This is a genomic window from Streptomyces aureus (assembly GCF_000725495.1).
Taxonomy (GTDB): domain Bacteria; phylum Actinomycetota; class Actinomycetes; order Streptomycetales; family Streptomycetaceae; genus Streptomyces; species Streptomyces aureus_B.
In genome coordinates, this window is sequence record NZ_JNZD01000007.1 from 173,015 (window position 1) to 230,685 (window position 57,671).

The window sequence follows — 57,671 nt, forward strand, 5'->3', positions numbered from 1 at the left end:
CACCGACTACGCCACCCTCTTCTCCCGCGCCAGAGCCGAAGTAGGCCACGGCCAATGCCTCTGTCAGACACCAGCACTCCGCCTGGTCATCCGGTGCAGCCGGGCCGGTCGCTACCACCTGGCCGGATGGCCCGGCGAAGGCGAACTCCACGATCCCAGCTGCAGTTTCCACAAACTCGCCTCGGAGCTGACCGGCCGCGACGCCTACAGCACGGAAGCCATCCACGAGGGAGACGACGGCGTCGCGATCCGCTTCTCCGCCGCGCTCGCCCGCAAGCTCAGCGCCCCGGAGCCGGCCAAAGCCTCCACCGAACAACGCGACGGCCGCGCCCGCCGTACGGTCGGCCTGCTCGGCCTGCTCCACTGGTTGTGGGAGGAAGCCCAACTCACCGCCTGGCACCCGCGCTGGCGACGACGCACCTGGTGGGTCTGCCACGCCCGGCTGAGCGAGCAGATCGCTGGATGCTCCATCAACCACGAGGAGTTGACCGAGGCCCTGTACGTCGTGCCCCCCTTCCGGGAGGAGTACGCCCGCCGCAACACCGCTGCCTTCGAGACGTTCCGCATCGCCCGCCTGAAACGGCGCGGAGACACACAGCGGCGGGGACTCATCCTCGGCGAGATCAGAGATGTCAGACCGAGCCGGTACGGCGTCCAATACGCGCTGGCTCACCACCGCGGCGGCCTGTTCGCCACCACAGCCCTCGACGAACGGCTCCGCCGCTCGTACCGGCCGGCCTTTTCCGCAGCCGCGGACGAACACGGAGCCCGCCGGATCGGCCTGTTCCTGGTCGAACTCAGCCCAAAGGGCAACGTCCGGGTACTCGACATGGCCGCCATGCTGGTCAGCAAGCTGTACATACCCGCCGACTCCAGTCACGAAGTCGTCATGGCCAACGCGCTCACCGACGCCGGACGTGCCTACGTCAAACCGGTGCGATATGACGGAAGCGATCTCGTATTCCCAGATTTCGTCCTCACTGACGTTCACCCCCACTCTTACGTAGAGGTGTACGGAATCCATGGCAGGGAGTCTTATGACCAGCGCAAGCGTGTGAAGCAGGCCCACTACCAACGCCAAGGCGCCGGGTTGATCGAGTGGGACGTAGGCGACACGATTCCTGACGTTCGGCGCCGCTAGTTGTGAGCGGATTGCCCGCGTCACGCGGGAGTTGGGTGGCGCTGTGGTCTGCGTGCACCCCGCGTTCCGACCAAACCTGACCATGGCCTGAGCGTAGCTATAGCTAGCTAGGGCGGTTACCCCAGAGGCATACACTGCCCGATTGGAATCCAGTAGCTCAAGTTGTGGCGCGCACCCATCAGGGTTAACCTGATAGTAACTCAGAAACGGGCAGTGATCGGGGGCCAAGAAGCCGCTCGGCTATTGGTATTTGGAGATCATTGTGGACTGCGAGAAGCTGGCACCGCTACTCAGATTGGCTTACGAAGAGTATCGCCAGAATGATACCCAAGCCCTTAAGCGACGCGCCCGGATGTTCGGAATTTATCAGTTTGATGAGGAATCTCCGGGCAAATCTCTAATCGGCATTTCTGTCGAGTGTAGCCGAGGTGTACAATTGCGCGATTTGGGGGTGAAATTTGGACTGAATGCCGGTGTAGTCAGTGACCGCTTCGCTGTGGGAGTGGTGCCCATTAAGGCTATACCTGATATCGCAGATTGTGGCGCTGTCAAGTATGTCGCATCTTCTCCTCCCCTGCGATCGAAAATGGATGCTGTTGGGGCAGCAATTGGGTTGGATGTGCTGCGGAGAAACAGGGGGGATGGGACGGAAAAACTCGACGGGGATGGCATAATCATTGGAGTAGTTGACAGTGGAATAGATCCTCGTCATCCAGATTTTTATGACCGCATCGACAGGATTTGGGACCAGACGATAAGCGGACCTGGTGTGCCAGGTGCCTCATACGGCACTGAGTTGACCGGGCATCATGTGCAAAGAAGCGTCGATGCTGACGGCCATGGAACTCACGTCGCTGGCATCGCCGCTGGGCACTCTGGTGTCGCGCCCGCTTCCAGGCTTGTCATTGTGAAGCTGGCGGCGCCTAAAGTGGGAAATGGCGTGATAGATGCAGTGAACTACATCTTCGGTTATGCCGATCAAATGAAGCTTCCCGCCGTAGTGAATATCAGCCTCGGTACCCACTATGGCCCTCATGATGGCACTGGGCACTTCTCGCAAATATTGAATGGACTTGTAGGGGATGGGAGGATTATATGTTGTGCTGCGGGAAATGAGGGGAAGTATGATATTCATGCGAGGCTGGCTGTGGCTGATGGTCAAGTTGTCACCGTTCCTCTAAATACGGTGGAGGGGGATACTAGCGTGGGTGGTTGGTATTCCGACAAGGATTCCATCGGGGTATCCGTGGTATCCCCCTCGGGAGACAAAACGGCGATCGAAGATGGGCGCAATTCAGTCGGTCGATACACTTTTCGTGACGGGGTGGTAGAAATAGCCCGGGGGAATGGTCCGGGGCGCGATCGAAACTTTGAAGTCCTGCTGAGAAATGCAGCTTCATCAGGCGATTGGCGCATTAACCTGCATGCTCAAAATATTCGGAATGGGCGGGTCGATCTGTGGGTGCAAGACGACCGAGGATCGGTTTTTTCCGGACCCTATGCTGACTCACGAATGACCGTTTGCCACCCAGCCGATACTGATCGAGTAGTGGCCGTCGCTGCATACACCTCGAAGGTGCGATGGCGTTCCGCTGTTGGACCCCGCAGCGTCCCGCAATCCCGGCTCGACGACATCTGGGAGCGCAGCAGCTTGGGGCCGCGTAGGGACGGGGGCCATAAGCCGGACGTAGCCGCGCCAGGGGTTGCGGTGGTGTCCGCGCGGTCCGGCAACGCTCCAGTTCCCGACAACCGGGTGATCGACAGTGAGTACTGTGTGTGGTGGGGCACCAGCATGGCGACCCCAGTTGTTACGGGAACTGTCGCTCTTCTGCTACAGATGAACAAAGGGCTTGCCCCTGAGCAGGCCGTCAGTAAGCTGGGGTCCCTGAGTTCCATACCTGGCCGAGCCAGTGGCAATGGCACGTGGGACCCACAGTGGGGCCACGGCCTTGTGAACATTTCCACCATTTGAGGGCAGGATCAAGCCGTGGATCAAAGTAAGCTCAGTGCGCGACTGCTGCTTGCCTTTGCATCTGACGTGACCGTGACCACCGGTGGGGAACCGCTGGCGGTCTACGTAGAGCTTGCGGATGTCCCCACGCCGGAGCAGGTTGACCACCTGCAGAGAGCTGGCGCGACGGGAGTGATCGAGGGCCGCAAGATCATCACTGCGCGAGTCGTCGCTGATGAGGTTAAGACTCTCTCTGATAAGCCATGGGTCAGGGCCATTTCGTTGGCCGAGCCGCTGCGCACGCTCCCCATAGAGTCTGGATCCACAGTTTTGTGACTGGTTGCGACCCGGCTGGAACAGCGTCCTGAGCCGGCCCAACTCCGCGTGGCAGAGGCAAGCTCCAGCCGTACGCCTCCGCCAAGGGCTTAGCAACCTCCGGTTCGCCCTCGGTGGGCTCCGCTCGATGCGGCGGGCAACATCGGAGGCTGTGGGCGATGTAGGGACACAGCCTGAAGGGCAGATGCTCGCTGGGCCCGGCTTCCTCGTCTCTAGCTATAGCTAGCCACCCAGATCCTCGCCGCCTACTGAACTTGATTGGGCGATGTCGGGTAATTGTCTGACAGTTGAAGGGCGGGTCCGGTACATCTGTGTGGGTGGACGACTCCGCAGAGACCCCCGAGGTCAACGACCAGACTTCCGCCGAGCCTGACGAGGCCGCCCGCAGGGCCGGCAAGGGGAAGCGCGTTGCCGGCGCCGTGAAGGCCGTGAAGGGCTTCCTCAAGGACGAGAGGGTCGCCGTCGCTGCGATGGCCGTCGCGACGGCCGTCTTGGAAGAGCTTCTCGCCAGAAGGATGGGCGTTGGCAGGGGTACCGAGAACTTCGAGCTGCCGCCTGACGCTGGAGCTGAGGACGTCGATCCGTCCCCTGCTCCCATGGTCGAGGGTTCAAAACGCAGAGGCCCCGAGCGGCATCAGGTGAAGGGGGCGCTCGTGGACCTCGGCGATCGTCAGGCTAGTCCGACAGCGCAGGAGAACTACCGCCGCGATGGAGGGGGCGACCTGCCCCCTGGGAAGACCTATCGGCAGCCGCACTCCCGAGGCGGCCCCGAGCCCGAAGACTTCGGCCTGAGTGTTTGAGTAACTACGTGGCATTGCGTTTACGGCCGAGTAGCTGACCCCTCGGCTGTCTTCTGGGCTACGGGGCCGTCGTCACCGTCCGAGCGGCGACCGTACTGATCGGGGAGAGTGCCCCATCCCATCGCGACCATTGTCACGTCACTGGTGGTCGATCTAGGGAATGTGGCTTGGCGTGCTGGCCGGGTCTCGCACCGTTCGGGGGCGCCACGAGGGTGGTCGGGAGTCTTGTCCGTAGGGTGTGGTCTGGTCCGGAGCAGTCGTGTCCTCCGTCGGTTTCGGTTGGGACGCGATGAGCCCGGCGGCCTTGTCACTGGCATCGGTTAGGTTTGGGCTTGGCTGCTACGGGAGTGACGGAGGGACGGACCGTGAGTGATGTGGGCGAGCGGGCCAAGAATCGCTTGATCATGCTCGATGGTCACTTCGCGCACCCCGTGAGAGTGGAGCACGTCGAGTCGATCGGGACCGGCGTCTTTCTCGTCAGGGTCCGTCATGCCAATGGGGCGCCCGATGAAACTCAGGTGCTGGAATCTGAACTTGACGCGGCTCTTGCGAAGGTCGCACCAAAACCTGAGCTGGTCAACGCGCAAGATCTGTTCCTGTGGGTAGAGTCGCAGCGAATTAAGCACGCATTTGCTCACGATCCGCTCTTCGCCGTATCAATGAGTGGCGTTCGCGGTCTGCCGCATCAGATCGAAGCGGTCTATCGGCACATGCTGCCTCAGCCCAGGCTGCGTTTTGTGCTCGCGGATGACCCTGGTGCAGGCAAGACGATCATGGCTGGGCTGCTACTCAAGGAGCTGAAACTCCGAGGGGCGGTGGAGCGAATCCTGATCCTCAGCCCGGCTCCGCTCACCACGCAGTGGCAAGACGAAATGCTCGACAAGTTCGACGAGCAGTTCGAGATCGTGTCAGGTGAACAGGTTCGTCATCAGCTCGGACAGAGCCCTTGGGAACGCTTCCCTATGGCCATCAGCAGCATCGACTTTGCCAAGCGTGACGACGTGCGCGATGAACTTCTCCGTGCCCAGTGGGACCTGGTCATCGTTGATGAAGCCCACAAAGCATCGGCATTCACGAAGCGTGGCCGTGACGAGCGGGTCGTCAAGACGAAGCGGTACGTCCTGGTGGAGGGGGTGGCGCAGCAGGCAGATCGGTTGCTTCTGCTCACGGCGACACCACACTCAGGTGACGAGGACAGGTTTACGCGCTTCTTGGGGCTGCTGGATCCCGATCAGTTCTCAACACCTGACCTCGTGAAGAAGCAGATTTCGAATGACGGGAATCCGTACTTCTTGCGGCGTCAGAAGGAAGACCTTGTAGACGAACAGAATCACGCGCTCTTCGTCGAGAGGCATGTCCGTACTCAGCCGTTCCAGCTCTCGACCGCAGAATATGCGCTGTACCAGGATGTCACTGAATACGTGAACACCTACCTGGGGTCGAGTGGGGGATCGAGGGGTAACGCGGTCGCTCTCGCGCGCACTGTTCTCCAACGTCGTCTCGCGTCGAGCCTGGGTGCTATCAGGTCCTCGCTGGCCAAGCGAGCCGACCGCTTGAGTGATCTGGTCGATCAGCTGACCGCCATGGACCCCGCTGATCGAAACCGGCGCTTGGCCGCATTGGGGCGTATGCCGGCGGACTCAGACTTCGAAGACGATGGGGAAGCGGAGTCGGACGACATCGACGAGATCGTCGATGACGCCCTGGCCACCGAGGTAAGCAGCGCGGAACAGATCTCCCAGCTGCGTACCGAAGTAAGCGAACTCCGCAAGCTGGTCTCCCACGCGGACAGGGTCCGAGCTCAGGGGGATGAGCGGAAGCTGGTGGCTCTGCGAGAGTGCCTAGCGAGGGCAGAGTTCGAGGAGTTGCGGGACGGCCGCGGGAAGCTCCTCATCTTCACGGAGCACCGCGACACCCTGAGCTACCTGGAAGACAACCTCCGTCGGCAGGGCTACTCCGTCTGCACCATCCATGGCGGTCACTCTCCAGCGGAACGGAAGCGGATCCAGCACGACTTCCGGCAGAACAAGCAGATTTGCATCGCCACCGAAGCGGCCGGCGAGGGCATCAACCTCCAGTTCTGCCACCTGATGATCAACTATGACCTTCCCTGGAACCCGGTACGCCTGGAACAGCGCATGGGCCGAGTGCACCGCATCGGTCAGAGCGCAGACTGCTGGATCTTCAACTTCTGTGCCACCAACACGATTGAGGGCCAACTGCTTGCCGGTCTCCATGCCCGCCTCGAAGCGATGCGCGCTGACCTGGATGGCCGCGTCTACGACGTGATCGGCGAGCTTCTCACGATCAACGGCATCGACTTCGAGCGGCTCGTCAAGGAGACACTCGCCAACCCCACCAAGGCCAACAGGGACGCTGCAGTCGCCGCGATCAACCGGCTCAACTCGGAGAAATTGGCCGAGTACGAGAAGGACACAGGGATCGCCCTGGCGAAGAAGTACGTGGACATCGACTGGGTCCGCGGCCAGAACTTCCTCTCCGACGAGCGTCGGCTCATGCCGGAATACGCGGAGGCGTTCTTCCTACGTGCCGCCAGTCGCCAGCGCCTTCGTGTTGAGCGCCGAGCGGATCAGCTGCTCCGCATCGAGCACGTCCCTGTCGCGCTGCGCAGCGAAGATCTTGCGGCGGTGAAGCACCGGGGCCGCCCGGATTCCGAATACCGCAAGCTCACCTTCCGAAAGGAGGAACGAAGCCGCGTCGAGCACGAGGACTCGGTGCTGTGTTCGCCGGGCCACCCGCTGTTCGCGGCGCTTGCTGAGTCTCTGGAACGCGATCTCGCTTCTGACAACGTCCCCCAGGGTGCTGCAGCGTTCGTCGACCCGGGTGCTCTGGCCCCGTACTTCGTCCACCTCTTTGCATATGAAGTGGTGGGTGAGGACGTCCACGGCGCCTCGGAGCTCGCGTTCGCTGAGGTCGTGGCGGTGATAGAGGACCAGGACGGCCTGCACCGGGGACCGGCAGATGTCCTTCACACGCTTACGCCCGCGACCCCCGTGGAAGCGCGGAAGGCTGCCCCTCTTTCGCCGGACCAGATCAAAACCGCGACCGACTGGCTGCGCGTGGAGGTCCAGCTTTCGCGGAGTACGGCGGAGCGGAACAGCCGGCTCGATCAAGCCAAACTCCGCGCCTCATACCTTGAGGAGGCGATGGACGCGCAGAAGCGACGGCTGGAGGGCCGATGGGACACCTACGATGCCAAGGTCGCTGCAGGTGATGACTCGTACCGGCTCCAGCGGGACAACGCTGCACGGCAGCTCAAGGAGCTGAAGCATCGACGGGCCTCCAAACTGGAGTCCCTCAACCGCCTCGGCGTCGTGCGCTCAGGCAAGGTGACGCACCTCGGCTCTGCCTCTGTGGTGCCGCCGCATAGGCCAGAGCACCCAGACGTCGACGTCATGCGTCCCAACAGCAAGGAAGTTGAGGAGGCCGCGGTCGAGGTCGCGATGGCTTTCGAGGCGGAGCAGGGCTGGGAGCCCGAATACCTCGGACACCTGATGGACGGCAGCGGTTTTGACATTCGCTCGACACGGACGCTTCCCGACGGCAGCTCACAGGTGCGCCGCATCGAGGTGAAGGGCCGCAGCGCCGCCTCGGGCGACGTGGGCCTGTACCGGACCGAGTGGTACGCCGCCCAGCGATGGGCAGCAGGCTTCTGGCTCTACGTCGTCTACAGCTCGACGACGAGCCCTGTACTGATGAGGGTGCAGGACCCGTACCACACGCTGCCTAATGTGTCCGAAATCCGGCAGGTTACCGGCTATCGCGTACCAGGCGCTAGCATCCGAGCTCACGCGGTTATAGAGACGAGAGCTGCGGAGCGAGAGGAATAGAGTGCGCGACAGCAGTGACAAGCGGCTCATCGAAGACGTCATCCCGATCGACGTCATCAGCCGCACGAGCGCCAGCGAGAAGGTGGGCGGTCGTGTCGGCCACCCCGCATCGCTGCACCTCTGGTGGGCTCGTCGACCTCTCGCAGCCTCCCGCGCTGCCGTGTACTCCGCCCTTGCGCCGGCGGAAGGGCGGACTCGCACGCTCGATGAAGAGTCGATCTTCTTCGACGCGCTGTGCACGTGGGGTGCCGAAGACCACGCCATTCGCACAGCGCGTAGCGAGGTACTCGCGGCTAGCAAGGATGGGCCGCCGAAGGTGGTCGACCTCTTCTCCGGCGGAGGCGCTATCCCCCTGGAGGCCCTGCGCCTGGGGTGCGAGGTTACGGCCAATGAGCTGAACCCAGTGGCTCACCTCATCGAACGCATGCTCCTGGAGTTCCCGCAGAGCTATCCCGGTCTCGCTGACGACGTGCGTAAGTGGGGTCAGATCTGGGTCGACGCGGCCTGGCGCGACCTGTCGGATTTCTACCCGACCGTCGACGGTGGCACTGGACAGCAGCACCTCCTCGCCGACGATGAAACCGAGCAGCGTCTCCCCCTGGCGTACCTGTGGACACGCACCGTGCGCTGCCCGAACCCAGTGGCGCCGGAGCACGACGCCCATCTTGTGCGGCAGACCTGGCTTGGCCGGAAGAAGAATCGAGTCGTTGCCCTCAAGCCCGTGGTCGACCGCGATGCGTTGTCGCTGCGCTACGAAGTGGTTACGGGAACGACTGAAGATGATCTTGGATTTGACCCCGCTGAAGGCTCGCGAGGCGGCCAAGTCACCTGCCGCATTTGCGGTGCACCGGTGACGAGCAAGCACGTCAAGGACGAGGCCCGCGCCGGCCGCATGGGTACGGCACCGCTGGCAGCCCTCGCGGCAAAGCCGGGTCGGCGGGGACGCGACTACCTACCTGTTGGCGAATACGAACTCCCGGACGATGCGGAGTGCCTGAAGCGCCTTGAGGAACTGGACGTTGAGCCGCTCAACGAGCCGCTTCCCGGCACCATGCGCATCACAGGCGGAACGTGCATGGTTTACGGGTTCTCTCAGTACCGTGATCTGTTCACTCCCCGGCAGCTTCTTGCGCTGAGTACATTGGCCGCAGGTATTCGCACCGTGCACGACAAGGCCTGTGACGAGGGCATGGAGCCGGGGCGTGCAGCCGCACTGTCGACGGCATTGGCCATGGCACTGAACCGGGTCGCGGACCGACTGTCGAACCTGTGCCGCCTTGACACGAAGAATGAGGGCGGAACGAATACGTTCGCCCGCCAGGCGCTGCCGATGGTGTGGGATTTCTATGAGGCCAACCCGTTCGCGGGGGCCTCGGGGGACGTGCGTAAATACCTCAAGGAAACCGCCGACCTCATCGAACGGCTGTCTACTCTTCCGAACGCTGCAAATGTTGTTCGTGGGTCCGCTGCCTCTCTCCCGCTGCCCAGCGACTCCCAGGACGCGGTCATCACGGATCCGCCGTACTACGACAACATCTCGTACGCGGACCTGTCTGACTTCTTTTATGTCTGGCTGAAGCGGTCTGTCGGTTTCCTGTACCCCACGGATCTCGGCGGGGAGCTGACGCCGAAGAGGAACGAGGCAGTGGTCGCTGCCTATCGCCACTCCGGCAGCAAGGATGACGCGCGTCGGCACTACGAAGACCTCATGGAGAAGGCGTTCAAGGAAGCTCATCGGGTACTCAAGCCCGGCGCACCGCTCGTCTGTGTGTACGCGCACAAGACCACCTCGGGTTGGTCCAGCCTGGTCGAGTCGCTCAAGAGCGCAGGCTTCACGATCACTGAGGCGTGGCCCCTCGACACCGAGATGCCGGAGAGGGCCGTCGGTCGCGGAACGGCCAGTCTCGCCTCGTCGATTTTCCTTGTCGCGCGTAAGCGCAGGCCCGACGCAGGTGTAGGCAGTGAAGCCGAGGTCATGGCCGAGCTCGGTCAGATCATCCTGGAGCGCCGTGCACGGCTGGAGGAGCTTGGCATCACGGGCTCGGACCTGGTCATTGCCATCGTCGGGGCTGGCCTTCGGGCCCTGACCCGGTACGAACGCGTCGAGCAGGACAATGGTGAGGTGCTGCCCGCTGAGACCTTCTTGGAGATGGTCCAGAGCCGTGTGCTGGACGCGCTCTTCGAGGGGCTCGCCGGCACGGACCCCGTTACCCGCTACTACGTGGCGGCCCAGTACTCCTATGGGTACGCGGCAGTCCCCTTCGATGAGGCCAACAACCTCGCCCGGATGACCGGCGCCAACCTCGACGGATCCGGCGGCCTCACGACAGGTCCCAACCCGCTCGTGGATAAGGTCAAATCCACCGTCGTCCTCAGAGACTTCGAAGACCGTGGCGATGACGGTCGCCTGGGACAGCCAGACACCGAAGCCAGCGGGACGATGCCGCTCTACGAGATTGAGTCATCCGTCGCGCCGCCCCTCATCGATGTCGCACATGCTGTCCTTTGGCGTGCAGAACACCGTCCGGGAGAGGTTCGCCCCTATCTGATGTCCGTGAACGTCGATGCTGTCGCGCTCCGCCAAGTCATCCAGACCCTGGCAGGTCGGGCCCTGCGTGCCAGCTCAAGCGAGACGAAGAGCCGAGAGGCCAGCGCGGCAGAGCGGCTGCTGGTGTCGTGGAGGACGATCGTTGGTGAACGGGGGCTGCTCTGAGGTGCTGGCCATCCACAACGTTGAAGTACAGGGGGTTGGAACGCTGTGAGTTCGAGCTATCGGCTGTCGCCCTGGACGCAGGTTGCACGTCCGCATGATGACGTTGCGGCAGGCGTCCTCGACATGGGGACCTACGCGGCCAACCTGGCCGGGGTCTTCAGAGGCCGGGCGGGTATTGCACCCGTCTACACGGACGCCGGTAGGTTCTATCAGGCGACGTATCTCACCAAGAAAATGGGCGAGTTGCTCACGGACGTCATGGACGTCCTCGCGGGTGGAACCGGCTCCCACGTCCTTCAACTCCGCACCCCCTTCGGCGGCGGTAAGACGCACAGCCTTGTCGCCCTCCTCCACCTGGTTCGCGACCGCGCCGCCTCCGTTGCTGCTTGCCCGGACTTGAAGGACATCGCTGATCCAGGCGACGTGCAGATCGCCGTGCTGTCTGGAGAGGAACTCGACCCTCTCTCGCCGATGAGCGCGACAGGAGTCGAGACGCACACTCTTTGGGGAGAACTCGCAGCGCAGCTCGGACGTTACGAGCTTGTTGAGCAACACGATCTGACGGGGTCCGCCCCGGGCGGGGATGTCCTCCGGCAGGTCATTGGTGACGGTCCGACTCTCATCCTCCTCGACGAAGTCTTGATCTATGTCGAGAAGGCCATGGCGCTTCAGCGGGCGGAGTCCACCGCCGGCCGTCAGGCCATGCTGTTCGTTCAGGCGCTCACGGAGGCCATCAGCGCCCAGCCTCGTGCCGCCATGGTCTACAGCCTTCAGGCCAGTGTCGGCGAGGCCGTCGGCGCTGAGGGGTTGTTGAGCGACCTGGACAAGCTCGTTGCCCGAGTTGATGCCAAGCGCGAGCCGGTGTCAGGCGACGAGGTACTCCGCGTTGTTCAGCGCCGGCTCTTTGCGGAGCTCGGCGACGAGGAGATCCACCGGGAGGTCGCACGGTCGTATTCCGACGTCCTTCGGAGGCAGCTGCTGGCCACCGCGGAAACCGGCGACGCACGCCGAGAAGCCGAGGCTGCGGCAGACTCCCTGGAGAACCGGGTACTGGCTGCGTATCCCTTGCACCCCGACCTGCTTGATCTCATGTACCACCGTTGGGGGTCTCTGCCTTCATATCAGCGAACCCGTGGCGCGTTGCAGTTCTTGGCGGCAGTCGTCCACGCCCTGTGGCAGTCGGGAGCGAAGAGTCCGCTCATCGGGCCGGGTGACGTCGACTTCACTGATGAGGCGTCTCGGGGTGCATTCTTCTCCCAGGTGGGCGAGAGGGAGCGGTACACGTCCGTGCTGTCGAGCGACGTCACCTCGGAGGGCGCGGGGTGCACGACGGTAGACCGAACGCTCGGGGCTGACAGCCCGACAATCGCACAGCTTCGGGTGGGGACGCGCGTTGCCACCGCCATCATGCTCTACAGCTTCGGGGCACGCGAGGGCGAAGACCGGGGCGTTCTCGAATCGGACCTCGTTCGAAGTGTCCTTGTTCCCGGCCTGACCCGGAACATCGTCATTTCCGCATTGCACGATCTCCGCGAGGAGGAGCTGTACCTCCACTACACGGGACGCCGCTACCGGTTCGAGCCGACTCCCAACCTGACGAAACTCGTACGGGACGAAGCCAGCAAGCTCAGCTCCAATGAGGTGCTCACCGAGGTTCGTGCGGAACTTGACAAGCAGTTGCAAGGCAACAGGGGCGTAGCTCTGTGGCCGGAGACGCCTGGCGGCATCCCTGACGAGCGTTCCCTGTTCACGGTTGCCTACCTGCATCCGGACTGGTCTGAAGACCGTGATTCGCCGGAGAAGTTCATTGAACAAGCCGGCAAGGGAAGTCCACGGCGATACCGCAACGGACTCGCCCTGGTCCTGCCGGACAAGGCCCAGTTCGACCTCGCCCGACACGCCATAAGGCTGCGATTGGCCGCCAAATCACTCCTGGACCAGCACAAGAAGTACAACTTCAGCGCCGAGCAGATCGAGGAACTTCAAGATAAGGCGGCCAACGCTCGACGCGACGGCTCTGCGGCCATCGGCGCCGCTTACAGCACGGTGGCCATCCCCACGCGATCGAGGTCAGGCGACGCGCCCTATGTGCTTGAGCCTTCAGATCTCCGCACGATGCTGGCAGCAGGCCGTGCCCTCCACGAACGTGTAGTGGAAGCTCTCAGCCAGCGCGTGTTCAGTTCTGTCACCACCGCGAAGCTCGTCGCCTTGGCGGGCCTGGGGCCGGACCGGAAGGCGGTCATCTGCGCTGACCTGGTGGACTGGTTCTACAGCTACTACGAGTTCACCAAGCTTTGGGACAAGAAGGTCATCGCCTCGGCCATCGCGAACGCAGTCAAGACCTCCGAACTTGGCTACGCGGTCGGGCTTGTGCGAGAAGGGGAAGAGATTGCTCCCCGCGACGCTCGGCAGATCCGCTTCGGGGAACGCCTCACAGCCGATGAGATCGACCTCTCAGACGATGCAGCGATCCTCTGGCATGACTACGCCCGTGAGTGTCTGCAGGCGACCGTTGAGCCCGCCCCCAAGGCCCCCGAGCCCGATGAGCCATCAGCCCCCCAGCCCACGCCGCCGTCGCCGACTCCAAGTCCGCAAGGAGGCACGTCTAGCGGCGGCGCTCCCTCTGCCCCAACTCCCGGTGACAGCGTTCGGGTGGCGGACATTGAGGCGGTCCTCGACAGGTCTGGTCTCTTCAACCTGCGGCGCGCGCTTTCCTGGCTTTCGGATCAGCCGGGCCAAGTTCGCATCGAGATCAACATCCACGCGGAGGGAGAGTACGACCGCGTCTCCTTCCGAAACGGCTTGGTAGAGCCTCTAGAGGAAGCAACCGAGAATCTCGACGTCAACACGCAGTAGAGCACGCACCGTTGGCTCAGATGGACCAGCGGGTGCGCGCATGGGCAGATTGAGCGCCGAGTCGACGGGTCGCCGAGCTCTGGGTATCTGACCGCGGCTCGGTTGCCAGTCAAGGCGGCCAATTCACCACTGGTTGGAGTCGTAGGCCGCCAGGAGAGCGGCACGGGCCAGGCGCGCGAAGTTCGCGAGCGCACGGTGGGGCCGCTACCGGCAGCGGCCTGAACGACCGCTGCCCAAGTCCCTTGCATCAAGAGGAGGGGGCGCCGGTCGCTGGAAAAACACGGGTACCCACTGCCTGCTCGCCGATACGGTGAGTTATTGAATCGGTGCGGGGAGAGACGATGCAGCAGGATGTGAAGCCGGAGAAGGTCGTGCTCGCGGTCGCGAAGGCCATTGAGGCCAAGTTCACTCGTGGGGACTGGCTAGCACTTGCCTACGAGACGGGTTGCGCCGACCGAGTCCGGGATCACCCCAGACTGCTGCGCAGTCTGGACTGGAATGACGAGGACTATTCGGGCCATGTGCTCGACATGGTCGAAGAAATTCTCCGGCCGTCTGGCCGGACCGTCGGTGACGGTCCATATCGGATTGCTACCAGGGCCATCGATGCAGCGAACTTCGCCGTCGCTGAACGAATGCTTGGGCTCCCTGAGTGGCTCGCCCAGTACGAGCCTGTCCTCTTCAGCGACATCTACGGCAGTCAAGTGGCTGACGTGGGTGTAGATGAACTACAGGCGGCAGCCAAGGAACTCGGTCTTGCAGATGTCGACGAACACGCGGCCCGTATCCGGCGTGGCATCCGAGACGACCCAGCGCAAGCGATCGGCTCAGCTAAGGAATTGGTGGAGACCGTCCTTAAGGCAGTGCTAGGTCTTCACGGCAACGGACCAGAAACGAAGAAGGACATTCCGTACTTGTTGAAGGAGGCCAACATCGCTCTGGGCCTGGATCCGGCAGGAGCAAAGGGCAGCGAACCAGGGGCCGTACAGCGCCGCAAGGCGCTTGGTGCTCTCACGAACCTCGTGAACAGTATCGCGGAGCTTCGGAACGCTGGGTTCGGGACCGGTCACGGACTAAGCCAACGTCCCACGCTGGATGTTGCGACGGCGCGGCTGGCAGTGTCCGCGGCCGTCACCGCTGCCACCTTCTACATTGAGGCCCACGCTGCGGAGCAGGCGTAACCCAACAGCATCGCCGACAGACGCCTCTTGTTGGTACGACGTCGCCCTCGCTCCGCTGCACGGACGCTTCTTGCTGGGGGCTTGCAGTGGGGGCGATCGCCCAACTGAAAAAGCGTGCGACGCGGCCGAGCCGGTCCGTTCCTCCGGAGGCCACACACATTGGAGTGGTTGCGGCCGGTGCGACTACGCTGACCTGACTGAGTCTGGCTGCACGCGTGTGCAAGCAGTGGCCGGCCGTGTGGGAGCGCGGGCGGGACAAGGCGCGGAGGAAGAGTGCAGTTCACGGTCGTGGAGCGGGGCCAACGACAACCGAAGAGTGTACGGTCGCAGGCCCTGCTTGTCAGAGATGCATGGAACGACTACGGCTTCGTCACCATGTTCCACCTGGTGATCTACGACGACGACGGACGCCGTCACGGGATCGGCGAGGTGAAGATCGGCGAGCTGGGGATGCACCCGGGGCGAGATCAGAGCAACGAGGGCCCAGGCCGCGTTGCGCGCATGCCTGAGAGCTTCGAAGTACTCGGGGAGCGGCACTTTTCCTTGGGTCAAGATGACTCGTACTACGAGCGCCTGCGCCAACTCGGCGACAACATTCGCGTGCTAGTCCTGACCGCACTGAAGGACATAGCGTTCAACGAGAGCATCTTCGACCGCGTCCAGCACGAGCAAGTGACACGCGATTCACTCATGCGGTTCTTGAAGCCAACCGCCGTCGAGGAGCAGTTCCGCCGCATCGCTCAGGGCGGCGTTCGAGTCTCAGGATTCCAGGTGGCCTACGAGGCTCCAGTCCCCGCTGGAGGCGGGGGCAAGTCGGTGATCCTTCCGTTCGAGGTGTCTCCAAACTCGCGACCGTCCACGAACATCCATGTGCTAATCGGCCGCAACAGCGTCGGCAAGTCCTACCTCCTGAACAGCCTGACACGATGTGTGGGCGACTACGAAGCTCCGGAGGAAGACGTCGGCCGCATCATTGAGTACGACCGAGGCACTCGCAGGTCCTTCGCGAACCTGGTCAGCGTCACCTTCAGCGCCTTCGACGAGTTCCCGCTCATCCACGACGACGATGTGGCCATCTCCTACGCCTACGTCGGGCTGAAGATCCCCACTGGCGGATCACGTGCGCCACGGGTCAAAACATCGGGCCAGATCAAGAAGGACTTCGCGGACAGCGTGGAGGCATGCCTGACCGGGGAGCGGGCAGATCGGTGGGCGAAAGCCCTGCGAACCTTGCAATACGCTGGCAACGGCCTCCTCGACGAGACATGGCTGGCGGACTTCCAGTCCACCCGGAGCGCCAATGTCCGCCGGCGCAAAGCGCGGCAGTTGTTCAGTAGCCTCAGCTCGGGTCACAAGGTTGTGCTGCTGACCATGACCCGCTTGGTCGAGCACGTCACTGAGCGTTCGCTGGTGATCATCGATGAGCCGGAATCCCATCTGCACCCGCCGCTGCTGGCCGCGTTCATACGTGCCCTGTCCGACCTACTCGCGGACCGTAACGGTCTCGCGGTCGTTGCCACGCACTCGCCCGTCGTCCTCCAAGAGGTTCCGGCGTCCTGCGTGTGGAAACTGAGGCGCCATGGCAACCAGTTGGTCGCCGACCGCCCCACCATCGAAACGTTCGGCGAGAATGTCGGCGTGCTCACTCACGAGGTGTTCGGGCTTGAAGTGACCGACTCCGGATTCCACCGTGATCTGAAGGCCGCGGTACGCCAGGGGCTCTCGTACGAGCACGTTCTTGGACGATTCAACGGTCAGCTTGGCGGCGAGGCCAAGGCTATCGTCCGATCCCTCATCGCTGTCCGAGACTCAGACGGACCCGCGAACTGGGAGGGTCAGATCTGATGTGGGCTCTGCCAATCCCTGAACTCTCGGCCCGCACGGTCTACCTGACCTGTATAAGCAAGTCCCGGCCGAAGGCCAAGACGCGACTAAAGGCCCTGGAAGAGGAGGTGGTCAATGCCGCCGACCGGTTCGAAACCGCAGCCGCAGCGGCTGCCCTCCACACCCTGGCGGACCTTAAGGTCAAGCCCACCGACAAGGCCGACAGAGCCGAGCTGACCAAGAACTACACGCAGCGCATGTCCCGCAAGGGTAATCCGGGAAGGGACGAGTACGACAAGCTGAAGGCCGCAGCGCCCTTGGGACGCTGCCCTCTGTGCGGTCACCGGGATGTAGAGACCCTCGACCATCAGCTGCCAAAGACGGCGTATCCGCTGCTGTCTGTCGTGCCGTTCAACCTGGTTCCCGCGTGCCACAAGTGCAACACGGTGAAGGGCGAGACCGCTCCGAACAGCGCGGGTGAGCAGACACTCCACCCCTATTTCGACGACGTCGGCAAGGAGAAGTGGCTCTTCGCCCGTGTCCACGAAGTGGCCCCCGCAGCCGTCGAGTTCTATGTGAAGCCGCCGTCCGCGTGGGACACCATCCTCACGACGCGGGTTCACAGGCATTTCCGCACATTCGGACTCGCGTCCCTGTACGGATCGCAGGCAGCTCGGGAAATGAGCAGCCTCCGTTACATCCTCAAACGCAAGGCCCCGTCGATGGTCGGCGATCACCTGCGGGACGAGGCCGCCGGCTTGGCCGAGGAAGATCCGAACCTGTGGCGGGCCGCCATGTACCAGGCCCTGGCTAGTAGTTCCTGGTACATCGAGGGCGGCTTCGCTTTGGAGTAGTCGTTCGTATCCGCGGTGAAGCCAGCCCATCCGCAGACTCGCTGCCTACCTGCGGCAAGTGCACGGCCGTGTCATCCGGATCGGCCGCGAGGCGTTACGGTGCGTGCTCGCCCCGTCGCGGTGTCACCTTTCAGCAGACCAAGACGTGGAAGTGGTCCCCGGAAAGGGGGCTCGGCTGCTTCCCGCCCGATCACCGCGGGGGCACGTCGGTGGACACCGCATCGGGCTCGACGCCTGGGTGAAGCCTGGGCAGCCCGGTGGCAAAGTTGGCTATTGCCTCGTGTCGGCGGCCAACTCGCCAACCATGAAGGCCCGTACGGCTTCTTCGAGGATCGCCGTGTATCGCCTGAGTTCGTGATTCTCCTGGACCAGCGGGCTGTCGCGGTCTGGGTGTGCCGCGAAGGCCTCGTCCATCTCCCGCAGGCGGGCCTCAAGTTCCGACTGCTCCGGCGCTCGTCCGGCGGCTACGGCGAGCCGGGCGGCTCGCCGGGCGGCGAACTGCGTGAGGAGTTCCCGCTGATCTTTGGTGAGTCCTTCGTTCGTGGTGACGTTCTCGTCCTTCTCGTCCATTCCTTCATCTCCTCACTCACGTTCCCGGTCCCCTGCGCGATCCCGGGTTGGGTCCGCGGCGCCGGTGGTGGTTTTGTTCGTCCTGTGTGCTGTCGGCCCGCCGCCGGGGAACGGAGTCGTCCGCCGGTACGCCAGGTGTGAGGGGGGCCAGGCCGCGCCGTGCACGTTCGGCGTCTCGGTGGGCCCGGACTTCTTCCAGGCGCTGCTGGATGCGGGAGCGCTGGAAGAGCGTCATGGCCTCGTGCAGTTCCGACCACTGCTCCCGCTCTTCGGCCTCATCAGGAGTCTCTCCCAAAGGCTCGTCGGAGTCGATCTGGTTCAGCATCCGATAGGCGGCGAGAGCTGCGACGAGTTGCTGCCACTGCTCCTGCTGAGCGGTGTCCTCCGAGTCTGGCGAAGGAATCTGCTCGACCCACTCCTCAACAGGTTCCTGTCCTTCCAGGGCGCGGCGCAGGGCGAGTTCGGCGAATGCTGCGGCGGCGGCCGATACCGCCTCCCGGTCCTCAGGTTCGGACACGTGGGCGTCGAGCAGTCGGTACTGGAAGTTCTCGGCCGTGCGTGCGGCGATCCGCATCCCGGCCGACGGCTCGTCGGGCCGGTGCCGCGCGGCGGCGGATGCGCGAGCACGGCGGCCGACCTCGGCGATGCGCTGCTGGAAGATCGACCAGGCATGGGCGTCGCGGGGATCAGCCGGCTGCTCACCAATGCCGGGAACGTCGTCTCCCAGAGCGTGGCGGATGCGCCACACGTCCGCTACCGCCGCCGTGCGCTCCCACTGTCCGCGAAGGTCGGTTCCCTCGACGGGGACCGGTCCGAGGACCCGGGTCCACGTCGGTGGGGACTCGGCCAGAGCAAGTCCCATCTGCTCCAGGCGTTCGGAGAGCACGAAGCGCCGCTCGACCAGGTGTTGACGCCAGCCCTCCGGAGTGTCCATGTCCCGTACGGCGGCGGAGGGAGCGATCCAGTCGGGCAGGTGACCGCTGTTGTCCAGGACCGGTGCCGGATGGTGCGGGAGCTCGTCGCGCAGCCGTTGTTCGGCTCGGATTTTGGCGGCGATGAGCTGGGCTCGCTTGAGTCGTTCCCGGGCCGTGTCCTGGCGCTGGAGGTTGGCCGTGCGTTCGGCGCGGGTGGCTGGCACGGGCTGGCGGGCGGTGTGGCCGGCGCCACGGCCAGGTTCGCGCTGCCAGTCTTCGCGCATCCGTTCGCGTGCGGGCATCGCCCTGCGCAGCTGCTGCTCGCGCCGCAGCAGGGCGTGTTCCGCAGCAGCGGCGCGTTCGGCCCCGTGGTCCCCTTCGTGTTCCGCGCGGCGGATGCGGGCCCGCACCTGGGCGATGGCTGCGGCGAGTTGGGCCCGGGTGAGGTGTCCGTGTGCTCGGTCGGGCCAGGCGGGGTGGGGAAGTCCGTTTGCCACGACCGGCCGGGGCTGGCTGTCGACGGCGGCGTCCGCGCGCAGCAGTTCCTCCAGGGCGGTCCGGCGGTGCTGCTCGGCGAGTTCCAGGAGGCGCTGCAGTTGTTCTGTGCTGAGCGTATTCAGTGGGCGGCTGCCAGCCGGCTGGGCCTCCCGGCGGGTGGCACGTTCGGCTGCCTTCTGTCCGGCTTCGACGCGGTAGTCGATGCGCCAGGCGAGCACGGCAGCCGGGTCGTCCGCGTCCGCGAAGTCCCTTTCGTCGAAGGCGATCCGGATGAGCTGGCCGAGGTCCCAGCCTTCGGCTTCGGCTGCGCGCAACGAGCGCTCGGCGACCTCCCAGGCGTCCGCGGCGATGAACATCTCAGCCTCGGGCCCAAGGACACGGCGGGTGAGGCTCTGCAGCCGCTGGCTGGTGGCGCGGGCGTAGACGTCGGTGTACTCGGCGACGAGCTGGCCGATGCTGTAGGCGCGTTCCTGTTCGGCCTCGATCATCTCGTGGGCGGAGACGGAGGCCTGGCTGCTGTGGGCCACGGTGTCCAGCACGTCGCGCATGTTCTGGGCGTCGTCGGTCACGACATAGATGTGGTTGGACTGGCTCCCCCGGGTCGCCTCGACGTACGCAGCTTCCCGCGAGGTGCGCGCGCTGATGAGGCCGTGGGCGGCTGCCACCGTGATGCCCTGGGCTCGGTGTGTGGTGTATGCGTACCCGAGTTCGGCGTGCCTGCGCAGGTAGCCGCGCTGCAGAACGATCCGTCCGCCGTGGCCGGTGTGTCGGACGTGGGCGTTTCCGCGCTGGTCGATCCGCTCGATCAGCCACTGGTCGCCGTTCTTGACGTAGTCGCGGCCCCCGAGCAGGGAGAGTTTGCGCTGGTTCTTGCGGGTCACGATGACATCGCCGACCGCGGCTTGGAGCTCGTCGCGCAACCGCGCGGTCCGGCTCAAGTCAAGGCGGCCGGAGGCGAGTTGGAAGGCCTGGGCTCGCAGGTTGAGTTCGCGGACCATCTCGGCGTCGTCGGCCATCATCAGCGCTTTCAGACCGGCCTCGACGTCGTGTTGCCACCCGGCGAAGACGGCGCTGAGCATCTCCTCGCGGCTGCCGCCCACGACCCGCCCCTGGTCGAGGTACCAGCTCCAGGCATCAGCCGGATCGCCGTCGCGCAGGACAAGGGTTGCCTCCCCCTCGCCCTCGGTCTGGAAGCGGTGGAGTTCTTCCAGCTCCACCACGCCGACAGTGCGGGCGAGTTGGCGCAGCAGGCCTCCCGACTCGATCGAACCGAGCTGCGCGGGATCTCCGATGAGTCGGACCAGGGCGCCGGCGGACTCGGCCTCGGCCACCACGCGCGCGAGGTTTCGCGTACCGGCCATGCCCGCCTCGTCCACCACGATCACGTCCCCCGGGCGCAGCGCGTATTCCTCCGAGACGGTCTTGCGGCGCTTGCTGCTGCGGCGTTTCAACACGCGGTGGACGATGCTGCCTTCGGTCAGCTGCTCGCGCTGGGCGAGCCAGCCGTGCAGCGTGTACGCCGTGGTGCCGAGGTCGCCTTCGATGACCTTCATCGCGCGTGAGGAGGGGGCAAGAGGTATGAGCCGTCCGCCCCCGGCCGCCACTGCGTCGCGGACGAGCTGGAGTGCGGTGGTCTTGCCCGCGCCGGCGGGGCCGATGCCGCCGACGACGAGGCGGTCGGAGCAGGCGAACGCCTTCGCGAGCCGGCGCTGTCCGGCATCCAGCTCATGGCCCTGGAAGTGGTCGGCGACCTCCGTGAACCGGTCCCCGGCGAGCGCGGGGACCACCACGGTGCGCGCGGCGTTCAAGACGCGGCCTTCTGCGGCCAAGACCTCACGCGAGGTGTACAGGACGGACTCGCGGCGCCGGTAGATGCTCGTGCCGTCTGCCCGCAGAAGAGGCGCGAACGGTCGGTGTAGGTCGGGCGGTGTGATGCTCAGCGAACCATGCGCCAGCACGCGTTCGGTGATGCGCTCGGCGAGCCCGTCGGCCGCTGAGCTGCGACCTCGGGTGAGCCGTACGACGTGGCGTCGCGACTCGGCCAGCACGTGCCGCTCGCCCCACACCGCTCGGGCATCGGACACCACGGCAAGGACGTCCTCAGCGGCCTGCACCACATCGATCTCGGTCAGGTCGCTGCTTCCGTCACCGGGTGCGGACGCCGCGACCTGCGCCGTACGCAGCAGCGAGTCAACCCGTTCCCGGCCGACGGCGGCGATGGCCTGCCTGCGCCATGCCGCCCGCAACTGGGCCAGGGACCGCCCCTTCTTCTTGGCCGGCCTGGTCTCCAGCGTGGCCTGCTGGATGAGCGCCATCCGGGCCGCAGTCCCCGGCTCCTTGCCGTGCTCCTGACGGTAAGCCTGTAGCAGTTCCTCCAGCCGCGTGCCGATGTCCCGCGTGCGCTTCGAATGCGGCTCCAGCACCCCGCGGTCGAAACCCTTGATCCCCATGACCGGCCGCTTGCCCGGGGTGACCTCACGCTCCTCGGCCTCCAGCCCGAGCCGCGCGCACACCTTCTCGATCACGATCTGGTTGTAGAACTCGGAGGCGGCGACCCCCATCGCGTACAGCAGCTTCCCGTCGATCGAGCGCCACTTGCCGTCGGTCCCGCGGACCTTGTTCGCCACGACCAGGTGATGGTGGAGAAGGGGTTCGCCGAGCCGGTTGTCGTAGTGCTTGAAGAGGGAGGCGACGAGTCCGCCCCGCACGTCTTCCTGGGCAATGCCGTTGATGCCTGTGCGGGTGGCGAGCGCGTGCTCTTCGATCCAGCCGATCGTCTCAAGGACCGCTTCCTCGTCGCACTCCATCGTGATCCGGCAGACGTCCTCGTCGCCCTCACCGAACAGACCCTTGCCGATCTCCTCCGGAGGACGCAGGACCAGGTCGTATCCCACGACCGCCTGCTGCTTCGAGGCAGTGTTCGCGCTGATGTAGCGAGCGAGTTCCTCAGCGTCCTTGGGAGAGCGCCCGAAGTCCGCACGGAACGCGATGGCGCCGGCCTTGGCGCGCACCTTCTTGCGCTCATCAGCGGTGGCCTCCGCGCCCTTGCGGGCTTCGAGGGCCTCGATCTCGTCCTGGATCTTCGCTGCGAGGGGGCCGGCGGTTTGGTCGTACCGGTAGAAGCGGCGGCCCAGCCGTGCCCGGCGGGTGGCCTCGGCGGGTGAGAGCCCTTCGGCAATGGCCGTCTTGATGATCTCGTCCGCGTTCGGGTGCAGTCCCTCGCCGTACAGGGCCTCCATCTGCTCCTCGGACACCGTCCCGGAGACGCCGAGTTCCGCGATTCCACCACCGATCCATACCCCCGGCGGATTTCCCTCCGCCGTGTAGTAATCACCCAGGTCACGGTCGGGAGAACGGCGTACATCGCCGGTGATGGTCTCGCTCGTGTAATAGCGATAGCCATCCCCAGCTGAGAGCTTGTGGATGGTCATCATGCACTCAGATTACCTTGTGTCATTGTGAATGCAAGAGCTTTGACCGTGAAGAAGGGGGGTGCAGGGAAGGGGAGTTGGCGAGCGAGGAACGAGCCGAGCCAACGAGCCGACCTGCACCCCCCTTCTTCACGGACCGCGAAGCGCTCCCGGTTTTCCGCAGGTCCGCTCTCCTGAGCGGACCTGCGGAAAACCCGCAGTTCGCGTTATCCACAGGCAAGATCAAGTAATTCAGAATGCCTCTGAATGCCTCTGGCTGCGTCATTCGGAGAAGACCTCAAATTCCCCATGCGGGAAGCGTGGATTCATCGGCCACAATGACCCAGAACCCATCGTTCAGGGGAGGCGAGTTGGATGGCTCAACGGAGTCCGCGGAAATCGGCGCGGGAGGTTGACGCCCGCGAGCGAGTGCGCGCACGCCGAGCGGCGCACTGGGAGCGAGAGCGGCGGCTGGAGGACCTGGCCACCGACTACGAACTGGCAGCACAGGAGATCGAGGACGTCACCGAAGCGGCCGAGGAGAAGATCGCCGCCTACGCCGCCCGGCTGCGCGGTCAGGCCAAGACCGCGGAGGAGGAGCTGCGGGACCGGCAGGCCCGGAGCGTCGGACAGATGCTCCAGCTCGACGGCGTCCGTTCCGTCGCCGACCGACTTGGCGAGTCCGTGGAGACCATCCGCAAGGTCGCCGCCGAATCCACCAGCACGCAGGAAGACCCTGCGCCGGATCAGAGCTCCGCACCGGCCGCGACTACCGCACGCGAGACACCGACCGGCCAGCCTGTTTCCGCCTCGGCCACGCACACGGGCACGCCGCATGGGCCGACGCTGTCCGGGTCGGCCGAGGAACGCGCGGCCTCGACGCGAGAGGAGAAGGGATGACATCCAACACGGTGGCCGAACGGCCGATCGAGGACCTCAGCCCCGAGTGGATCGGTCTCCTGATGGAGGTGGAGGACGAAGGAGGAACGACGATCGGCTTCCGCCTCGGCCGCTACGAGAGGACCATGGTCGACGGCAAACCCATGTGGCGCCTCTACAGTGACCAACCCGCCTGGAGCGTCACCCTGTACGCGGGGACCAAGCTCCGCTGTGTACCCCCGGCACCCGCTCCCGGGAGCCAGACCGGCCCATACCCGCAGCAGCCGGTACCGGCCGCCCACCCCGCACCGCAGGTACCCCAGTACCCCGAATCAGCTCCGCCGGGGCCGACTGTTCGAAGCCCGCAGTCCTGGGTGAACCAGCCGCCGCGCCAATAGGCAGCGTCGGCACAGGCAGCGAACGAACAAAGCCGCGGGCCCCCGCACCGACTCAGGGGATGTCGGTACGGGGGCCCGCGGCTTCGCGCTGCGCCCCTGGGCGTGCATGCCCTGGCGGGTGCTCGGGCCGGCTGCCTCGGGTCAGCGGCGGACGCGCAGGGTGCCCTTGGGAGTGCGGGGCATGCGAGCAACGGGGGCGGCGGTTGGGTGGGTTACTGGTTCGCCTGGGACGGCGGGCGCCTGCTCGGGCCCTTCTGGCGCGCTGCGCTGTGCAGGAGGGTCGTCGTAGCGCGTGAGGATGCGGGCGATAGCGGCAGCCGCGTTGCGGTCCTGGGAGTGCAGGTCTCGCTCCCAGAACTCGTACGGCGTGCCGCGCCTTCGCTCGAACTCGCCCATGTATCCGAGGTCTCCCCACTCGGCGCCGTCCGGGTAGTTCGACAGGCACGTCCAGCCGTATCCGTTCAGGTTCTCCGGGTGGATCTCGGTGACGACCAGGTGGCCCCACGGCGAGTGGTAGACGACGCACGGCGCCTGTTCGGCCGGGAGGCGGGGTTCGCGGGGGGCGAGGGAGCGCAGCACGCTCGCGCCGGGGTAGAAGGGGTGGCCGCGCAGGGTGCGCTGCGACTCGAACAGCGGCATGTCGGAGAGGGGGTGGAACCTCGGGATACCCAGTCGCATGGGATGTGCTCCGTTCGGTGCGGGCCCGGGGCGCGCGGCCCCGGGCCGGGCGGGCATGGTCAGTAGCGGAGGGGTATCGGGGTGAGGCCGTTGCGGGCGGCCAAGTCCTCGGCGGGTGTCCTGCACCACCCCGGGGCCACACCGCGTCAACCGCGAGCGTGGCTCGGGTGGCGGAGCACGAACAGCGCCTTCGCCTGGTCGGTGGTGGAGCGAACGAGCCGGGTGAAGTTCTCCCCGCCCCACACCGTCCACCGGTCGCCGCCGATCTGCGGCGACCACGTGAGCGCGTACCGTTCACCGTCGGACGTGGTGACGTCCCACCATCCGCGCTGCGTGCGCGCCGTGACGGTGGCGCCGTCGATAGCGGGAATCTCCGGACGCGGACCGTAGCGGCGCTCTACGTACGACAGGTAGTCGGCCGTCGGCTCGATCGCGATACGCCACCGGCGCCGGGAGGCGTCCGCCCCTACCTCCGTCCACGTCCAGCCGAGCACGGGACGAAAACCTGCCTTCACCAGCGCACGGGCTGCCGCTGCTTCCGCGTCGTCCTGGCGAACGTCGTGGCGGATGTCCAGCCGGATTACGTGCGCCGTGGCGCACAAAGTGCCGGACTCGTCGAGCAGCCACACCACCGTTTCCCGGGTGCCCCGGTTCCGTACCAGCTCCGCTGTCACCGGCCGCGTGCGCTCCTCCGCCCGCCGGTCACGCTCCAGTGCCTCAGCCTCCGTCCACTCCCGCCGGCCGGTGTCGTCTGTCGCGGGTCGGTGAGCCGCGGGCTGTTCGTCCTGCGTGGTCATGTCGTGGTGTTCCTCTCCGTGGGGTTGGGGCCGTGCTCCGGATGGGGTGGCCGGTGCTCCCCGGCCCGACTCGATCGGGCCGCACACCGTCTGTGGTGGGGGCTGCGGTGCCTAGAAGGGGGGTTCGTCATGGCGGCGGGCACGGGCGATGTGAAGCCGGTTGTTTGCCTCGGCCAACCTCTCGCCGTCCGCGACCTCGAACGCACTCCGGTCGACCGTGTGACCGCATTCCCACGCCGTGCACACGTAGACCGGGCCTGTGCTCGGGTACAGGCCGGGCACGGGCGTGTAACCGCCGTAGTGGCACTCGGAGCAGATGTGCGGCGTGAACACCTCATGCCCGATGAACAGCTCTCCCGTGTGGCGCTGTTCAGTAATCCGGGCCCGCGCCCGGCCGCGCTGGATGCATGCCTTGTCCTCACACGCCCGGCTGCCGATGACCCCGTCGGTGGAACCGTCGTACAGGGTCACGGTGCCGGTGTCCTCGCACGAGCCGCAGAACGGGGTGCCCTCCGTGGCGTGTTTGAGCATCGCGAGCCCCACCCACTCAGCCGGTGAGAATTCGAGGTAGCGCACCAGGGCGCCCAGGGTGCCCGGCTCGACACCTTCGGGCCGTCCGTGGCACGTGTGGCGGCGGGCCTTGTGATCGGTGACGACGTACCAGCGGATCCGGTCGCGCACCGGAAGGCCATTGCCCTCCAGCCGGTGACCGGTCTCGATGAACAGGGACTGTCCGGCGGTCTGGCCGTCCACGCCCTCACGCGCCTTTCCGGCCGACTGGGGGCCGTCGAGTCCGAGGACGTCACCGGCCGCGTTGAATGCGTGCACGGTGTAGCCGTTGGGATTGGTCTTGCTGGTCATCGTGCGGGTTCCTCTCACTCGGGGGACTGCCCGGTCGGCCCCCGGGCGGGTGGTGGAGCCGGGGTGCGGCAGCCGTGCCCCGGCCGGTTTCCTGGCCGGGGCACGGCCGCGCAGGGCGGGTCAGTCGCCCTTGCGGAGTTCGCGGATGGTGTCGGCGACGCGGGCGGCGATGTCCCCGAGACGGTCGCTGGACCACACGTCGGCGACGTCGGTGCGGCGTGCCTCGGGCAGGGTCTCGACGTAGAGGACACCGCTGTCGGAAACGGCGAGGGTGTAGCCGCCGCTCTCGCCGTCTGCCTGGAGGTAACCGCGCACGCCCCACGAACCGGAGTCTGCGAACCACTCGTCGCCGAGGAGATCGGCGGCGGCGCGGCCGATGTCGGAGACGGCGAACGGGTATTCGGTGCCAGGCTCGGGGTGGTAGTGGCCCGCTTCGTCGCGCGAGAGAGTGACGACGTACGCCTTCTCGTACGCCACGATGGCGTCCAGCGCGACACGGCTCGCGAACCGGCGGTACCGGCGGCGACGGGCGACCTCGGCGAAGCACACGGCCACGATGGCCTCGTGAACCTGCTTGGCGGTGTCGGCCCAGACCGCGACGTGGTTGCGGTTCGCCGCGTACTCCCGCATCACGGTGAGGCGCATCGCGAGCAGAGGGGCCACCCGTCTGGGGAAGGCGGAGTAACCGCCAAACGCGGCGCGCGCCTCGATGGCGTGCGGGGCGGTGGTGATACGCATGATGGAGTCCTTTCGAAGCAGGCCGGTTACTCCCCGGCCCGAAGCAGTGGGGCGCGTGACGGACGCTCTGAAGAGCGGAAGAGGGGGAAGGGCGCCGGGCGCGCGGCGTTCCGGCCGGCTCGTGCGTCGACGACGTTCACGAGCGAGCTCGCGCGTGGGAGCAGCCGCGCATCCCGGCGATTCGAGGGATCCCGGCTCGCTGGCCGGGCGCCGCTCAGCCCATGCTCAGCGGCTTGTGCGGCTCGTTCCGCTCCCAGTCCTCCGTGACGTCACGGCCGTCGCGCATGACGGTGATCGACATTCCGTACGGGTGGATCACACCCTCGCGAGCCGTCTCCTCGCCGTGCTTCTCGACGTCACGCTTGACGGCGGCGGTCAGCGCCTCGTAGGCGTCGTGGTAGTCGTCGAACGGCTCGATATCGCCGTTCTCGCACACCAACAGGAACTCGGTCTGCTCGGCGTCTTCGGTGTCCTCGGCCAAGGTGATCTCCTCGGTGGATCGTGGGTTCCGGGGGCTTTGCCCTGCCCCCTTTCGACATAGGTAAATCTATCTTCCTTGGGTGGGGTGGTCAACGTGAAATCCCGGCCCAACAGGGGTCAGGCTCTGCGGATTTCGTCCGGGTCGCAGCGCCGTCGGGGTGTGCGGACGCGCGTGGTGCCGCACACGGCTACGGCGCTGAGCCGCCCCCGGGCCGGTGCCGGTGGATGCCCCCCTCCCCATCCCGGCAAAGAAAAAGCGGGGCCCGAACGGGAGGGGTGCAAGGACGCGGCGAAGCCCGTCCTTGCACCCCTCCCGCCGAGGGCCCCACACTCGATCGCCGGGATGCGAAGGTGAGAATGCTGACCGCGGCCTGTCCGATCGGGGACGGCGGTCGGCGGGGTCACACGGGAGGGGCCAGGAACTCGGCGATGGCCGTCTCGCTGTAGTAGGGCGTATCGGCCACCGTGATGACGGGGGCGGGGGCGCTCTTGCGCTTGAGAAGGGTCTTCACTCTCTCGCGACGCTGCTCGGGCGTGAGCGTGGCGGACGCCGCGGGCAGCCGTTCGGCGATCTGACTGCGGGAGATCAGACCGCGCTTCGGGAGAACCTCCTCGGCGGCCTGCCGCAGGTAGCGGGCCGCGACATCGAAGCTCACCCCGAGTTCCTCGGCCAGGGCCCGGCTGGTCAGGGTTTCGCCGTTGTCGAGCGCCGCGTGCAGGCGCCTGACGACCTCCTTGTGGCGGGTGTCCTTGGTGCCGGAATCGGCCGCGATCTCGGCGGGCCGGGGGCCGGTGTATCCCGGACGGGTGGTGTCGTACCACAGGAACCAGGCGGAGACCTCATCGGCGTCACACATGCGGTCGAACTCGTCGCGCGGCGGAAACGGGCGCTCGGGGTGATCCCGGTAGTCCGCGGCGAGGAGCCGCACGGCGGTCGGCGTCACACCGCGAAGACGTGCCATGTCAACCCAGCGCCACCGCTCGCCGGGCGTGTGGGGCATGCGCTGGGGCTCCGCGGCGAGCCGTGGCCCCCGGCTCACTTCCGGCGCCCGCTCGTCGGCGCCGAAGAGCTGCTTGCGCACCCACTGCGCGCCCTCGTCAAAGGGGAAGAGCTGAACTCGCCGCGCACCGGTCCGGGCGGTGTCAGCGAACTCCGGGTCGGCGTCCAGCCAGTTCCGGACCGTCTTCTCGGCGACGCCGGCGAGGTGCGCGAAGTCCTTGCGCGTGAGTTCCGGCGCCTCGCGCCGCAGCTGCGCGAGGCGCTGCTCGAACTGTTCTCTGGTCGTGGTCATCGTGGCTCATCCTGTCTCATGCAAGGACCTACACTGTCGGATACCTCAGGGGTGGTGCCTCGGTGCTGCGCTTGTGGGTTCCAGGGGCCGACGGCTTTGCCCAAGTCAGCACACCTCGGTGATGCTGGTACGGACTTCGTCCGTGTCGTCGGCCCCGCTTTCGTCTCCGGAGCCCTCGGCGGTTGTCCGGCGCGAGGCGAACCAGTCGGCGACGGCCTTCGCGCACGCGGCGGCGTGGACCATGAGGTCCCCTCCGGGCTGCGCCTCGTAGACGCGCTCGATGTCGCAGTAGTCCGAGCCGTCGTAGCCCTCGTATGCCATGGCGTACAAGCCGCCCGTGTACTGGGCCGCGGGGCGGCTGACAAAGCCGGGGGTGCTGAGAATGATGTGCTCGCTGTCCAGGGCTTTGTCCTGGGGAAGGTGCGGCGGGTGGGCGATGACGCAGTCCTCGTCGAGTTCCAGGAAGCCGGGGAATTCGACGACGGCCAGGGCGTGCAGCAGCACGGCTGCGACGGGAATGGCGGCGAGGTTGTTCATGGGAAGCATGCCTTTCGAGGTGATGGGGATCTTGTGCCGAGGGGGGAGGTGGTGGTCAAGCCGTCCGGCTTGACCGGTCGGGGCCGGTCAGCGGGGCTCGGTGTCAGCGGGGCTGAGGACGCCGATGCTGATCGCGAGAGCCGCCACGTCGGCGTCCGTAGAGGGACCTGCCTTGGATGGGGGGCTGGGCCGGGAGGTGACCAGGCGCAACCTGGCCGGGGCGACCAGACGAATGGCCTGGCGTACTGCCCGCTCGAAGCCCGCGCCCGGGCCGGCTGGAGTGCTCACGGTGATGGTCATGACAAGACTCCGCTCGGGGCCGTTCCTGGTGGGCGGGACGGTTCGCCCGCCCACCAGGAACGGCGTGGGTTCCGGGGTCCGCCGCTCGGCTTGCCCTGCCGGACGGTGGACGAGAAGGCTTCGGTCAGCGCGGGGAGGAATTGCTCCAGGCGCTTCCGGGGCGCTCCGGGTGGGGCCGGAGGAGCTCGTTGCGTCGCTCGGCGTAGGCGGCGACGTCCTCGGTGTGCAGGACCGTACGGTCCAGCTGGTTCTCCTGTACGTGCCAGATGCCGTCGCCCTCGTCACCGTGCGGCCGGAAGGCGAGGATGAGCTTCTGCTCTTCCAGGGTGGCCAGGACGATGTGTGCCTCCTGTTCGGCGCGCGGGAGCTGTTCGAACTTCAGCTGGTTCCAGTCGGCCACGAAGAAGCGCACTCCGTTGGCGAAGACGTTGTTGGAGCTGAGGTTCAGCCGCTCGGCGCACAGCAGCAGATCGGCCAGAAGACGGGCGGTCACCTCGCTCACGTCGGAGGCCGACAGGGCCGCGAGTTCCTCTACGTCGACGAACCTGTCGAAGTCGAACCGCTCGAATTCCCCGCGCAGTTCCCAGATGCGGCGCTGGAGAAGGTCGAGGGTGTTGGGGTCGCGGCGGGCCCAGTAGTGCAGGACGTCGCTGAACAGGGTGGTGATCACGGTTTCCGCCTCGCTGCGGAAGACGGGGCTGGTGCGGAGCACGTCCCACCCGGCGTTCCATTGGTCTTGGCCGTAGGTCAGGACGGCGCGCAGACCGCGGGCGGCGGGGTCCTGGTTGAATACGGCGCCGACACACGAGGTGTCGAGGTATTCCCACACGGCGGCTTCGCCGCGGTGGGTGCGGGTCTTGATGCGGGATCTGGTGTCCATGCTCGGTTGCCTTTCGAGTGATGCCGGACGGCAGTTCGCCGGCTGGAGGTAGCGGTGAGTGGAGACCGGGACGCGGGCGGCCGTTTGCGTGTCCGCGTCCCGGACTCAAGGGAGGGGTCAGAACTCGGAGAGGTGGGCGTGCGCGTTGTCGCGGATCCACGACGCGGCGAACTTCGCGCAGTCGGCGGACTCCTCGGCGATGCCCCCGGGCACGTGGGAACCGCTGTAGAGCGTGCGGATCTGGTCGCCGTCGGCGTTGTGCAGGGTGACCGTCCACGGTTCCTCGTGGGCGTCGATCGGCCGATCGGCACTTTCCCCGGACTGGACGAACAGGCGGGGGCCGGTGTGGACGTCCTCGCCGTTGGCGGAGGTGTCGAGCGGGATCACGCGGTAGGTGATGCCGCACTCCCACATGGGGGACGACGGCACGCCGTAGGCGCCGAGGGCGGCGTGCAGCACATCGCCCTCGGTCGGCGCGGGCTCGTCGACGGGGCGCAGCTCGATGTAGCTGCCGGGCCGAGCCACGGTGTAGGTACACGACGCATCGAGGAGGATCCGCGCAGACAGATCCTTCTGCCACAGGCCGAGGACGAACTCGACGCGGTCGGCCGACAACGAACGGGGGTGATCGATGGCGTCGCCGTCGTGGGAACTGGAATACGCCGCGGTGTAGTTGACGGCGTGCGCGACCGGATTGGCCGGAGCGATCACGGTGCCTCGCTCGGGTACGGGGTGCACTTCGCGGTGTGCTGCGCCGAGGGCCAGCCGGTGGGCGGCGGCAACGACCTCGTAGGCGGCCGTCAGGGCCTCCTCCTCCCGGAGGGCCTGCTCACGGACCGTTCGCTGAGCATCGGCGGCTTCGATCCACTTGTTGCTGAAGTCGGCAGGAAGAAGCCGCTGTTCGGAACGGCACTGAAGGAGGCTGTCGTCCGTCTTGCTGATCTGTCGCCTGTGCCTGGCTGCCGCCCTCCGGCGGAGCGCTAGCACGGCCGTGGTCAGATCCAGCTGATGACGCGCGGCTGTGACTCGTTCGCGGGCTGCGGTGCGCATCGCGTGTGTCTGCATGGGGTGCTCTTTCGCGTGGGTGGGTTCGGCTCCGGTGCGCGGCTTTGCCCTGCCGCGCACCGGAGGAGTACAGGGGGTGGGACGTCAGCCGAGGGCGTCGGCCAGGAAGTCGAGGAGAGTCCGCAGCGAGTGCTGTACGTCTTCGTCCCCGGGCACCTCCTCGTCCGTCAGAGAGGTGAGGAGGGTCCGCAGCGAGAGGCCCAGGCCCTCGGCTCCGGTTGCCTCCCACACGTAGGAGAGGAGGTCGGCGCAGATCGCTCCAGCCATTTCGGGGGCGTAGGTGGCGTTGAACGTCTCCCAGCCGTCGGGCGCGTCGGCCCAGCCCGGAGCGATGATGTTGCCCTCACGGTCGATCTTCGTGCCGTCTTCGCCGACCCAGCGGAGGGCGTAGGCCAGGTGGGCATGCCCCCGCTCCGGCGGCGTCGATTTGATGAGTTCGGCGTAGTCGGTAGGCGCCTTGATGTCGAGAGGCCCTGTGAAGTCCATGGGCGGGCTGCCTTTCACGGTTGTGGGTTCGGTGCCGGAGCTCGGTTTGCCCTTCCGCGCTCCGGCTGGGAATCGAGACGGTCGGCTCACGCGGCCTGACGATGGCAAGAGGCGGCGTCCGGAGCCGTTGACCCCGTGTCGACATAGGTAAATCTATCTTTTGGTGGGGAGGGGGTCAACGGCGTTCCGGGGCGCCGGACCCCCCGAACTGCCGGGTTCGTGGATGAATTCCCGGGTAACCGCCCTGCCGGAGTGAGCCAGGGCGTGATGTGGCTGGGGTGTATCCCTTGGTCCGGTCAGCTGCGGGCGAGTTCGATAATCTGCTTCAGGGTGAGGTTCTTCTTGAACGGCTTGCCCAGGCGCTGTTCCGCCCCGGCCCACTCCGCGAAGATCTCGCGGTTGATCCGCGCGGACGCGATCAGGTCGGCCCGCTTGGCCAGCGGGCACGCTCGGCAGCTGAGCCGTCCCACGTGCTCGTAGGCCGGATGCCACGGGATGCCGTGCTTGCGATGGGCCTTCCAGACTTCGTCCGTCTTGAGGTGGTGGACCGGCAGCCAGGTCGTGACGTCGCGCAGCGTCTTCGCGGTCATACGGTGCTGCTCGATGACCGGCTTCCTGGCGCGGGCTCGGGACTCCTCGGCGCGCATGCCCATCGCGTACCCGGCCCGGATGGGGCGGCCGAGCCGAAGTTCGGCGGCGATTTCGTCGACGTAATCGCGGCCGACGGCGGTCTTCAGATCCGAGGTACAGAACCTGGCAAAGAAACCTGGAAAGTTGCCGTGGTCCATGACCCGGTCCCACAAGGACGGCCACCGCTGACTGCGCCGGACGGCGAACGGCACCCCGTACAAGTCGGCATGACTGCGGGCCACTCCGAGCGCGCCGGGCCACTCGATCAGGTGCCCGTTCGGCGTACGGCCGAGATCACAGTGCAACACCCTGACCTTGTGCAGTTGACCTGCCTGGTCGGCCTGCGTGCACACCTCGTGCACGAGCACGCCGCTGTCCTTTCCACCACTGTCGCCGACAATCACGACGTCGTTGCGATCCCAGTCGAACCCGGCGGCCGGCGCGGGCAGGGGCGGCGGTGCGAAGAGTTCGAGCTGGGCGCCGCACCCGCTACCGCACGGCGGAGGGGTGCTGAGGTTTCGGGGCATGACTCTCTCCCAGATGGAGGTGTTCGGTGGGGCTGCCCGGACCCTGGGCAGCGAGGGGGTCAGTCCCGGCTGCCTGGCATCGCCGAGGTGGCGCCTGCCAGGCAGCCGGCTGGATCAGCGCAGCGGGATCTGGGCCGCGTAGGCGGTGATGACTGCGTGCGCCGCGGCCTCGCTGAGGCGCAGGATCTCCAGGTTGCAGACGGCGGTCATGTCCGGGCCGGACAGTTCCAGGAGGGCGATCCCCTCCACCTGCCAGCGCCCGGACAGCTCCGAGCTGTAGATCGGCGTGTCGGACGCCTCCTCGTCGTAGCCCGGCATCGGTCGGCTGTCGGCCACGCCCAGCAGTCCTGCGGTCTGGCTGTCCAGCCACCGGGCGGCCTCGCCCTTGAAGTCGGCCGGGTCGTGGAAGGCGGCCAACTCTTTGTCCGGGGCGCTGCTGACGGCGGCGAGGACGATGGGCGCCAAGGTGAGCGGCAGGAGTGTGAATCGGAGGTTGTGCCCGTTGCGGTAGTAGGTGTTGGACCACCTGACGGAGGTGGCTCCGTGGGTGAACGTGACGTCCACCCACGGCGGTTCGGTGGGGCGGGAACGGGTCACCTGGGGGCGGATGCCCCGGGTGAGCAGCAGCCGGATCGCCATGTGGGTGGTGCGGGTGTGCTGGACGGTGCGGGCGGTATGGCCGATGCGTTCGCGGGCGTCGTGCCGGGGGTCCGGGAAGACCATGCGGCGCTCCTTCGGCTTGTGGGCGCCGGGCCCGGTTTGCCCTCCGGGCCCGGCTGAAAGGGGAGGTGGGGCCGCCGCTGGGGCGGCCCCACGGGGTTTACAGAACGGCGGCCACGCGCTCGCCGAGCCACTGGGCGACGTTGCAGCTCACCGCGTTTCCGGCCTGGACCGTCTTGGCGGCGTCGCTGGTCCCCGTGACGATGTAGCCGGTCGGGAACCTTTGCGCGCTCATCTGCTCGCGCCACTTCAGCATCCGGAAGTAGCAGTCCTCGATCCGTGCCGCCTGCCGCAGCAGACCGGCCGAATCGTGCGTGGAAAGGGTGTGCAGCGGCTCGGACGTCGGCTTGGCCTTCGCGCCCTTGCGGTACGGGATGACCAGCCCATGGTGATTGCCACCCGCCATGACCGCGGACAGCGGCCGGTCGATCTTCCGCGCCTTGCCGTGGTTGCGGAGCTCGATGACGAACGGCGGAGCCGCCAGATCCGGCGACGACGTGGCGTACGGGAAGGTTCCGGGCGGGACGAGCAGCCCTTCCCCGATCTTCGCGCACCTGGACGGCAGCGGGGCCAGGTCCGGCCGGAACGCGCGCCCGTCGTGGCCACCGTGGTTGACGGTCACGAGCGAGGGGGTCTCGGGGAACATCTCCAGCCCCGCCTCAATGCGCGCGATGGTGCTCTCGGCCAGAGGGTCAAGCCCGTGCTCGTGACGCTCTGCGATGCGAACGCCTTCGTCCTCCCAGTTGATGATGGACGACGCGGGCTGAACGTACGGCTCCACGACCCCGTGGCCGCAGGGGCACGTGTAGTCGTACTGCACGCCGTACTTGCCGACTCCGCTCCTCCGGGGCTTCTGGCCCTTGCGAGGCTTACGGGGCTTACGCCAGGTCTGCACCGCGTGCACGTCCTCGTCGCAGACCTCGCAGAACGCCAGCGGCGTCGGCTTCACATCCGGGAGACGGATTCCAACCTTCGTGAAAACGATGTACAACCTGTCGCGCCACTGCGGAGCGGGGAGATTGAACGCGTCCCCGATGTGCGCCGACGAGACACAGACGATCTGGTAGTTGTAGCCCAGCTGCGCCATTCCGGCCAGCCACCAGTCAAACAACTCCCAGTCGGTCGCGAACTCGATGACGTTCTCAACCAATACGGCCTTGTAGCGGTGGAGCTGTACGGCGCGGATGACTTCGAAAGCGGTAGCCCGTGTTCGCTGGAACGCCTTGTCCGGGAGGGATTTCCATTCCTCGTCATCGACTTGACCCTTGGTCCGGGGACGCCCCCCGGCGGGACTTATCTCTGTACAGATGGGGCTCGCCCAAAGAATGTCTGTCTTCGGGAGGCGCCTCATGTCGTAGTACTCCATCTCGGCGCACAGGTGCTCGGCATCCGGATGGTTGGCGGTGTGCGTATCGACCGCGACTTGCCAATGATTGGCGGCAAGCAAGAGTTCGAGTCCTGAATTGACCAGGCCCGTACTGGATCCGCCCGCGCCCGCATACATATCAGTGAATGTGAGGCTCAAGTGCTCTTCCTGCTTATGGGTTCCTGAGCGCTTCAGGCCCGGTTTGCCCTCCGGGCCCGAAGCGGGGAAAAGACTGCGGGGCGGTTACTCGCCGTAGGTCTGGGACGTGAGCCAGACTGCGGTCTCGATGACGTTCTCGACCGTGCCGACCTGGAAGCTTCCGGTCTGCGCTTCACGGATCAGGTCCCAGGCGGAGGAGGTGCCGAGTTCGACCGCCAGGCGACGGGCGATACGGGAACGGGGGTCATCGGCCTGCGCGAAGTGGCGCACGCCTGACGTGCTCCAGGTCGGGGACGCCCACAGCAGGGGCATCGGCCGGTGGCGGTCGGGAAGTCCGAGCGGCTCGGGGTCGCCGGAGTAGCGGGCGAGCGCCAGTGGCCAGTGGTTGTGTGCCGGGGGAATGCGGGTCGTCATGTGTCCATCCGTGGTTGTGGGTTCGTGGGCGCCGGGCCCGGTTGCCCTCCGGGCCCGGCAGGTTGGGGGTGCGTCGGCTGCTAGCCGCCGTAGGTCTCGATGACCCGCTTCTCGACGGTGAGCAGGCGGCAGAGACGGGTCACGACCTCGGCCGGGACCTCGATGGTGGCGCCGTTGTGACCGTCGGCGTCCATGACGGTCAGGAGGGCCCCGCCCGGCACCGAGTAGCGGGTGCGACGCAGTTCGGACAGGTCGGAGATGAGGCCGTAGAGCTTGTCCGGACCGTCCGGCTCCTCGCTGTCGACCGGGGCACCGAGCGGGTGGTGACTGCCGTAGCGGGTGGCCGTCGCCTGGAGGTAGCGCTGGGTCGCGCCGACCATCCTGAGGAGTTCGGAGCCGTGGTAGATGACCCCGATGTGCTCGTCGGGACCCTCGTGTTGCACGTGCCAGTTCTTGACCTGGTCGGCACGGCTGGGCAGGCCCTCGTCACCCCCGATGGTCAGGTAGGTGGAGTCCGGGAGCCGGACGTGGATGAGGTGGCCGACCCCCTGGACGGGGACGATGTCGCCGATCACGTTGTGTTCGCGCAGGGTGGCGAGGACGGGCGCGTACTGCGGGCCGATCTCGTCGGTCGAGTAGGCCATCGTGATCGCCCAGTTCACGAGCGGCTTCGGGTCGCTGGGCCAGGGCAGTACACCCTGAGCGATGTTCGCCCCCTGCAGCGACCGGCGCTGCCAGAGCAGGACGAGAGGAGCGGAGGGCTGGGGCTTGTCGGGTCCGGGCCACACCGTCACCTCGTCTCCGGAGCTGGGCAGGGTGAACACGACGGATTTGCCGAGGATGTTGTTCGACTCGACCTGCGCGCCTTCGCGGATGGCAATGGCAAGGTCGGTCATCGAAATGGGAATCTCGGGATTCGTCACCTGAGTGACTCCATTCAGCAGTGTGGGTTCCTGGGGGGCTTTGCCCTGCCCCCTTTGGAATTCTGGTTCTTGATGTCACGTCAATGTTCTACGGATTTCAATGAAGCGCTCTGTGGAGTTTTAAAGGATCGACGACCGCATTGGCCTATTCGCTGCCGATGTTCCTGGTGGGCGGCTTTTCGCTTCCGCCCCCTTTCGACATAGGTAAATCTACGTTCTCTTGAGGGGTGGGTCAACCTCAGAATCCGGGTTTCAGAGGGGGGAGTTGGAAGGAATTTCGGACTTCCGGCCCTCGCGGCGACAGTTTTTAAGCGCGTGAGGCCCGCGGTCGGCTGCCGGGCGGGACCGAACGCGGGGCGGTGCCGTGGAGTGGCCCCCTCCCCCTTCCCGGCAAAAAGAAAAAGGGGCCCGAACGGGAGGGGTGCAAGAACGCGGCGAAGCCCGTTCTTGCACCCCTCCCGCCGAGGGCCCCACACTCGGAAAGCCGGGAAGAGGAGATGTTCTGACTCGCCGTGACGCCGAGCGGTGAAGCGTGGGACGCGGTGTCTGCGCGATCAGACGGGGAGCCGAAGCTGTCGGCAGGTCTCCTGCCACACCTCCTCGAAGTTCTTCCTCTGCTTCTCGATCACGCCGCTGGGTGCGACGACATGGAACTCCTCCACGGCGGGAAAGCGTGCACCGCGCGAGAGTGTCTGGCTGCGGACATGGCCGAGCGGGTGCTGAAGGTCTTCCTCGACATGCTCGCCGGCGTCCGCGGCGCGACGGCGCATCAGGTGGGTGACCTGCGCTCGGGTTCCGGTGATCACGACCTTGACGGACCGGCTCGCCTGCCCCTTGCGGGAGGAGTCCCGGCATGCGGGCTGCGGCTTGCGGCAGACGGGTCCGTGCCACTGTGCGCATGGGGGTGTCCGCTCGCCCGTGTCCGGGTCGATGCAGCCGGGCCACGGGGAGCGGCAAGAGTCTCCGTGCCGTTCCTTGCAGCTGCCGGTGCGGGCCGGAGGGAACACGCGGCGTATCCGGTACAGCGCCCACTCCACGGAGGCGAGACGGTCCTCCAGCGCCCGCAGCGCCGCGGTGTTGCCGTCCTCGGCGACACGCGTGTACAGCGTCTCCTTCGGGTAGAACGAGCCGTTCTCGTTCAGCGCCATCGACGTGTATTCCAGGGCCAGTACCTCAACAGCCTGCTCAACGTGGTCACGCAACCGCGCCATATGCGCGGGCCGGGCAGAACAGGAACCTGAATAGACACAGAACGTGCAGTAGGACTTTGGCCACAGAAAGCCGAATTCGGTGAACAACCGGGCCTCCACGATATCGCGGTCCCAGCTCTGTTCAATGAGAGGATATTCCACGGTGCAGATGGTCCGGCGCGCCTTCAGGTTGTCCTCCTGCTGGCATCCGTCGTAGGTGCGGGCGCGCTTTCGTTCGCGGGCGTGGTAGCCGACGATCTTCCGGAACGGCCTGTCGGGGAACTCGGCCAGCCCCCACTGGTCCAGTGGCCAGCCCTTGTATTTCAGCGAGCACGAATTCCCGCCAGCTGCCTGGACGACCGTGCCGTTCAGAGAGAGCTCGTCCATGAGGGTCCAGCGGCCTCGCGGAATGAAGTGCTGTGGACTACGGGAGTCGGCGAGGACTTCCCAGCCGTCCGCTTCGTACGGGCCGCACCGCGCGACCTGAATGTATCTGACCTGATGACGGCGGAGAAGGGGGAAGATATGGTCCTCGACGAGCCTGACGGTGTCCCTCCACTCCGAACCAACCGTCGCCGTGATCACGATCAGGTCGGAGAAGTCCGGCTCCAGGCCGTAGCCGGCCGGGTCGCGCAGCATTTCTATCAGGACGAGAGTCGAATCCGCCCCCAGGCCATACGAAAGCACGGTCACCGGTTTCACGCTGACTGCGGCGGGCGACTGCTCCTGCCAAAGATCGAGTTGTAGTTGCGGGCTGTGGGCACCCATGTGTAGACCCCTTGCCGTGGTGGGTTCCAGGGGGCCTTGCCCTGCCCCCTGCTGCGACGTAGGTGAATCTGCGCTCTGCCGAGCGCGGCCCCAGCGGGGTCGGCGCGCATCTCCGCGGGATGAGGCCGAACTGCCGCCCGAGGAAGCGATGTTGCGCCCGGGAGGCGCCGCCCGCGCGGGAGGCGGGCGGCGTCGTGGAGACCCGGTGGCGTCGGAACGGGGCCGCTGAGATCTTCCCGGCCGACCGATGTCCGTCAGGAATGCGAAGCTCAGGCCGTCGGCGAGTGATCCGCGAGTCGTACGCTGCGGATCGTGATGCCGTTCCAGGCGTCGGCGTTGTCGCGGGACTTGAGGTCAGCCAGCAACCGCTTCGCAGCGACCGTACGGGCGTCCGCCTCGGTCGGAGCATCCTCGGCGGCTATCTCGTATTCCCACACGCTGTCGTCCCCGCCGTCTTCGGGGTGCTGGAGCTCGACCACCCACGTGCCGGTGGAGGAGAACACGACTCCTCCGTCGAGTGTGATCCGAACGGGTACGGCCCCGGGCCAGATCCGGGCGCCGCTCGCGGTGAGCCAGTCCAGCTCGACGACTACTTGCGCGACGCGGGCTTCGTCGATGTAGAAGGAGCAAGTTCCCCCTGCGATGGTGACGGAGGGGTGGCAGGGAGTCTCCGGGTCGCTGTAGTCGGCGCCGGAGAAGTGTGCTCCCCGGTTCAGCTCCTGGTAGAGCGCAGTGCCTTGTGTCTCGTCGTCGAGGGTGGACAGATAGTGGCGGATGGCCTCGGCGACGTTCCGGGCGAGATCCTCGCCGCTGCTCTGGGCGGGATGTCCGGTGAACCGGGCGATCTCGCCAGCCAAGGCGGAGTCCAGGACGAGGTGATGGAGATCGTCGACATGGAGGGTGAACTCGTCGGTCTCGGGTGAGGTCAAGCTGCCGAGAACCTCCCAGGGGGAGCGTTCAGCCTTCCAGTCGCTGCCGAGGATCTCGGCGGCGAGCTGCGTGATGGCTGCGGGAGTAAACAAGGTCTGTCTGGTCCCTTCGTTTCCGGTGAGAATTCGGGCTGCGGAGCCGCCGGCGGGTGCGTGCGGCGTGCGATGGGGAGCACCGTGCGGACAGGTGGGCTCCACGGCCGGGGGCCGGGCGAGGCAGCAGCCCAGGCCCCCGGAAGGAGTGGCGGGTCAGAAGAGAAAGAGGACCTTGGAGGGGTCCTCGATGGCGAGCCTGAGCATCTCGGCGTCCGGGCCGCCCTTCGCCATGATCAGCATCCCGCCGAAAAGGCCCATCTGCTGTTCCGTCAGCGGGCTCTCGCCCTGCTCGGTGAGGAACTCGTCGACCGCGTCCAGTACGTCGTCGGGGTGGGTGAACTGGCCGACCAGCCCGAGCAGTCCGGCCGGCTCGCCGTCCTTCCACAGTTGCGCGGAGAAACACCGCAAGGCCGGGTCGAAGACTGCCTTGAGCTGTGTGGTGTCGTTGAGCTGGAGCGGCTGGTTCAAGTCGTTCAGGTCCATCGGATCTCCTGATCGAGTGGGTTCCCGGGGCTTGCCCTGCCCCGTGTTGACATAGGTAAATCTATCTTTCTTGAGTGTGGTGGTCAATGCGAAAAAGGGGCTCTGGACTGGGCAAATGCGGCTGTGGGCGGAGTTGCGTGAGACGGGTCTGCCCCGAGTGCTGCGGTCGGGTGACGGACTCGGCCCCGGGGGATGCGTTGCCGTGGAGATCGGCCCCCGGCCCCTCCCGGCGAAGAGAGATGTGGGGGGCCGTCGAACGGAGTGCAGGGGAGGACGGCCAGTCTTTCTCCGTGACGCAGGAGCGGAGAAAGACTGGGCGGCCGACCTTGCGCGGAGTTCGCTGCGGCCTCCCATACTCGATAGCCGGGAGGGACACCACCCGCACCCGACTGAGCGCATCAACCCCGACGCGCCTTGCCTGGCCTGTTGCGAATGGGTGCCATATTCGACATTGCTTTGCCTTCGCCGACCGGAAGGCTGGACACAGACAGCACCCTGAACACGGCAACGTGTATCGGGAGACACGGAAGGGGCCGGACCTGCTGTCAACTCGGGTGCGGCACAAGGACGCGAGGATTCATAATCCACTCCTATGACGACCGATCAGCCGAATCGCCGGTTCGGCCCCGATTTCGTGGCCGAACAGAAACGCCGATACGGCCACCGCCGCCCTGAGGGGCGGCCCCTCTCGTACGACCTCGCCGTAGAAGACGAGTACGGCCCGTGGCGGGCATGGCTCGACGCGCAGCTCGCCCTGCTGCCGGACAAGCACGCCGACACGTACGCGAGGAACCTCTGGAAAGACCAAAACTTCTGGAGCGATCACATCGAACTCGCCGCCGGCGAGGCACTCCGGGCGTCGGATCTCCACGTGGAGTACGAACGTTTGTGGGGCACGAAGACACCGGACTGGACCGTGCTCGACGACGAAGGCCGGCCGGTCGCCCTGGTCGAGGTATTGACGCACAGCCCGTCGAAAGAGCTGTACGGGAGGATGAAGGCGTGGCACGACCTGGTCGAGCGGGTCAAGGAGATCCCCGTGCCCGTGGTGCTGACCGTGGCCGGCCCAACTGACCGCCCTTTGAATCCACCGGACGCACGCACAGCGAAGAAGATCGCCCTGGACCTGCGGCGCTACCTGTTGTCACCCCTGCATCAGGTGCAGTTCGCCAGCCAGGGCTACACCTTTCTCTTGATGGCCGATCCGCAGACGGGCTCCCCAATGCGCGTGCCCGGGATGCGCGCGATCCTGTCCCCGCCCAGCGGCCTGGCCGGCGTCGTCTCGGCTCAGCCGCTGGTTGCAGGCATCGAGGAGAAGGTCAGCAAGTACCGGGCCCTGGCCAACGAGACGGGCCTGCCGCTCATCGTCGCCGCCGGAGCCGACAAGTTCACAGGCCTGGGCATCGAACAGCTGGACTGTCTCTTGAACGGCAGACCCACGGTGACGGTGCAGTTCAACTTCGGAGACACCTTCATCCACAGGCCCATCGAGTTCCAGCCCGGGAACCCGCCCCGGTGGACGATGCCTTCGGAGCTGGCCGGAGTGCTCTGGCTGGACAACGAGTTCCCGTTCACGGCGACGTGGCGAGAGAACGCGGAGGCTCAGACACCGGCTCCGGAACGTCTGACCGGAGTCTGGGAACGCTGAAAGGCTCCGCCCGCACATCCCTTGCGCGGGCGCAGGGCCGAGCGGGGCGACGTCACGATTCCTCGGGGCCTCCGGTGCGCCCGACCAGATGGGTCTGCAACTCGTCCAGGAGCACCATTGCGTCGTCCACGGTCACGTACGACATACAGATCGAAGCCGTGGCATCGACCTCGACCTTGATTTCGAATTCGGCGTATGTGGCGTCGTCGTCCCAGTTGTAGGTGCCGGGCGGAGCGGCGCCAATTCCATCGGGGCCTTCGTCGAACCACCCGCGTCCGAAGATGACTTCAAGTGTTTCACCGAGGGTGCTCTGTGGGATTCCGCTGAAATCCACTGTGGCGCGGCCGTGATCGTCGAAGCATACGAAGCCGGATGCCTCTCCGGGCCGTTCGACTTTCATGCGCGGATCACAGCAGCCGGTTGGGGGGTCCATTCGTCCAAGGCCGGGGAATGCGGCGGCAAAAGCGACCAGGGCGGCGTCCTGCTGGGCGGTCCAGGCCGTGTGCCAGCCCTCAAGCGCTCGGCGGGCGTGCGGCTGCATGGGCTCTCCGATCCAACACGATCGAGAAGGCCAAGGGTGAGGTGGTGCAAATCGCTGCCGACCGGGCCCGATCGCCTGGCTCGCCGTGGGGCCGGCGGGCGCTGTGGGCCCGGACCGACCTGCTTACGCGGAGGGCTTTCCGGAACCGGAGGATGTCCGTGGCCCGGGTTCGGCGGGACCGTGGAGAGGTTGAACGCGGTTTCGGTGGCGCCGACGGGGCCTTGTCGGCTCGGCGATGAACCGCAGGGTCATCGCCGTGTCAGGGCCGAGCCGGATGGACAACGGGGCAGCGGAGGGTGGCAGTTGGCGGGCGGGGCTCATGTCGGTACACCTCGAAGGCGCGTCGGCGCCGCGGCCGTAAATTCGGGCGCGCGGAGCGCGGCCTCGGCCATCCCGCTCAGAACCTGAGTCACCGCGGCGTGGCCGAACCTGTTGGTGGGCAGTCGGTGCCCGGCGCCCGCGACGGGCGCGTGGACACGTGCGTTGGGCAGCTGCAGGGCCAGTTCACGGGTCTGGGACAGGGGGATCCAGTCGTCCAGCTCGCCCGTGATGATCTCGACTTGGTCGTCGAGGGCGTCGAGGGCGTGAAGCTGATCTGCCGTGGTGTAGGTGCGCAGGGACTGCCACAGCTCGGCGATCTGCTCTGTGGGCGTACGGCGGATAGCTTGCCGACCCGGCGGCGGAATGTCGTCATGGTGCTGTGCTTCGGGGCGAAGCGCCCACGGGTGACGGTTCGGGAGCCGACGCCGTACGACGTCGGCGGCGGGCGGCATCCAGCAGAGGGGATACGAGTAACTGGCACGGACTGCTGCCTTGATCCAGTGGCGAGGGTGGTTGCCCGGTGCCAGCTGGGCTCTGCTGCAGGCCGTCGAGATCAGGGCCACGTGGGGGTTGCGGCGCCGGATGAGTTCCGGTTGCCGGGCAGCGACGGTGAGGGCTGCCATGCCGCCCATGCTGTGGCCGGCGAGGACGATCGGGCCCTGGGGTGTGGTCGCGTCGATGATGTGGGCGAGGTCGGCGCCGAGCCGGTCGATGGTGAGAGCGGCGTGGCCGGGGTCCGAGGTGCCGTGGGCTCGCTGGTCGTAGCGGACGACCCGAACGCCGCGGGCGGACAGTTCGCGTGCCTGGAGGCGCCACACGTCCGCGGTCATCAGGTATCCGTGGCTGAGGATGGCCGTCACGCTGGCGTGTGAAGGACCATCGGTGTAGACCGTCAGCCGGGCGCCGTCGTCGGTGACGACCGTGGAGCGTCGGGTGCCCGGGGGCGCCGCCGCCCTCACAGCGCGATCCGGAGTTCGAGCTCGTCGGCCACGTCGAGGCCGGAGTTCGGCAGCAAGCCGAGCAACGCCATGTTGCGCACGTACGAGGTCTGGGGCAGGACCGGGCCGCCGAGGTGTTCGACGATGAGCAGCATCCGCCAGTTCGTCCACAGCAGCGTTACGGCGAGGGACGTGAATCCGGCGTCGCGGGCAAGGTCGGCGACGAGGTCGGCCAGGCGCGTGCCGAGCCCGCGCGACTGGTACGCATCCGCAGGAGTGTCGGCGATCAGCAGCGACACCTGGCACACTTCCGGCGCGCGGACATGCGCGACCATCGACGCCATGGCCACGACGTGATCGGACTGGTCGGGTGTGACGAGGAGTACACGACTGCGCGGGCTGTCCACCATGTGCTGCCACTCGGCGGAGGAGAATCCCGGACGGCGTCCTCCGTAGCGTGCGAAGAGGCTCGCGACACTGCACCGTGCGTGCAGATCTTCGACGAGAGGGTGGTCCTCGACGGTGGCTACGCGTGCGTAGGCGATCGTCCCGTCGTCGAGAACGAGGAGTGTGTCGTGTCGGGCATCGGTGAGGAGCGGGGGCACTGGAGAATCTCCCAATCGGTGTCGGATACGTCATGTGGCTGGTCAGAAACAGCTGGCGGTGCTGCGCGATGTCAGCCCCCGAGATGACCGGTCGCGCGCTGAGCTGGGTCTGTCCTGTGGAATGCGCCGAGCCGCGGCACCGCGTTTCTGTCGGCTGCTGCCCCGGCGGCACCGGAAGAAGCGGGGCCGTGCGTGAGGCCCACGATCCCGGTGCCGCCGGCCCCCGCTGGCCCTGGCATCACGACGCACATGAGCTTGTTGGAGGGCATGGTGCATGGACCTATGCCTCCACCTGGATCACGGTGTCCAGCGTGGGTCCGTCCCGGCCCGTTACGCGGGCGCGCAGACCCCGCAGGATGGACAGCATCCGCTGGTTGCCGCTTCCTGTCATGGCAGTGATCTCATGGCAGTCGAGGGTGTGGGTGCGAGCGAGGTCCACGGCGTAGTGGGCGAGGACCGTGCCCAACCCCTGGCCCTGCCAGGAGTCCTCGACGAGGATGCCGAGTTCGCGGACATGCAGGACCTGCGTCCGCAGGAGGTGGGTGATGGCGATGACGCGCGACGGTTCGTCAAGCGGGACCGTGATCAAGGTCGTCCCGTTGGCCCGGTCGCAGAGATGCCACCACTCGCGAGGCGTCAAGGCCCGCCGAGCAGCGTGATAGCGAGCGAAGCGCGACTCCAACGAGCACCTGGAATGCATCGCGTTGGCCTCGTCGAGGTCGTCGAGAAACGCGATTCGGGTCAGCGTGACCTGATTTGCCCGCGTGGTCGTCTCCAGCGGAGAGGGAGGGAGAAGCAGTGAGGAAGCCGGCAACTGCGAACGTGTAGCGGGCTCGCGTATGAGTTCCGGGCTCCCCGCCGGCGAGCCGCGGTTTTGACCAGCGGCATCCGAGCCGATGCCCTTCTTCGTCATCGGGTGTTCTTCCTCCCTCAGCGCTCTTCCCCCCGGCACCTGGTGCGCGGAGGTCTGATCAGCTCTTCACGGGCCATTCGAGGGGCTCCTTGCCGCAGCCCTGTGTGCGCTCCACGAAGGCGGCTTTCGGACCTGCCGGGATCTCGAAGGCGCCGCAGATCTGCTGAGACGCACCGATCTGTTCGACGCTGAGCCCGTTGGCAGGTACGGAGGCTCGTCGAGGGCCGGGGCGGGAAACCTGCATGGAGGGCGCTACTTCGGACCGTCGGCTCTGGACGGGAGACGAGGCGGCAGAGATACTCCACGCCGTGTAGAGCCTGGATTCCCCTGTCGGTGATCGGCACCGGCTTCGTCAGTCAAGTTGCATCGGCGTGTTGATGTAAGTCCGGTACACCCAGCCCGACTTGCCCTTGTTCGCACCGGACTTCACCAACACGTAGCCCCAGGACGTCCCGCTGCCGGTCGATCCCCGGTTGCAGGACCAGTAGACCCGCGTGTTCTTGGCAAGCTGGCCCTTCGCGACGTACTTGGTCCCCGGACCGGTGCGCAGCCGCACGGTCGTGGAGACGGTGGTGTTCAATCCCACCGACGTGGTGCAGGCCTTCTTGCCGACAGTGCTGGCCGCGGTGGCGGTCGAGGTGGTGGCCACCGTCATACCGGCAGCCACCGACAGGGCCAGCAGACCCGACGTGGCCAGACGCGCAGGGGTGTGCAGCTTCATGAGAGTTCTTCCCTTCAAGACGAATTGCTCGTGCTGAGACGGGGCGTGCGGACGGCGGCACAGACCAGCCGCCGGCTGAGCCGTGCATCGACCGGCGACGGCATGGCACGGTGCCCGGCTGGACGTCAGGCGATCTCGATGTGCGGGAGCTCGCCACGACGCATGGGACCGGTGGGAAGCCGTCCGTGGGGCGGGCCGGCACGGCCCACGAAGGACACATGCAGAACAGGGGTTGTACGCCAGCTGAGCGGGGGCAGTTTCCGGATGGACCTGTCGTGTACGCACAGCACTCACGTCAACCGCCGTGTCGCATGCGACACAGGGCCGGTATTCGAGCGCGGACAGCCACACGACAGCGCGGAACCTGCAACGCCCCTGTTCCCGGCGCCACTCAGCCAGCCAACTGGTAGAGCATGTCGCTACGGATCCAACCGGTGGTTCCCTTGGCCAAGCCCCCCTTCGAGCGCTTGGCCAACGCGCTGTAGTACCAGTGACCCTTCCCGCAGTAGATGCGCAGGCGGTCGCCTTCGTAGAGCCGCCCCTTGGCCGTGTAGCCGGTGCTGGGGCCAGTCCGGTAATTGACGCCGTTGCCGTCCACCGTCCCGGTGAAGTCGGTCAGGTTGTAGGTGCACTTGGGAGCACTGACCGCGGACGCGGTCGGGGCCAGGGACATCGCGCCTCCGGCGAGGAGAGCGGTGGACGCGGCCAGGGCGGCGGTTCGACGCAGCATGGTCATGACTCGGGACTCCTTGTGATGGCACACGGGCGCGGCGACACGGAGTCGCCGTCATCAACAGGCGTTTATGTTAGGCAACTCTCCTCGACGAAAGGAGGGCCTTGTGAGAGTCATGTCTATCAACGTGTGTGCATATCTACTGGTGGAGTTGCCGTGCTGAGGAGTGACGGCAATGGATTCGTTGCCCTCGGAAGGGACTGGCTGGTCACATAGCCAGACGTGCCATCACTGCTCGGCTGACAGTGCGATGCCCGTACGGCAGCCAGCCGGGGGCACCGACGAAAGAGCCTCGTCTATACCGACGAAACTCCCAGCCTGTCCGCACACAGTCCTGACCGCCAGGTTCGCTGTTGTCTGTTGACATCGAACCCAGTCCGTTTGCCATCGAGCCGAGTCGTGCCGCATCCGGCCTTGGCCGTCACCTGAATCGGCCCGGCTGATGAGCTCGAACCGGGCCCGCTAGCGCGTGCACGCGGTGCACGATCATGTTGACCGAGCCGCGGTCACGCTCGATGTGCCCTTCTGCCAACACCGCGGGGGCGCCGAGGACCGCCTCACGTGTGCGTTCCCAGACCGGGGGAGAGAAGACCAGGTTGATCATGCCGGTCTCATCCTCCAGGGCGCCGAACGCCACCCCCTTCGCCGTCGGGGGCCGTTGGATGTATTTGGCCAGCCCGCCGACGCGTACCCGGGTCTGGTCGGCCAGGTCGCGGGCCTCGCATGCGGGCAGCGCCCCATGCGAGGCCAGCAGGGCACGGAGGTGCTGCGCCGGGTGGGCGGTGGCGCTTGCACCGGAGGCATCGAGATCGGCGGCGGTAGCCTCGGCCGCTGTCATCACCGGCAGCTCCGGTGCAGGGGCCAGGTCACTCATCCCGGGAAGGACGTCTTGGATCTCACCGGAGTAGGCGCCGGCCGACCACAGTGCGCTGCGCCGGTCAACGCCGAGGCCATCGAACGCCCCGGCAGCGGCCAGTTGCTCCATCATCTTCGCCGACAGCCGTGTGCGGCGGGCGACGTCGGCCACCGATCGGAAGGCCACAGTGCCGCGCGCGGTCAGGATCCGCTCAGCGATCTCCGCGCTGATCCCGGTCACGGAGGTCAGTCCGCGGCGGATCGCCGGCCGCCGCTCCGGCTGACCGACGTGCGGCTCAAGCGTGGCGTGCACGCCGGAGTGCTGGATGTCGACACTGCGGACCTCGATGCCATGTTGCTTGGCGTCCTGGATGAGGGTCTGCGAGTCGTAGAAACCCATCGGGAGATGCGCCAGAATTCCCGCCAGCATGGCGTGCGGAAAGTGATACTTTACCCATGCGCTGGAATAGATAATGCCTGCCATCGACTGGGCGTGAGATTGCGGGAATCCGTAATCCGAAAAGGCTTCTATCATGCCGACGATACGCTCGGAGGCGGTACGGTCGATGCCCTTGGCGGCCATCCCGGCGAGCAGTCGTCCGCGCAATTGTGCCACCTTCTCCGGGGAGTGTTTGGCGGCCATCGCCTTACGGAGGCGGTCCGCCTCGCCCGGGGTGAACCCGGCACAGTCAATGGCCAGAGCCATGGCCTGCTCCTGCCACAAAGCAACCCCGAGCGTCTTGGAGAGTGCATGCTCGGCCAGCGGATGCGGATAGGTCACGGGCTCCAGGCCGGCCCGCCGCCGCAAATAAGGATGTTTTGATCCCGCCTGAATTGGGCCCGGCCTAATGATTGAGGCGGCCACCGCGAGATCATCGAAACAGCGGGGCTGAAGCTGCGGCAATGTTGAGACCTGCGCCCTCGACTCGGCTTGAAAAACACCTATCGTCTGACCTGCGGCGATCATGGCGTAGACGTCCGGGTCGTCCTGCGGAATCGAGGCCATATCCAGGCTGATTCCGTGGTGTTCGGAAATGAGGTCGCATGCGGTGTGCAAGGCGGCCAAAATGCCCAATCCCAGGATGTCGATTTTCAGAAGGTGGGCGGCAGCCACATCGTCTTTGTCTCCTTGCAGTACCGAACGGCCCTCTCGGGTGGCCCATTCGACCGGCATGATTTCCCCGACGGGCTGGCGGGTCAGCACCATCCCACCGACATGGATTCCCAAATGCCGCGGCAAGGTATGCAGTTGCCCCGCGAGGTGGCGTACGTCGCCCGGGATGTCGACCTCGGGCCCGGGTGGCTCATGGTGAATGTGGCGGGTCATCTCGTTGATCCGCGCGACGGGATAGCCGAGAGCGCGCGCCGAATCCCGGACACTCAGGCGAGGTTGGTAGGTGATGAGGTTCGCCACCTGGGCGCAGTGCGACCTGCCGTACTTGGCGTACAGGTACTGGATCACCTCCTCTCGGCGGTCGTTCTCGAAATCAATGTCGATGTCCGGGTCGGTCTTTTCGGCGTGCAGGAATCTTTCGAACAGCAGGCCGTGCTTGAGCGCGTCGACGGAGGTGATACCGAGCGCGTAGCAGACCACCGAGGAAGCAGCGCTGCCACGCCCCTGGCACCAGATCCCCTGCTCGGCCGCGAACCGCGTGATGTCCCAGCAGATCAAGAAGTAGCCCGGCATGCCCATGCCGATGATCACGGACAGCTCGTAGTCGAGCTGTTTCCACGCCGCGCCCACTCCCGGGTCGGTGCGCGGTCCGTAGCGGCGGGCGCAGCCTGCCTCGGCGAGGTGGCGCAGATAGCTGTCGGGGGTGTGCCCGGCGGGCACGTCGAAGTCCGGCAGCTGCGGGCGCAGTTGGCTCAGGTCGATGACGCTGTGGCGGGCGAGGTCGACGGCGGATGCGACGGCCTGCGGGTAGCGGGCCATGAGGATGCGCATCTCCTCGGCGGTGCGCAGATGCGCCGTCGGGGCCGGCGGCAGCTCCCCGATCGCGGTGTCGAGGTTCTCGCGACGGTGCAGCGCCGTAAGTGCCGCAGCCAGCCGCGCGGTCCGCGGGGCGGCGTACCGGACGGCGTTCGTGGCCACCACCGGCAGCCGCCATCGCTGCGCCGCCGCGTACACGGCGGCGTTGCGTGGGCCGTCTTCGGGCAGGCGGTGATCGACGAGTTCGGCGTGCAGGTGGGTGCGGCCGAAGAGCTCCACCAGCCGGTCCATCCGCGCGTGGAGAGCGTCGGTGTCGTACGCCGCCGCACCGTCGACGGGGCAGCCGGTGAGGATCGCCCACTCCCCCTCGTGCACGGCGGCCGACAGCGCATCGAGGTCGTAGAGCGGTGCGCCCTTGGCGCCGGCCAGCTGCCCGGCGCTGATCGCCGCGGACAGCCGGGTGAAGCCCAGCAGGCTGCGGGCGATCACCACGATCGACCCGAGGCCCTGGCCCAGGGTGAGTTCGGCCCCGTAGATGCTGCCGATACCGTATTCGCTCGCAGCCTGTGCCAGACGTCTCGCGCCGTACAACCCGTTGGTGTCAGTGATCGCCAGGGCCTCGATGCCGAGACGGGAGGCCTCGGCGACCAGGTCCTCCACGTGGCTGGCGCCGAAGAGGAACGAGCCGGCGGAGTGCACATGCAACTCCGCCCAGCCGCCGCCCACCGGCGTCGGCGCGGCGCGCGGATCAGGGAAGCGCAACAGCTTCCCGCGGCGGTCATCAGCCATAGAGCGCCTCCACCGCCCACCGGCCGTCTTGGATGTGCAGCAGCCAGGCTCGGCCGTCCGCGCAGGTCACCTGCAACCGCGCCAGGCGGCGGGCCCGCGCGGGAATCCACCAGTCCTCCAGCACCGGCCACGGCCCGGTCCACCCCGTCACCGCCACCGGCGCGGCTCCGTCGATGGACAGCGCGGCCGGGGGCTGGGTGAGCAGGGCGCGTCCGCTCACCCCGACCGCACCGCCATCTGCCCCGACCACCTGTGCGGGGCGCGGGGTGGGATAGACGACCGCCGGGTGCGGGGCCGGTAGCTGCCCCGGCCACGTCCCCTCTATGAACGGGCGCGAGCGCGCATCGCCATACGGGATGTCCACGATCCGCTCACCCGGCCCGCGGCCTCCGGCGAGTTCCTGTCGCACCACGGCGCGGTGGCCGAGCATCGCCTGCAGCTGTCCTGCGGCGTGCTCCAGTTCCTCCGGCGCGATCCGCGGCCCGAACAGCAACGACTGCCGGCCGGTGGCCGCCGACAGCCCCTCAGGGACCAGCCGCAGATTGGTGATCCCCGCCGCGGCGGCGTCGAGCTGCCCGGTCTCGGCCCAGGCGGCGATCTGCCAGCGCACCCGCTCGGCCACGGCCAGCGAAGAGAGCCGGCCTTCGTGCCGCCACAGCCGCGACAGGCGCTGTCCGGTCGCGAGTCCCACTTCGACCTGCAGCCTGGCGCATACTGCGCCGGCCCGCGCGAGCCGGGCGTGGAGCCGCTCAGCAAGGGCTTTCGCGATGAACGTGACCGGCTCAAGGTTGTCTTCGGGCGGCTCAAACGCCTCGGTCACGCTGTAGTCCACATCCGCCCCGGACGTGTTGAACGGCCGGGCCTCCAGGCCGCCGGCGGTGCGTTGCGCGGCGGCGGCATCATGTCCGAACCGTGCCAGCACCCGTTCACCCGGCAGCGCCGCGAACATCCCCAAGGTGGTGATGCCCAGACGGGGCAGGAGCTGAGACAGCCGCGGGCGGCCCAGCACCCCCACGGGGTACGGAGCCAGAAAGGCGGCGGTCTCTCCAGCTGGAACCAGGTGACCGACCTGCCCGGCGCGTACCGCCAGTGCGGCGGCGAACACAGTGTCCGCCGCTCCGGTCCGTGATTCGATCCCGGCGTCGGTGAGCACGGTGGTGATGTGCTCCACGAGAGCCTGCTCGCCGCCGAAGTACCGGGCGGGCCCGCGCGAGGGCAGGGCGATCAGACCGGGGCGCAGGACCTCCATGTGCGGAGCGATTCGCTTCTCCAGCAACCGCAGCACCGGCTCGAACGCCCGTGTCTCCGCTTCGGGATCCCGGTCGAGCAGCCTGAGATGGGGGCAGCGGCCGGATGCCTGGCGTACCCGCATCCCGCGCTTCACGCCCTGCCGACGGGCCTCCTTCGAACAGGCCATCACCCGCTCCCGCGCGATGATCGCCACAGGCTCGGCGTGATCCGCACCGGCGGCCACCACGGGCCAGTCCAACGCCCAGATCACTAGCGCACGCATTGCCGGCTCACCCCGCGGTGATGGGTCGCAGCGGCACCGCATCCCCGCCCGCGGTGGCGGCGGGCTCGGTGATCAGCCGCACCGAGCCATCCGGCCCAGGCAGCCACGCCTCGGCATGCCGCAGCTGCGTCGCCGCACCCCGACCGACGACCATCAGGCGGGTACGGCGGCCGGCAAGCAGGCCGTAACCGTCCCCGAGTCCGTCCCAGCTGGCCTCGGTCACCCGCAGCCGCAACTGCGCCTCCGGCCAGTCCTGCCAGGTCAGCAGCGTCGTGCCGGAGCGCCGCAGGCGGGCCGCGATGCGGCGGCTGGTGCGCAAGGCCACCTGCCCCACAGGGCCGAGCAGGACCACCGGCGCCGCCTCGCACACCATCGCCAGCACCTCGGGCCAGCGCCGACCCGGCTCGGGCACCGCCAGCCCGCAGGCAAGATCGAGACCGGCATCCGCCGCAGCCAGTCCGCCTAGCTGCGGCAAACCGACCGCCGCCCAGGCGCCGCCGTCACCAGCGGCCTCCGCGGCCAACGCGATCAGCAAAGGCAGATCACCCCCAGTGCTCACCACCGCGCCGCGGGGCAGCCTCCCGCCCGGGAGCAGGCTGGAGAGCGTGCCGGACTCGGCTCCGGTCGCCTCCGGAGTCCCTCGCTCACCAGGCGAAACGACGCGCATGAACACATGTTCGATTCCTTGTGCGGGAAATGCAAGCGGGCGAGCGCCACACCACTCACACGAAGCCTCGTGCCGACTTCAATTGACGGCTTCGGCGAGAGCAGCGATGGTTGTGAACGACCATGCCGCGCAGGCAAGTTGGCCGCGCAGGCCGATTCGCCTCGGCCTGACCGACGTCGCCCAGCTCGTGCTCGTCGGCCACGGCAGTTCCCGCAGCCTCGCCGTGGGGCAAGCGGCCGTACGGGTCTCGCTACGCTGCCGCAGTGATCGAGCCCTCCCCGCTACCTGGCGACCCCACCGAGCTGCACCTGCGCATCTCCTACGACGACGGCCTCTGGGACACCCCGCATGCCGACACGCTGGAGCGGTGGAACGTGACCGTCCTGCACCGCCGGCGTACGCATGGCGACGGCCAGGACCTGGTCCCGAGCAACGGCTGTGTCACCACAGACTGCCCGGCGTGCACCGTGGAGGACGTAGCCGTCGGGGAGATGACCTTCTACCGGGTGCACCTCGACCGCGGCCAGAATGCCTACTGGGCCATGGAAGAGGAGTCCGAAGAGCTGTACGAGACCGCCCAAGTACTCCTCGATCCCGAGACGGGCTTCTTCACCAGCGAGGTCGGCGAGCTGCTGGATTACGTCGGGTCCGCACTGCTCGTCATGGACCGGGTGACCCTGGATCCGCCGTGGCGCGGGCACGGCCTGGCGGCCCTTCTCGGCATCGAAGCGATCCACCGACTCATGCCCGGCTGCCGGGCCATCGCCTGCTCACCCGGCATCACCGACCTCAGCAGCCGGCGCCTGACGGACCGGTCCGAGTGGGACCGGGTGAACGCCAAGATCGCCCAGGGGTGGGAGTGCATCGGTTTCCGCCTGTACCGCGACAACATCTATCTCGTCACGCCCGCCTCGCAGGACCTGGAGGAGCAGCGCGGCGTACTTCGTGGGCGACTCGCGGAACTCGGCGCATCCTGGCGGACGCGCTCTCCTGACGGACTCCACCGCCGGGACGAGAACCATCGTGCCGGACGGGAAGCATGTAGCTGACCAGAGGGCAGACGGCTCGCCGTCAGCCCTCCTGTGTTTCGTGGTTCTGGGCACGCCGGATGCAGCACTACTCGGTTCGATGGCAAAACGCTGGGTTCGATTCCGAGAGGGCCGCTGAGCCGGAAGATCGCCACGAACCTGGCATCACGCGACTCCACCGAAGCCCTGCCACCAGCTCAAGACGGCAACGGAGTCCGGGCTCAGCAGTCCGGTTCCTGACTCCCTTCTCCACGGTTAAGGAGATCCAGAAGCCATTCATCCATTGCATACTCCGGTTGAGTAGGCCATGGGACGGTATCGCCTTTGAGTGTAGCGTTCGCCGGGCTACCTGGACGACTCCACTGCGATATTGCGTCTGACAACTCCTGACACGAGAGTGGATCTGTGACGCCTGGAAGCAATATCGAATAGTGGCCAATGACAACGAGCAGGCTTCGCAGTTCTTCCGGGGTTTTTACGAGCAGCATCCCTCTGCGCTCGCTTGGCGCGTTCAAGTCGATCAAGGCAAGTCGAGGGAGTGATTCGCTGTCCGGGTTCATTAGCTGATGCCGTACGGGATCCAGCTCGGGCCTGAATGCATAAGACCAGCCAAGCGCTGCGAATGACGCAAGGTATGCGGCGCGAACCCATGAAACCGCTGCGCGCCATGCAACGAATTTCTCTGTGGCCTTGACGGTGAAGACCGGATCGGACCCACCGTCCCACATCTGATCCAATTCCCTTACGTGTGCTGCGACTTGCTCATTAGAATTTTGGTCGGGCACACCTCTCATGATCACCCCCTGAGGGCCATGGGAAACGTAGCCCCGAATGACAGCGCCACCCGCATCGAATTCTGCCCTGACTTCCCGTCTGGGATCTCTACCCATGGCAAGGTTGTGGATGACTGATCTTCTAGCGGCATGGGCGTCAAAGTACTTTCCAGCAGCGTGGTTGCAACTGGCACAGGTTAGAAGCATGACCTTTCCGCCCTGGCTCTTAGGCGGGACGTCTTCACGGGTTAGTTCTGCAATTTCATCTCGCGAATATGCCGTCTTGCAGCTCGGACATGGGTAATACTCTCCATCCTCCGGAAGTTGCGTTGCACCAAAAAGTCCCGCCAAATCCATTCTGCGGAATATCAGTGCACCTTCGCTAAACCATCGGCCACTGGACGCCATGCAATCAGTATGCTCCCGAATGTCCCCCATGCGCGCGCTGGAGGTGGTTTCCCATGCCCCGCAAGCCCCCCCCCGCGCTCGGTACCCGGCCGCCCGGAACTGATTGGGAATGTCGCCCGACCGTAAGGAACTTGAACGGCTCTTGCGCGAGGGGCAGATACGTCACAGAGGTAACCCGGCGCTCCGTTGGAACGCGTCCGTGATGGAGGTCTACAGGGACGCCAACGACAACATGAGGCCCGTCAAGCCGAACCCCGGGAAATCACCGGCTCGTATCGACGACATCGCCGGGAGCCATGAACATACAGCTACGGTCTGTTTCTATTTCTAGCAACCCACTTGACGGAATAGCTGCATAGAATTCCGATTCACCCCCTCCGGTGCGCGCTCCGAGATGTGCTTCGCGCACATAAAGCTGAGGGTCTCTTTATCGAGCTCGTCGGAAGGCTTGGCGTCGAGTATCTCCCTCCTCGGGCTGTCCTGCTGCCAGGCATGCGCGATCTTTCAGTCGCACGGGGTGACGGCGAAACCTATCTCGGTGTCCGGGTGATCAACCGTCGCGACAGCCACTTGACTGTCGTCGCCACTGGCATCGATTTCGACTGCGGCGAACCCGACCCGTCATACTTCTTTCCAACGCAGCTCAATGTGGGGGCAGGTGACATCAAACAGGCACCGTTCCGGCTCAAGGGACTCCAGCAGAGGACCTCTTTCGCGGCAACGCCTTCCATCGGGCACTGCCTTCGGATTCTGGCTGAGCGGACGCAACTGACTCCACCACGAGTTCGGGCCTGGACTGCGCTCGAACTCGGTGACCGCGTCTACGGCTCCTGGATCCCGTTGGGCGACCTTGTCGAAGAGCTGGTCGGTGCCCGCGCGCTTCCGTGATGGCTACGACCGATGCTTCATCTGCCCATACCTCGTCGAGCAGGCCGTTCACGCAGCCACGGTCAAATCCCCTGTACATCCGGTGGCGCGGACACCGGCTGTGCGCTACGGCCCGCGCCGTGGGTGAGGGGATCCTTGTCGGTGTTGCTGCCTTCGCTCTTCCTGCGCACGCCTGCCCCGATCAGCAGCGCGCTGCCCGCGCTGCTGGGGAGCGCGACGTGTCGGCTGGACCGAGCGCTCGCTGGCAACCTCCGGTCGAGCGAGCCGGGAGACTGCTCGCTCGTACGCTTCGGCCTGGTAGCGCGGGCCGACCGCCAGGACCTGGAGTCGTGGCCGCCGATCGCGATCGGCGGGGTCTGGCACGGGATCGAGGAATCGATACACGATGCGATAGCGCGGGGCCTGACGGTTGAGCCGCTGCCCTTCGTCGTACTCCTGCTCGTCGAAGTAGAGCTTCCAGCAGTCTCTAAGCTCCGCCGGCCAGGAGTCGGACATCCGTTCCAGGCGGATGCCTTCGGCTTCCCCGCTGGCCAGTTGTGCGATGCGGATGATGGCCAGTTTCTGCAGCTGAGGGTTCAGCTTCAGGATGTCAGCGCCGACCTGCGGCAGATGGTCCCCGCGGAAGGGGTCGGACGCCGCCACGAGTTCTCCGTCCTGCTGTCGTTAATCCTCTTGCGCCGACGCACCGCCGGCCCGGAGGATCTCGTCGGCCTGCCCGGGGTTCGCGTCGGCGACCAGGCGGGCCAGAGCCGCTGTGTCCAGCCCCTGCCCAGGAGCAGGCGCCTCGGCGATCCGCTGCCCTGCGAGATCGCCGATGGCGACGTCGTCAGCACGTTCCACGGCCTGGAGAAGGAGCACGAAAAGGTCGTACGGCAGGATGGCTGCCTCAGGCTCGCCTCCCTCCTGCTCGCCGACCAGCAGCGGGAGGGCTCGTGCCCCGCCCTCACGGAAGCTGGCCAGCACCGTGCGGAGGGTGGCGGCCACTCGGGCGACGGAGTGAACTGCCTGATGTTCGCTCATGTGATTCACCCTAGACACCAAACCCATCGGCTGGCGCTGCGATTTCTGCCGTCAGCCCGCCCGGCGTTCGCGCGCGTTTCTCCCTAGTTCTGTCCTGGGTGTCGGTTACGAGCCGAGCATCATGGCCATGGGTTCCGACAGGTGGCTCAGCTTGGCGCTGAGCTTGGAAGCGGCTGCTGTGGTGGCCTCGATCACCGACTCCGGCGCCTCGGGCATGATGGTGGCGGGCTTGAGCAGGAGGACAGCGCCCATGATCGCCTCGCCCCACACGATGGGTGCCGCGCAGGAATTCCACAGGGGCATGCACTCTTCGTATCCGAGGGCATAGCCGCGGTCGCGGACCTCTTCGAGTGAGGTGAGGAGTTCCTTGTCGTCGCGGTAGACGCCCGGGCCCGCTTCGGCCGGAATGGGTTCGTCCAGGACGAGCTCCTGGAGGGTGTCGGGGAGGTAGGCCAGGATGGTCCGGCCGCTGGCTCCGGTGCGGAGCGAGCGCGTGATGGACAGGATGTCGAGGGCGGTCATGCCGAGTTCCACCAGGTCCGAGTCGCCCACGGCCATGTCGATGCACTGACGCTGGGCGCCGCCGAACGGTGCCATCATGTACTGGAAGACCAGGCCTCCGTTGGTGGCTTCGCGCAGCTCCTCCAGGATCGCGTGTGTGCTGTCGTCCTTCGCGGGCGCGTGGGCGAGTGCGTGCATGCCCAGGTGCACCGCGCCGACACCGAGTCGGTACTTGCCGTGGCTGATGCGCTCGAAGAAGCCGCCGTAGACGCCGGATTGCAGAATCCGGGAGACAGTCGAGTCGTCCAATTTAGCTGCCCTGGCTATCTCACCCGTGCCGTGCACTTCGCCTCCAAGCTGACCGAAGGCCTTCTGAACGCGGAT

Annotated in this window: 49 protein-coding genes and 1 pseudogene (2 of these 50 running past the window's edge); 17 read left to right on the forward strand and 33 right to left on the reverse strand. The window is 66.4% G+C overall.

Translation table 11 applies throughout. From position 1 onward, the window contains the following. The 11 genes and pseudogenes from IO36_RS14970 to IO36_RS48155 form a co-directional block, all read left to right on the forward strand. A protein-coding gene (locus IO36_RS14970; protein ID WP_078943207.1) for a DUF1173 family protein crosses the window boundary here: on the forward strand, positions 1-1,141 show its 3' portion. It extends 161 nt beyond the left edge of the window; only the last 1,141 of its 1,302 coding nucleotides appear in the window; its start codon lies off the left edge, out of view; its stop codon occupies positions 1,139-1,141. A 262-nt stretch (positions 1,142-1,403) separates the two neighbouring features. Next, the gene (locus tag IO36_RS44480; protein ID WP_209441207.1) at positions 1,404-3,113 is read left to right on the forward strand and encodes a S8 family serine peptidase; all 1,710 of its coding nucleotides are present in this window, start codon (positions 1,404-1,406) and stop codon (positions 3,111-3,113) included. 15 nt (positions 3,114-3,128) lie between these two features. Beyond that, positions 3,129-3,428, forward strand: a complete 300-nt coding sequence (locus tag IO36_RS14975) for a hypothetical protein (RefSeq protein WP_037620144.1) — start codon at positions 3,129-3,131, stop codon at positions 3,426-3,428. A gap of 317 nt (positions 3,429-3,745) precedes the next feature. Further along, the gene (locus tag IO36_RS14980; protein WP_158997361.1) at positions 3,746-4,228 is read left to right on the forward strand and encodes a hypothetical protein; all 483 of its coding nucleotides are present in this window, start codon (positions 3,746-3,748) and stop codon (positions 4,226-4,228) included. A gap of 365 nt (positions 4,229-4,593) precedes the next feature. Then, the gene (locus tag IO36_RS14990; protein WP_158997363.1) at positions 4,594-8,079 is read left to right on the forward strand and encodes a helicase-related protein; all 3,486 of its coding nucleotides are present in this window, start codon (positions 4,594-4,596) and stop codon (positions 8,077-8,079) included. 1 nt (position 8,080) lies between these two features. Continuing rightward, positions 8,081-10,792: a DUF1156 domain-containing protein gene (locus IO36_RS14995; RefSeq protein WP_051900497.1), complete on the forward strand. Its 2,712-nt coding sequence runs from the start codon at positions 8,081-8,083 to the stop codon at positions 10,790-10,792. A gap of 123 nt (positions 10,793-10,915) precedes the next feature. Further along, a complete protein-coding gene (locus IO36_RS15000) occupies positions 10,916-13,648 on the forward strand; it encodes an ATP-binding protein (protein ID WP_037620150.1) in 2,733 nt (910 codons plus the stop codon). A 341-nt stretch (positions 13,649-13,989) separates the two neighbouring features. Continuing rightward, positions 13,990-14,829 carry an abortive infection family protein gene (locus tag IO36_RS43100; RefSeq protein ID WP_051900498.1) on the forward strand — a complete coding sequence of 280 codons (840 nt, stop codon included), beginning with the start codon at positions 13,990-13,992 and terminating at the stop codon, positions 14,827-14,829. A gap of 273 nt (positions 14,830-15,102) precedes the next feature. Continuing rightward, complete coding sequence (locus IO36_RS15010; RefSeq protein WP_037620153.1) at positions 15,103-16,674, forward strand: AAA family ATPase; 1,572 nt, start codon at positions 15,103-15,105, stop codon at positions 16,672-16,674. Then, the gene (locus IO36_RS15015; protein WP_037620156.1) at positions 16,674-17,507 is read left to right on the forward strand and encodes an HNH endonuclease; all 834 of its coding nucleotides are present in this window, start codon (positions 16,674-16,676) and stop codon (positions 17,505-17,507) included. The genes IO36_RS15010 and IO36_RS15015 overlap by 1 nt, the downstream gene beginning before the upstream one ends. Before the next feature lie 28 nt (positions 17,508-17,535). After that, positions 17,536-17,671: pseudogene (locus IO36_RS48155) on the forward strand (IS630 family transposase); the annotation flags it as partial. Positions 17,672-17,777: 106 nt separating this feature from the next. On the opposite strand, the gene IO36_RS15020 reads toward IO36_RS48155, so the two are convergent. Beyond that, entirely contained in the window at positions 17,778-18,077 is a 300-nt protein-coding gene (locus tag IO36_RS15020; RefSeq protein WP_037620159.1) for a hypothetical protein, read from the reverse strand. Positions 18,078-18,093: 16 nt separating this feature from the next. Further along, complete coding sequence (gene mobF / locus IO36_RS15025) at positions 18,094-22,923, reverse strand: MobF family relaxase (protein WP_037620162.1); 4,830 nt, start codon at positions 22,921-22,923, stop codon at positions 18,094-18,096. A gap of 405 nt (positions 22,924-23,328) precedes the next feature. On the opposite strand from mobF, the gene IO36_RS46825 reads away from it, so the two are divergent. Both IO36_RS46825 and IO36_RS15035 read left to right on the forward strand, forming a co-directional pair. Next, entirely contained in the window at positions 23,329-23,799 is a 471-nt protein-coding gene (locus tag IO36_RS46825) for a hypothetical protein (protein ID WP_051900500.1), read from the forward strand. Continuing rightward, positions 23,796-24,176 carry a hypothetical protein gene (locus tag IO36_RS15035; RefSeq protein ID WP_051900501.1) on the forward strand — a complete coding sequence of 127 codons (381 nt, stop codon included), beginning with the start codon at positions 23,796-23,798 and terminating at the stop codon, positions 24,174-24,176. Before IO36_RS46825 ends, IO36_RS15035 begins: the two co-directional genes overlap by 4 nt. A 141-nt stretch (positions 24,177-24,317) precedes the next feature. Here the strand turns inward: IO36_RS15035 and IO36_RS15040 are convergent, their stop codons facing one another. From IO36_RS15040 to IO36_RS15130, 18 genes are all read right to left on the reverse strand, one after another. Then, positions 24,318-24,854, reverse strand: a complete 537-nt coding sequence (locus IO36_RS15040; RefSeq protein ID WP_037620164.1) for a hypothetical protein — start codon at positions 24,852-24,854, stop codon at positions 24,318-24,320. Between the two features lie 146 nt (positions 24,855-25,000). Continuing rightward, the gene (locus tag IO36_RS15045) at positions 25,001-25,651 is read right to left on the reverse strand and encodes a hypothetical protein (protein ID WP_051900503.1); all 651 of its coding nucleotides are present in this window, start codon (positions 25,649-25,651) and stop codon (positions 25,001-25,003) included. 111 nt (positions 25,652-25,762) lie between these two features. After that, positions 25,763-26,512: a hypothetical protein gene (locus tag IO36_RS15050; RefSeq protein WP_037620166.1), complete on the reverse strand. Its 750-nt coding sequence runs from the start codon at positions 26,510-26,512 to the stop codon at positions 25,763-25,765. A 120-nt stretch (positions 26,513-26,632) separates the two neighbouring features. After that, on the reverse strand, positions 26,633-27,250 hold the full coding sequence (locus IO36_RS15055; protein ID WP_037620167.1) for a hypothetical protein: 618 nt from the start codon (positions 27,248-27,250) through the stop codon (positions 26,633-26,635). Positions 27,251-27,464: 214 nt separating this feature from the next. Beyond that, the gene (locus tag IO36_RS15060) at positions 27,465-27,731 is read right to left on the reverse strand and encodes a hypothetical protein (protein ID WP_037620170.1); all 267 of its coding nucleotides are present in this window, start codon (positions 27,729-27,731) and stop codon (positions 27,465-27,467) included. A gap of 400 nt (positions 27,732-28,131) precedes the next feature. After that, complete coding sequence (locus tag IO36_RS15065) at positions 28,132-29,022, reverse strand: hypothetical protein (protein WP_051900504.1); 891 nt, start codon at positions 29,020-29,022, stop codon at positions 28,132-28,134. Between the two features lie 105 nt (positions 29,023-29,127). Then, on the reverse strand, positions 29,128-29,559 hold the full coding sequence (locus tag IO36_RS15070) for a hypothetical protein (RefSeq protein WP_037620172.1): 432 nt from the start codon (positions 29,557-29,559) through the stop codon (positions 29,128-29,130). A 424-nt stretch (positions 29,560-29,983) separates the two neighbouring features. Continuing rightward, a complete protein-coding gene (locus IO36_RS15080) occupies positions 29,984-30,739 on the reverse strand; it encodes a hypothetical protein (protein WP_037620177.1) in 756 nt (251 codons plus the stop codon). Positions 30,740-30,856: 117 nt separating this feature from the next. After that, positions 30,857-31,804 (reverse strand): hypothetical protein, encoded by a 948-nt coding sequence (locus tag IO36_RS15085; RefSeq protein WP_037620178.1) that lies wholly within the window; start codon positions 31,802-31,804, stop codon positions 30,857-30,859. Between the two features lie 84 nt (positions 31,805-31,888). Further along, positions 31,889-32,290: a hypothetical protein gene (locus tag IO36_RS15090; protein WP_037620181.1), complete on the reverse strand. Its 402-nt coding sequence runs from the start codon at positions 32,288-32,290 to the stop codon at positions 31,889-31,891. Positions 32,291-32,586: 296 nt separating this feature from the next. After that, positions 32,587-33,324 (reverse strand): phosphoadenosine phosphosulfate reductase domain-containing protein, encoded by a 738-nt coding sequence (locus tag IO36_RS15095; RefSeq protein WP_158997365.1) that lies wholly within the window; start codon positions 33,322-33,324, stop codon positions 32,587-32,589. A gap of 237 nt (positions 33,325-33,561) precedes the next feature. Next, the gene (locus tag IO36_RS15100; protein WP_037620185.1) at positions 33,562-34,170 is read right to left on the reverse strand and encodes a hypothetical protein; all 609 of its coding nucleotides are present in this window, start codon (positions 34,168-34,170) and stop codon (positions 33,562-33,564) included. Between the two features lie 97 nt (positions 34,171-34,267). Next, complete coding sequence (locus IO36_RS15105) at positions 34,268-35,692, reverse strand: DNA cytosine methyltransferase (protein ID WP_037620187.1); 1,425 nt, start codon at positions 35,690-35,692, stop codon at positions 34,268-34,270. An 84-nt stretch (positions 35,693-35,776) separates the two neighbouring features. Next, entirely contained in the window at positions 35,777-36,106 is a 330-nt protein-coding gene (locus IO36_RS15110) for a hypothetical protein (RefSeq protein WP_037620188.1), read from the reverse strand. Positions 36,107-36,186: 80 nt separating this feature from the next. Continuing rightward, positions 36,187-37,002 carry a hypothetical protein gene (locus IO36_RS15115; protein ID WP_037620192.1) on the reverse strand — a complete coding sequence of 272 codons (816 nt, stop codon included), beginning with the start codon at positions 37,000-37,002 and terminating at the stop codon, positions 36,187-36,189. A gap of 581 nt (positions 37,003-37,583) precedes the next feature. After that, positions 37,584-38,987 carry a hypothetical protein gene (locus tag IO36_RS15120; protein ID WP_158997367.1) on the reverse strand — a complete coding sequence of 468 codons (1,404 nt, stop codon included), beginning with the start codon at positions 38,985-38,987 and terminating at the stop codon, positions 37,584-37,586. Between the two features lie 269 nt (positions 38,988-39,256). Beyond that, positions 39,257-40,009 (reverse strand): hypothetical protein, encoded by a 753-nt coding sequence (locus IO36_RS15125; protein WP_037620193.1) that lies wholly within the window; start codon positions 40,007-40,009, stop codon positions 39,257-39,259. Positions 40,010-40,165: 156 nt separating this feature from the next. Then, positions 40,166-40,495: a hypothetical protein gene (locus tag IO36_RS15130; protein WP_037620194.1), complete on the reverse strand. Its 330-nt coding sequence runs from the start codon at positions 40,493-40,495 to the stop codon at positions 40,166-40,168. Positions 40,496-41,087: 592 nt separating this feature from the next. On the opposite strand from IO36_RS15130, the gene IO36_RS15135 reads away from it, so the two are divergent. Continuing rightward, a complete protein-coding gene (locus IO36_RS15135; RefSeq protein WP_037620195.1) occupies positions 41,088-42,143 on the forward strand; it encodes a hypothetical protein in 1,056 nt (351 codons plus the stop codon). A gap of 52 nt (positions 42,144-42,195) precedes the next feature. Here the strand turns inward: IO36_RS15135 and IO36_RS15140 are convergent, their stop codons facing one another. From IO36_RS15140 to IO36_RS15180, 10 genes are all read right to left on the reverse strand, one after another. Further along, positions 42,196-42,684: a hypothetical protein gene (locus IO36_RS15140; RefSeq protein ID WP_037620197.1), complete on the reverse strand. Its 489-nt coding sequence runs from the start codon at positions 42,682-42,684 to the stop codon at positions 42,196-42,198. 317 nt (positions 42,685-43,001) lie between these two features. Next, the gene (locus IO36_RS46830; protein WP_158997369.1) at positions 43,002-43,865 is read right to left on the reverse strand and encodes an alpha/beta fold hydrolase; all 864 of its coding nucleotides are present in this window, start codon (positions 43,863-43,865) and stop codon (positions 43,002-43,004) included. Between the two features lie 95 nt (positions 43,866-43,960). Then, the gene (locus tag IO36_RS46835; protein ID WP_037620199.1) at positions 43,961-44,548 is read right to left on the reverse strand and encodes a GNAT family N-acetyltransferase; all 588 of its coding nucleotides are present in this window, start codon (positions 44,546-44,548) and stop codon (positions 43,961-43,963) included. 280 nt (positions 44,549-44,828) lie between these two features. Next, on the reverse strand, positions 44,829-45,188 hold the full coding sequence (locus IO36_RS15155; RefSeq protein ID WP_245173294.1) for a GNAT family N-acetyltransferase: 360 nt from the start codon (positions 45,186-45,188) through the stop codon (positions 44,829-44,831). A gap of 331 nt (positions 45,189-45,519) precedes the next feature. After that, complete coding sequence (locus tag IO36_RS46840) at positions 45,520-45,705, reverse strand: hypothetical protein (protein WP_158997371.1); 186 nt, start codon at positions 45,703-45,705, stop codon at positions 45,520-45,522. 108 nt (positions 45,706-45,813) lie between these two features. Beyond that, positions 45,814-46,182, reverse strand: coding sequence for an SH3 domain-containing protein (locus tag IO36_RS15160; RefSeq protein ID WP_051900510.1), 369 nt, complete (start codon positions 46,180-46,182; stop codon positions 45,814-45,816). Positions 46,183-46,573: 391 nt separating this feature from the next. Further along, positions 46,574-46,912, reverse strand: a complete 339-nt coding sequence (locus tag IO36_RS15165; protein WP_245173295.1) for an SH3 domain-containing protein — start codon at positions 46,910-46,912, stop codon at positions 46,574-46,576. Positions 46,913-47,336: 424 nt separating this feature from the next. Continuing rightward, positions 47,337-50,489 carry an error-prone DNA polymerase gene (locus tag IO36_RS15170; RefSeq protein WP_037620202.1) on the reverse strand — a complete coding sequence of 1,051 codons (3,153 nt, stop codon included), beginning with the start codon at positions 50,487-50,489 and terminating at the stop codon, positions 47,337-47,339. Next, positions 50,482-52,002, reverse strand: a complete 1,521-nt coding sequence (locus IO36_RS15175; protein ID WP_037620203.1) for a DNA polymerase Y family protein — start codon at positions 52,000-52,002, stop codon at positions 50,482-50,484. The genes IO36_RS15170 and IO36_RS15175 overlap by 8 nt, the downstream gene beginning before the upstream one ends. Positions 52,003-52,009: 7 nt before the next feature. Then, positions 52,010-52,669 carry a hypothetical protein gene (locus IO36_RS15180; protein WP_425535534.1) on the reverse strand — a complete coding sequence of 220 codons (660 nt, stop codon included), beginning with the start codon at positions 52,667-52,669 and terminating at the stop codon, positions 52,010-52,012. Positions 52,670-52,932: 263 nt separating this feature from the next. On the opposite strand from IO36_RS15180, the gene IO36_RS15185 reads away from it, so the two are divergent. The 3 genes from IO36_RS15185 to IO36_RS46845 all read left to right on the forward strand — a co-directional run bounded on the left by IO36_RS15185 (position 52,933) and on the right by IO36_RS46845 (position 55,766). Beyond that, complete coding sequence (locus IO36_RS15185) at positions 52,933-53,718, forward strand: hypothetical protein (RefSeq protein ID WP_037620205.1); 786 nt, start codon at positions 52,933-52,935, stop codon at positions 53,716-53,718. Between the two features lie 1,269 nt (positions 53,719-54,987). Next, a complete protein-coding gene (locus tag IO36_RS49170; RefSeq protein WP_342455119.1) occupies positions 54,988-55,209 on the forward strand; it encodes a hypothetical protein in 222 nt (73 codons plus the stop codon). Positions 55,210-55,370: 161 nt separating this feature from the next. Further along, positions 55,371-55,766 carry a hypothetical protein gene (locus IO36_RS46845; RefSeq protein ID WP_158997373.1) on the forward strand — a complete coding sequence of 132 codons (396 nt, stop codon included), beginning with the start codon at positions 55,371-55,373 and terminating at the stop codon, positions 55,764-55,766. Positions 55,767-55,871: 105 nt separating this feature from the next. Here the strand turns inward: IO36_RS46845 and IO36_RS46850 are convergent, their stop codons facing one another. From IO36_RS46850 to IO36_RS15195, 3 genes are all read right to left on the reverse strand, one after another. Continuing rightward, on the reverse strand, positions 55,872-56,408 hold the full coding sequence (locus tag IO36_RS46850; RefSeq protein WP_158997375.1) for a hypothetical protein: 537 nt from the start codon (positions 56,406-56,408) through the stop codon (positions 55,872-55,874). Between the two features lie 21 nt (positions 56,409-56,429). Next, positions 56,430-56,786 carry a hypothetical protein gene (locus tag IO36_RS46855; protein WP_158997377.1) on the reverse strand — a complete coding sequence of 119 codons (357 nt, stop codon included), beginning with the start codon at positions 56,784-56,786 and terminating at the stop codon, positions 56,430-56,432. A 105-nt stretch (positions 56,787-56,891) separates the two neighbouring features. Beyond that, on the reverse strand, positions 56,892-57,671 hold the 3' portion of the coding sequence (locus IO36_RS15195) for an IclR family transcriptional regulator (RefSeq protein WP_051900513.1). 60 nt of this gene lie beyond the right edge of the window; 780 of the gene's 840 nt are visible here — the last part of the coding sequence; the start codon falls outside the window, past its right edge; the stop codon is at positions 56,892-56,894.

Coding starts and splice junctions, on each gene's coding strand:
- IO36_RS15000 (WP_037620150.1), top strand. CDS start 10,916: ATGGGGACCTACGCGGCCAACCTGGCCGGGGTCTTCAGAGGCCGGGCG.
- IO36_RS43100 (WP_051900498.1), top strand. CDS start 13,990: ATGCAGCAGGATGTGAAGCCGGAGAAGGTCGTGCTCGCGGTCGCGAAG.
- IO36_RS15015 (WP_037620156.1), top strand. CDS start 16,674: ATGTGGGCTCTGCCAATCCCTGAACTCTCGGCCCGCACGGTCTACCTG.
- IO36_RS15020 (WP_037620159.1), bottom strand. CDS start 18,077: ATGGACGAGAAGGACGAGAACGTCACCACGAACGAAGGACTCACCAAA.
- mobF (WP_037620162.1), bottom strand. CDS start 22,923: ATGATGACCATCCACAAGCTCTCAGCTGGGGATGGCTATCGCTATTAC.
- IO36_RS15035 (WP_051900501.1), top strand. CDS start 23,796: ATGACATCCAACACGGTGGCCGAACGGCCGATCGAGGACCTCAGCCCC.
- IO36_RS15040 (WP_037620164.1), bottom strand. CDS start 24,854: ATGCGACTGGGTATCCCGAGGTTCCACCCCCTCTCCGACATGCCGCTG.
- IO36_RS15045 (WP_051900503.1), bottom strand. CDS start 25,651: ATGACCACGCAGGACGAACAGCCCGCGGCTCACCGACCCGCGACAGAC.
- IO36_RS15050 (WP_037620166.1), bottom strand. CDS start 26,512: ATGACCAGCAAGACCAATCCCAACGGCTACACCGTGCACGCATTCAAC.
- IO36_RS15055 (WP_037620167.1), bottom strand. CDS start 27,250: ATGCGTATCACCACCGCCCCGCACGCCATCGAGGCGCGCGCCGCGTTT.
- IO36_RS15065 (WP_051900504.1), bottom strand. CDS start 29,022: ATGACCACGACCAGAGAACAGTTCGAGCAGCGCCTCGCGCAGCTGCGG.
- IO36_RS15070 (WP_037620172.1), bottom strand. CDS start 29,559: ATGAACAACCTCGCCGCCATTCCCGTCGCAGCCGTGCTGCTGCACGCC.
- IO36_RS15080 (WP_037620177.1), bottom strand. CDS start 30,739: ATGGACACCAGATCCCGCATCAAGACCCGCACCCACCGCGGCGAAGCC.
- IO36_RS15085 (WP_037620178.1), bottom strand. CDS start 31,804: ATGCAGACACACGCGATGCGCACCGCAGCCCGCGAACGAGTCACAGCC.
- IO36_RS15090 (WP_037620181.1), bottom strand. CDS start 32,290: ATGGACTTCACAGGGCCTCTCGACATCAAGGCGCCTACCGACTACGCC.
- IO36_RS15100 (WP_037620185.1), bottom strand. CDS start 34,170: ATGGTCTTCCCGGACCCCCGGCACGACGCCCGCGAACGCATCGGCCAT.
- IO36_RS15110 (WP_037620188.1), bottom strand. CDS start 36,106: ATGACGACCCGCATTCCCCCGGCACACAACCACTGGCCACTGGCGCTC.
- IO36_RS15115 (WP_037620192.1), bottom strand. CDS start 37,002: ATGACCGACCTTGCCATTGCCATCCGCGAAGGCGCGCAGGTCGAGTCG.
- IO36_RS15120 (WP_158997367.1), bottom strand. CDS start 38,987: ATGGGTGCCCACAGCCCGCAACTACAACTCGATCTTTGGCAGGAGCAG.
- IO36_RS15130 (WP_037620194.1), bottom strand. CDS start 40,495: ATGGACCTGAACGACTTGAACCAGCCGCTCCAGCTCAACGACACCACA.
- IO36_RS15135 (WP_037620195.1), top strand. CDS start 41,088: ATGACGACCGATCAGCCGAATCGCCGGTTCGGCCCCGATTTCGTGGCC.
- IO36_RS15140 (WP_037620197.1), bottom strand. CDS start 42,684: ATGCAGCCGCACGCCCGCCGAGCGCTTGAGGGCTGGCACACGGCCTGG.
- IO36_RS46840 (WP_158997371.1), bottom strand. CDS start 45,705: ATGCAGGTTTCCCGCCCCGGCCCTCGACGAGCCTCCGTACCTGCCAAC.
- IO36_RS15160 (WP_051900510.1), bottom strand. CDS start 46,182: ATGAAGCTGCACACCCCTGCGCGTCTGGCCACGTCGGGTCTGCTGGCC.
- IO36_RS15165 (WP_245173295.1), bottom strand. CDS start 46,912: ATGCTGCGTCGAACCGCCGCCCTGGCCGCGTCCACCGCTCTCCTCGCC.
- IO36_RS15170 (WP_037620202.1), bottom strand. CDS start 50,489: ATGGCTGATGACCGCCGCGGGAAGCTGTTGCGCTTCCCTGATCCGCGC.
- IO36_RS15175 (WP_037620203.1), bottom strand. CDS start 52,002: ATGCGTGCGCTAGTGATCTGGGCGTTGGACTGGCCCGTGGTGGCCGCC.
- IO36_RS15180 (WP_425535534.1), bottom strand. CDS start 52,669: ATGCGCGTCGTTTCGCCTGGTGAGCGAGGGACTCCGGAGGCGACCGGA.
- IO36_RS49170 (WP_342455119.1), top strand. CDS start 54,988: ATGTCGCCCGACCGTAAGGAACTTGAACGGCTCTTGCGCGAGGGGCAG.
- IO36_RS46845 (WP_158997373.1), top strand. CDS start 55,371: ATGCGCGATCTTTCAGTCGCACGGGGTGACGGCGAAACCTATCTCGGT.
- IO36_RS46855 (WP_158997377.1), bottom strand. CDS start 56,786: ATGAGCGAACATCAGGCAGTTCACTCCGTCGCCCGAGTGGCCGCCACC.